58 protein-coding genes and 1 pseudogene (2 of these 59 only partly in view) are annotated in these 55,912 nt (G+C 67.2%); 27 read left to right on the forward strand and 32 right to left on the reverse strand.

The features are described from left to right. On the reverse strand, window positions 1-662 hold the 5' portion of the coding sequence (locus AU197_RS06665) for an LLM class F420-dependent oxidoreductase (protein WP_064401748.1). 268 nt of this gene lie to the left of the window's left edge; 662 of the gene's 930 nt are visible here — the first part of the coding sequence; it begins with the start codon at window positions 660-662; its stop codon lies off the left edge, out of view. A 66-nt stretch (window positions 663-728) separates the two neighbouring features. After that, entirely contained in the window at window positions 729-1,400 is a 672-nt protein-coding gene (locus AU197_RS06670; RefSeq protein WP_064401749.1) for an SDR family oxidoreductase, read from the reverse strand. Between the two features lie 131 nt (window positions 1,401-1,531). Here AU197_RS06670 and AU197_RS06675 point away from each other — a divergent pair, with 131 nt between their 5' ends. The 3 genes from AU197_RS06675 (at window position 1,532) to AU197_RS06685 (ending at window position 4,565) form a co-directional block, all read left to right on the forward strand. Further along, complete coding sequence (locus tag AU197_RS06675) at window positions 1,532-2,335, forward strand: ABC transporter permease (RefSeq protein WP_064401750.1); 804 nt, start codon at window positions 1,532-1,534, stop codon at window positions 2,333-2,335. Beyond that, window positions 2,332-3,384: a sulfate/molybdate ABC transporter ATP-binding protein gene (locus AU197_RS26805; RefSeq protein WP_064401751.1), complete on the forward strand. Its 1,053-nt coding sequence runs from the start codon at window positions 2,332-2,334 to the stop codon at window positions 3,382-3,384. The genes AU197_RS06675 and AU197_RS26805 overlap by 4 nt, the downstream gene beginning before the upstream one ends. A 197-nt stretch (window positions 3,385-3,581) precedes the next feature. Then, window positions 3,582-4,565, forward strand: coding sequence for an APA family fibronectin-binding glycoprotein (locus AU197_RS06685; protein ID WP_064401752.1), 984 nt, complete (start codon window positions 3,582-3,584; stop codon window positions 4,563-4,565). Window positions 4,566-5,063: 498 nt separating this feature from the next. On the opposite strand, the gene AU197_RS26870 is transcribed toward AU197_RS06685, so the two are convergent. Further along, on the reverse strand, window positions 5,064-5,318 hold the full coding sequence (locus AU197_RS26870) for a CDGP domain-containing protein (RefSeq protein WP_082696539.1): 255 nt from the start codon (window positions 5,316-5,318) through the stop codon (window positions 5,064-5,066). A 222-nt stretch (window positions 5,319-5,540) separates the two neighbouring features. Between AU197_RS26870 and AU197_RS06690 the strand changes: the two genes are divergently transcribed. After that, window positions 5,541-6,554, forward strand: coding sequence for a zinc-binding alcohol dehydrogenase family protein (locus AU197_RS06690; protein ID WP_064401803.1), 1,014 nt, complete (start codon window positions 5,541-5,543; stop codon window positions 6,552-6,554). Here AU197_RS06690 and AU197_RS06695 read toward each other — a convergent pair. After that, window positions 6,551-6,940 (reverse strand): hypothetical protein, encoded by a 390-nt coding sequence (locus AU197_RS06695; RefSeq protein ID WP_231744845.1) that lies wholly within the window; start codon window positions 6,938-6,940, stop codon window positions 6,551-6,553. The genes AU197_RS06690 and AU197_RS06695 overlap by 4 nt on opposite strands. A gap of 192 nt (window positions 6,941-7,132) precedes the next feature. Between AU197_RS06695 and AU197_RS06700 the strand changes: the two genes are divergently transcribed. Then, window positions 7,133-7,711 carry a CGNR zinc finger domain-containing protein gene (locus tag AU197_RS06700; RefSeq protein ID WP_064401754.1) on the forward strand — a complete coding sequence of 193 codons (579 nt, stop codon included), beginning with the start codon at window positions 7,133-7,135 and terminating at the stop codon, window positions 7,709-7,711. Between the two features lie 2 nt (window positions 7,712-7,713). Here the strand turns inward: AU197_RS06700 and AU197_RS06705 are convergent, their stop codons facing one another. Together AU197_RS06705 and AU197_RS06710 are read right to left on the reverse strand one after the other, a co-directional pair. Further along, complete coding sequence (locus tag AU197_RS06705; protein WP_064401755.1) at window positions 7,714-8,475, reverse strand: CPBP family intramembrane glutamic endopeptidase; 762 nt, start codon at window positions 8,473-8,475, stop codon at window positions 7,714-7,716. An 11-nt stretch (window positions 8,476-8,486) separates the two neighbouring features. After that, on the reverse strand, window positions 8,487-10,964 hold the full coding sequence (locus tag AU197_RS06710) for a phosphoketolase family protein (RefSeq protein WP_064401804.1): 2,478 nt from the start codon (window positions 10,962-10,964) through the stop codon (window positions 8,487-8,489). A gap of 82 nt (window positions 10,965-11,046) precedes the next feature. Between AU197_RS06710 and AU197_RS06715 the strand changes: the two genes are divergently transcribed. The 3 genes from AU197_RS06715 to AU197_RS06725 are packed head-to-tail and all read left to right on the forward strand — an operon-like array spanning window position 11,047 to window position 15,694. Next, the gene (locus AU197_RS06715) at window positions 11,047-11,922 is read left to right on the forward strand and encodes a TIGR03619 family F420-dependent LLM class oxidoreductase (RefSeq protein ID WP_064401756.1); all 876 of its coding nucleotides are present in this window, start codon (window positions 11,047-11,049) and stop codon (window positions 11,920-11,922) included. Then, on the forward strand, window positions 11,919-14,225 hold the full coding sequence (locus AU197_RS06720) for a CaiB/BaiF CoA-transferase family protein (RefSeq protein ID WP_064401757.1): 2,307 nt from the start codon (window positions 11,919-11,921) through the stop codon (window positions 14,223-14,225). The genes AU197_RS06715 and AU197_RS06720 overlap by 4 nt, the downstream gene beginning before the upstream one ends. Further along, window positions 14,225-15,694 (forward strand): acetyl-CoA acetyltransferase, encoded by a 1,470-nt coding sequence (locus AU197_RS06725; protein ID WP_064401758.1) that lies wholly within the window; start codon window positions 14,225-14,227, stop codon window positions 15,692-15,694. Before AU197_RS06720 ends, AU197_RS06725 begins: the two co-directional genes overlap by 1 nt. A gap of 67 nt (window positions 15,695-15,761) precedes the next feature. Here the strand turns inward: AU197_RS06725 and AU197_RS06730 are convergent, their stop codons facing one another. The 8 genes from AU197_RS06730 to AU197_RS06765 form a co-directional block, all read right to left on the reverse strand. Beyond that, window positions 15,762-16,559 (reverse strand): SDR family NAD(P)-dependent oxidoreductase, encoded by a 798-nt coding sequence (locus AU197_RS06730; RefSeq protein WP_064401759.1) that lies wholly within the window; start codon window positions 16,557-16,559, stop codon window positions 15,762-15,764. Between the two features lie 21 nt (window positions 16,560-16,580). Beyond that, entirely contained in the window at window positions 16,581-17,168 is a 588-nt protein-coding gene (locus AU197_RS06735; RefSeq protein ID WP_064401760.1) for a hypothetical protein, read from the reverse strand. 54 nt (window positions 17,169-17,222) lie between these two features. Further along, a complete protein-coding gene (locus tag AU197_RS06740; protein ID WP_082696541.1) occupies window positions 17,223-17,948 on the reverse strand; it encodes a DUF72 domain-containing protein in 726 nt (241 codons plus the stop codon). A 7-nt stretch (window positions 17,949-17,955) separates the two neighbouring features. Then, entirely contained in the window at window positions 17,956-18,648 is a 693-nt protein-coding gene (locus tag AU197_RS06745) for an HhH-GDP family DNA glycosylase (RefSeq protein ID WP_064401762.1), read from the reverse strand. After that, complete coding sequence (locus AU197_RS06750; RefSeq protein WP_064401763.1) at window positions 18,584-18,955, reverse strand: TfoX/Sxy family protein; 372 nt, start codon at window positions 18,953-18,955, stop codon at window positions 18,584-18,586. The genes AU197_RS06745 and AU197_RS06750 overlap by 65 nt, the downstream gene beginning before the upstream one ends. 20 nt (window positions 18,956-18,975) lie before the next feature. Beyond that, window positions 18,976-21,297, reverse strand: coding sequence for an endopeptidase La (gene lon, locus AU197_RS06755; RefSeq protein WP_064401764.1), 2,322 nt, complete (start codon window positions 21,295-21,297; stop codon window positions 18,976-18,978). A gap of 162 nt (window positions 21,298-21,459) precedes the next feature. Beyond that, window positions 21,460-22,464: an esterase family protein gene (locus AU197_RS06760; RefSeq protein ID WP_064401765.1), complete on the reverse strand. Its 1,005-nt coding sequence runs from the start codon at window positions 22,462-22,464 to the stop codon at window positions 21,460-21,462. A gap of 183 nt (window positions 22,465-22,647) precedes the next feature. Continuing rightward, window positions 22,648-23,910, reverse strand: coding sequence for an alpha-hydroxy acid oxidase (locus tag AU197_RS06765; RefSeq protein WP_064401805.1), 1,263 nt, complete (start codon window positions 23,908-23,910; stop codon window positions 22,648-22,650). A gap of 76 nt (window positions 23,911-23,986) precedes the next feature. On the opposite strand from AU197_RS06765, the gene AU197_RS06770 reads away from it, so the two are divergent. Further along, window positions 23,987-24,448, forward strand: a complete 462-nt coding sequence (locus AU197_RS06770; protein ID WP_064401766.1) for a DUF1810 domain-containing protein — start codon at window positions 23,987-23,989, stop codon at window positions 24,446-24,448. Here AU197_RS06770 and AU197_RS06775 read toward each other — a convergent pair. The 3 genes from AU197_RS06775 to AU197_RS06785 are packed head-to-tail and all read right to left on the reverse strand — an operon-like array spanning window position 24,432 to window position 27,906. After that, a complete protein-coding gene (locus tag AU197_RS06775; protein WP_064401767.1) occupies window positions 24,432-25,730 on the reverse strand; it encodes an alpha-amylase family glycosyl hydrolase in 1,299 nt (432 codons plus the stop codon). The two genes, AU197_RS06770 and AU197_RS06775, sit on opposite strands and share 17 nt — an antisense overlap. Beyond that, a complete protein-coding gene (locus AU197_RS06780; protein WP_064401768.1) occupies window positions 25,727-26,206 on the reverse strand; it encodes a nucleoside deaminase in 480 nt (159 codons plus the stop codon). The genes AU197_RS06775 and AU197_RS06780 overlap by 4 nt, the downstream gene beginning before the upstream one ends. A gap of 17 nt (window positions 26,207-26,223) precedes the next feature. Further along, window positions 26,224-27,906 (reverse strand): tetratricopeptide repeat protein, encoded by a 1,683-nt coding sequence (locus AU197_RS06785; RefSeq protein ID WP_064401769.1) that lies wholly within the window; start codon window positions 27,904-27,906, stop codon window positions 26,224-26,226. 137 nt (window positions 27,907-28,043) lie between these two features. Between AU197_RS06785 and AU197_RS06790 the strand changes: the two genes are divergently transcribed. Then, window positions 28,044-28,670, forward strand: a complete 627-nt coding sequence (locus AU197_RS06790) for a PaaI family thioesterase (RefSeq protein ID WP_064401770.1) — start codon at window positions 28,044-28,046, stop codon at window positions 28,668-28,670. Here AU197_RS06790 and AU197_RS06795 read toward each other — a convergent pair. Beyond that, window positions 28,642-30,588 (reverse strand): FUSC family protein, encoded by a 1,947-nt coding sequence (locus AU197_RS06795; protein ID WP_156434336.1) that lies wholly within the window; start codon window positions 30,586-30,588, stop codon window positions 28,642-28,644. The two genes, AU197_RS06790 and AU197_RS06795, sit on opposite strands and share 29 nt — an antisense overlap. A 423-nt stretch (window positions 30,589-31,011) precedes the next feature. On the opposite strand from AU197_RS06795, the gene AU197_RS06800 reads away from it, so the two are divergent. Genes AU197_RS06800 through AU197_RS06825 form a run of 6 tightly spaced genes read left to right on the forward strand, consistent with a single transcriptional unit; the run spans window position 31,012 to window position 34,905 of the window. Next, window positions 31,012-31,848, forward strand: a complete 837-nt coding sequence (locus AU197_RS06800; RefSeq protein ID WP_064401771.1) for an SH3-like domain-containing protein — start codon at window positions 31,012-31,014, stop codon at window positions 31,846-31,848. Continuing rightward, window positions 31,845-32,564, forward strand: a complete 720-nt coding sequence (gene scnC, locus AU197_RS06805) for a thiocyanate hydrolase subunit gamma (protein ID WP_064401772.1) — start codon at window positions 31,845-31,847, stop codon at window positions 32,562-32,564. The genes AU197_RS06800 and scnC overlap by 4 nt, the downstream gene beginning before the upstream one ends. Then, window positions 32,561-32,929 carry a hypothetical protein gene (locus AU197_RS06810; RefSeq protein WP_064401773.1) on the forward strand — a complete coding sequence of 123 codons (369 nt, stop codon included), beginning with the start codon at window positions 32,561-32,563 and terminating at the stop codon, window positions 32,927-32,929. Before scnC ends, AU197_RS06810 begins: the two co-directional genes overlap by 4 nt. Before the next feature lie 26 nt (window positions 32,930-32,955). Beyond that, on the forward strand, window positions 32,956-33,681 hold the full coding sequence (locus AU197_RS06815) for an EthD domain-containing protein (protein ID WP_064401774.1): 726 nt from the start codon (window positions 32,956-32,958) through the stop codon (window positions 33,679-33,681). Next, window positions 33,678-34,121, forward strand: a complete 444-nt coding sequence (locus AU197_RS06820) for a TIGR03618 family F420-dependent PPOX class oxidoreductase (protein WP_064401775.1) — start codon at window positions 33,678-33,680, stop codon at window positions 34,119-34,121. Before AU197_RS06815 ends, AU197_RS06820 begins: the two co-directional genes overlap by 4 nt. Before the next feature lie 16 nt (window positions 34,122-34,137). After that, complete coding sequence (locus AU197_RS06825; RefSeq protein WP_064401776.1) at window positions 34,138-34,905, forward strand: enoyl-CoA hydratase/isomerase family protein; 768 nt, start codon at window positions 34,138-34,140, stop codon at window positions 34,903-34,905. Window positions 34,906-34,912: 7 nt separating this feature from the next. Here the strand turns inward: AU197_RS06825 and AU197_RS06830 are convergent, their stop codons facing one another. Both AU197_RS06830 and AU197_RS06835 read right to left on the reverse strand, forming a co-directional pair. Then, the gene (locus AU197_RS06830) at window positions 34,913-35,110 is read right to left on the reverse strand and encodes a (2Fe-2S)-binding protein (RefSeq protein WP_064401777.1); all 198 of its coding nucleotides are present in this window, start codon (window positions 35,108-35,110) and stop codon (window positions 34,913-34,915) included. Window positions 35,111-35,120: 10 nt separating this feature from the next. Beyond that, window positions 35,121-35,753 carry a hypothetical protein gene (locus AU197_RS06835; RefSeq protein WP_064401778.1) on the reverse strand — a complete coding sequence of 211 codons (633 nt, stop codon included), beginning with the start codon at window positions 35,751-35,753 and terminating at the stop codon, window positions 35,121-35,123. Window positions 35,754-35,994: 241 nt separating this feature from the next. Between AU197_RS06835 and bfr the strand changes: the two genes are divergently transcribed. From bfr to AU197_RS06855, 4 genes are all read left to right on the forward strand, one after another. Next, window positions 35,995-36,480: a bacterioferritin gene (bfr, locus tag AU197_RS06840; protein WP_064393754.1), complete on the forward strand. Its 486-nt coding sequence runs from the start codon at window positions 35,995-35,997 to the stop codon at window positions 36,478-36,480. 177 nt (window positions 36,481-36,657) lie between these two features. Continuing rightward, entirely contained in the window at window positions 36,658-38,703 is a 2,046-nt protein-coding gene (locus AU197_RS06845; RefSeq protein WP_064401779.1) for an MDR family MFS transporter, read from the forward strand. A gap of 62 nt (window positions 38,704-38,765) precedes the next feature. Further along, on the forward strand, window positions 38,766-39,248 hold the full coding sequence (locus tag AU197_RS06850) for a carboxymuconolactone decarboxylase family protein (protein WP_064401780.1): 483 nt from the start codon (window positions 38,766-38,768) through the stop codon (window positions 39,246-39,248). A 21-nt stretch (window positions 39,249-39,269) separates the two neighbouring features. Next, window positions 39,270-40,640, forward strand: a complete 1,371-nt coding sequence (locus AU197_RS06855) for a type I glutamate--ammonia ligase (protein ID WP_064401781.1) — start codon at window positions 39,270-39,272, stop codon at window positions 40,638-40,640. A 35-nt stretch (window positions 40,641-40,675) separates the two neighbouring features. Here the strand turns inward: AU197_RS06855 and AU197_RS06860 are convergent, their stop codons facing one another. Both AU197_RS06860 and AU197_RS06865 read right to left on the reverse strand, forming a co-directional pair. Then, window positions 40,676-41,119 (reverse strand): nuclear transport factor 2 family protein, encoded by a 444-nt coding sequence (locus AU197_RS06860; protein ID WP_064401782.1) that lies wholly within the window; start codon window positions 41,117-41,119, stop codon window positions 40,676-40,678. Further along, window positions 41,109-42,899 (reverse strand): N-acyl-D-amino-acid deacylase family protein, encoded by a 1,791-nt coding sequence (locus AU197_RS06865; RefSeq protein ID WP_064401807.1) that lies wholly within the window; start codon window positions 42,897-42,899, stop codon window positions 41,109-41,111. The genes AU197_RS06860 and AU197_RS06865 overlap by 11 nt, the downstream gene beginning before the upstream one ends. Window positions 42,900-43,056: 157 nt before the next feature. Here AU197_RS06865 and AU197_RS06870 point away from each other — a divergent pair, with 157 nt between their 5' ends. From AU197_RS06870 to AU197_RS06885, 4 genes are all read left to right on the forward strand, one after another. Beyond that, entirely contained in the window at window positions 43,057-43,968 is a 912-nt protein-coding gene (locus AU197_RS06870) for a dienelactone hydrolase family protein (protein ID WP_064401783.1), read from the forward strand. Window positions 43,969-44,292: 324 nt separating this feature from the next. Continuing rightward, window positions 44,293-44,691, forward strand: coding sequence for a hypothetical protein (locus AU197_RS06875; RefSeq protein ID WP_064401784.1), 399 nt, complete (start codon window positions 44,293-44,295; stop codon window positions 44,689-44,691). A 197-nt stretch (window positions 44,692-44,888) separates the two neighbouring features. Next, on the forward strand, window positions 44,889-45,347 hold the full coding sequence (locus AU197_RS06880; RefSeq protein ID WP_064401785.1) for a hypothetical protein: 459 nt from the start codon (window positions 44,889-44,891) through the stop codon (window positions 45,345-45,347). Continuing rightward, window positions 45,344-46,042 (forward strand): HAD family hydrolase, encoded by a 699-nt coding sequence (locus tag AU197_RS06885; protein WP_064401786.1) that lies wholly within the window; start codon window positions 45,344-45,346, stop codon window positions 46,040-46,042. The genes AU197_RS06880 and AU197_RS06885 overlap by 4 nt, the downstream gene beginning before the upstream one ends. A 13-nt stretch (window positions 46,043-46,055) precedes the next feature. Here the strand turns inward: AU197_RS06885 and AU197_RS06890 are convergent, their stop codons facing one another. The 4 genes from AU197_RS06890 to AU197_RS06905 all read right to left on the reverse strand — a co-directional run bounded on the left by AU197_RS06890 (window position 46,056) and on the right by AU197_RS06905 (window position 49,657). After that, window positions 46,056-47,156: an Rv2629 family ribosome hibernation factor gene (locus AU197_RS06890; protein WP_064401787.1), complete on the reverse strand. Its 1,101-nt coding sequence runs from the start codon at window positions 47,154-47,156 to the stop codon at window positions 46,056-46,058. Window positions 47,157-47,221: 65 nt separating this feature from the next. After that, window positions 47,222-48,532, reverse strand: coding sequence for a cytochrome P450 (locus AU197_RS06895; protein ID WP_286145552.1), 1,311 nt, complete (start codon window positions 48,530-48,532; stop codon window positions 47,222-47,224). A gap of 62 nt (window positions 48,533-48,594) precedes the next feature. Continuing rightward, window positions 48,595-49,098, reverse strand: coding sequence for a nuclear transport factor 2 family protein (locus tag AU197_RS06900; RefSeq protein WP_064401788.1), 504 nt, complete (start codon window positions 49,096-49,098; stop codon window positions 48,595-48,597). 94 nt (window positions 49,099-49,192) lie between these two features. Next, window positions 49,193-49,657 carry an SRPBCC family protein gene (locus AU197_RS06905; protein WP_064401789.1) on the reverse strand — a complete coding sequence of 155 codons (465 nt, stop codon included), beginning with the start codon at window positions 49,655-49,657 and terminating at the stop codon, window positions 49,193-49,195. A gap of 94 nt (window positions 49,658-49,751) precedes the next feature. Here AU197_RS06905 and AU197_RS06910 point away from each other — a divergent pair, with 94 nt between their 5' ends. Then, window positions 49,752-50,633: a TIGR03854 family LLM class F420-dependent oxidoreductase gene (locus tag AU197_RS06910; protein ID WP_064401809.1), complete on the forward strand. Its 882-nt coding sequence runs from the start codon at window positions 49,752-49,754 to the stop codon at window positions 50,631-50,633. 12 nt (window positions 50,634-50,645) lie between these two features. On the opposite strand, the gene AU197_RS06915 is transcribed toward AU197_RS06910, so the two are convergent. Both AU197_RS06915 and AU197_RS06920 read right to left on the reverse strand, forming a co-directional pair. Next, window positions 50,646-50,990 carry a hypothetical protein gene (locus AU197_RS06915; protein WP_064401790.1) on the reverse strand — a complete coding sequence of 115 codons (345 nt, stop codon included), beginning with the start codon at window positions 50,988-50,990 and terminating at the stop codon, window positions 50,646-50,648. Window positions 50,991-51,062: 72 nt separating this feature from the next. Beyond that, entirely contained in the window at window positions 51,063-51,272 is a 210-nt protein-coding gene (locus AU197_RS06920) for an Rv3202a family protein (protein ID WP_064401791.1), read from the reverse strand. Between the two features lie 245 nt (window positions 51,273-51,517). Between AU197_RS06920 and AU197_RS06925 the strand changes: the two genes are divergently transcribed. Next, the gene (locus tag AU197_RS06925; protein WP_064401792.1) at window positions 51,518-52,405 is read left to right on the forward strand and encodes a cyclopropane mycolic acid synthase family methyltransferase; all 888 of its coding nucleotides are present in this window, start codon (window positions 51,518-51,520) and stop codon (window positions 52,403-52,405) included. Here the strand turns inward: AU197_RS06925 and AU197_RS06930 are convergent. Together AU197_RS06930 and AU197_RS06935 are read right to left on the reverse strand one after the other, a co-directional pair. Then, the gene (locus tag AU197_RS06930; RefSeq protein WP_231744846.1) at window positions 52,402-52,581 is read right to left on the reverse strand and encodes a hypothetical protein; all 180 of its coding nucleotides are present in this window, start codon (window positions 52,579-52,581) and stop codon (window positions 52,402-52,404) included. The two genes, AU197_RS06925 and AU197_RS06930, sit on opposite strands and share 4 nt — an antisense overlap. A 56-nt stretch (window positions 52,582-52,637) precedes the next feature. After that, complete coding sequence (locus AU197_RS06935) at window positions 52,638-54,473, reverse strand: MFS transporter (protein WP_064401794.1); 1,836 nt, start codon at window positions 54,471-54,473, stop codon at window positions 52,638-52,640. 146 nt (window positions 54,474-54,619) lie between these two features. On the opposite strand from AU197_RS06935, the pseudogene AU197_RS26875 reads away from it, so the two are divergent. Beyond that, window positions 54,620-54,727, forward strand: a pseudogene (locus tag AU197_RS26875) (hypothetical protein); the annotation flags it as partial. A 538-nt stretch (window positions 54,728-55,265) separates the two neighbouring features. Here the strand turns inward: AU197_RS26875 and AU197_RS06945 are convergent. Both AU197_RS06945 and AU197_RS06950 read right to left on the reverse strand, forming a co-directional pair. Then, window positions 55,266-55,790, reverse strand: coding sequence for a GNAT family N-acetyltransferase (locus AU197_RS06945; RefSeq protein ID WP_064401796.1), 525 nt, complete (start codon window positions 55,788-55,790; stop codon window positions 55,266-55,268). Window positions 55,791-55,794: 4 nt separating this feature from the next. Beyond that, window positions 55,795-55,912 carry the end of a thiol-disulfide oxidoreductase DCC family protein gene (locus AU197_RS06950; RefSeq protein WP_064401810.1) on the reverse strand. Its footprint extends 260 nt past the window's final position, so 118 of the gene's 378 nt are visible here — the last part of the coding sequence; its start codon lies beyond the right edge, outside the window; it ends in the stop codon at window positions 55,795-55,797.

Here is a 55,912-nt window from a genome sequence, read left to right on the forward strand (position 1 = left end):
TCCTCACAGCGCTGCTTGACCACCTGCAGCTTGCGGGGGAGCTCGTCGAAGCCGGCGATGATGTTGAGGTGGTCGAAGTGCCGCGCCGCCAGCGGGATCGTCTTCTTCTCGCCGCTGCCACCGATCATCAGCGGAATATGGTCGCGGAACCGCGGTTCGGCCATCGCCTCTTGGGCGCGGTAGTACTTGCCCTCGACCGTCGGGCGCTCACCGCGCAGCATCGGCAGGATGATCTCCAACGCCTCGCCGAGCTTGTTGAAGCGGTCGGTGAAGGTCCCGAACTCGTATCCGAGGCTGTCGTGTTCGAGCTCGTACCAACCGGTGCCGATGCCGAGGACGGCACGTCCCTGGCTCATCACGTCCAACGTGGTGATCGCCTTGGCCAGCAGCGTCGGGTTGCGGTAGGTGTTGCCGGTCACCAGGGTCCCGAGCTGGACCCGCTCGGTGGCCGTGGCCAGACCGCCCAGCGCGGTGTAGGCCTCGAGCATGGGTTGGTCCGGCGTCCCGAGTCCGGGCAGTTGGTAGAAGTGGTCCATCACGAAAACCGAGTCGAAGCCGGCGGCCTCGGCCTCCTGTGCCTGCGCGATGACAGTGGGGAAGATTTCGCCGACACCCGTGCCGTAGGAGAAGTTGGGGATCTGGAGTCCGAGTCTGATGGTCATGAGAGCACGAAACCACACCTAAGCGGAGCGGTCACCCCGTTTAGCTTCGGGCGAACAGCGGAATAATCAGCCGAAGTTTGCGAGCGCGCCCTTGCTGACGTGCAGAATCTGGCCGGTGATGTGGCGCGCCGGCGGCGTGGTGAGGAACAGGGCCAGCCGCGCGATCTCGTCGGCGACCGGCGGCGGCGTGCGCGACAGTCCTTCGTAACCGGGCTCGGCGCTTCGGCCCGAAGCCACCGCGTTGACGGTGATGCCCCGCGTTCCGAAATACTCGGCCTGACCGGCCGTCCAGTCCGCCAGCGCAGCTTTGATCGCCGCGTCCGCGCTGCCGACCGCCGGATTCTCGGGGACGACATTGACGATCGAACCGCCCGAGCGCAGATGGTCGCCCAGAATCTGCACCGTCAACACGGCGGACACCACGGTCGAGTCGAGCGCCGCACGCCATGCCCTGGCCAGGTCGGACAGCGAGTAGGTACGAGGGTCGCCGCCGTCCCACCCAGGGGCGGGCACGTTGACGATCGTGTCGAGGTGGTGCGGGAACTGCTGTCGCGCCGCTTCCAGGCTGTCTGGATCGGTGTTGTCGAGCACGATCGCGTCGACGTCGAGTTCCTTTGCGGCGACCTCGAGTTCGTCGCGGCGGGCGCCCGCGATCACGACGCGGTGACCGGCGTCGCGGAAGCCTTCGGCGATCGTGCGGCCCAGATCGGTGTCACCTGCGGTGACGAGCACCTCCATCGCGAGGACCTCCCTGTCGTGTTCAACGCTGAACGCAGCGGTCCTCCAAATGTTACTGGACAGTAGCTACTGCACGAAACCGGCGCGCAGGCGCATGTCCCATAGGGTTTGACCTGTGAGGTGGAAGGCCGTTGGGTGAACCGGCTGGTCTGCCGCGCTGGCTGTATCTGCCCGCCGCGGTCGGCGCGCTGTTCGTCGCGGTGCCGCTCGTGGCGATCGCGGCCAGGGTCGACTGGCCGAACATCCTGCAGCTGATCAGCAGCGAGTCCTCGATCAACGCCCTTCTACTAAGCCTGCGCACGGCGACCGCGAGCACGGTGCTCTGCCTGATACTGGGCGTTCCGATGGCGCTGGTGCTCGCGCGCAGCGACAGCCGAGTGGTCCGAGCCGCGCGGCCCCTGATTCTGCTGCCGCTGGTGTTGCCGCCCGTGGTCGGCGGCATCGCGCTGCTCTACGCATTCGGGCGTCTCGGCCTGATCGGACAGTATCTGGAGGCCGCGGGTGTCCAGATCGCGTTCACGACGACGGCGGTCGTGCTCGCGCAGACGTTCGTATCGCTGCCGTTCCTGGTCATCGCGCTCGAAGGCTCCGCGCGTACCGCCGGAACCGGTTACGAGACGGTGGCCGCCACGCTCGGCGCCCGCCCGTCCCGGGTGTGGTGGCGCGTCACGCTCCCGCTGCTGACACCCGGCCTGGTCTCCGGCGCGGTGCTGGCGTTCGCCCGATCGCTCGGCGAGTTCGGGGCGACGCTGACGTTCGCGGGGTCCCGCGAGGGCGTCACCCGCACGCTGCCACTGGAGATCTACCTGCAGCGCGAGAGCGACGCCGACGCCGCGGTGGCGTTGTCACTGCTGCTGGTGGTGGTGGCAGCAGTGGTGGTCCTGGGGCTGGGGAGTCGCCGGTTACGCGGTGACAGTGCCTGGAACGCGGCGTGACCGGCATCAGCCTGCGTGCGGTCGTCGAACAGCGCGACATCGACGTCGCCTTCGACGTCGCCGGCGGTGAGGTCCTTGCCGTTCTCGGCCCCAACGGCGCGGGCAAGTCGACGATCCTGCACGTCATCGCGGGACTGCTCCGGCCCGACGACGGTGTCGTGCGGGTGGGCCGGCGGGTGCTGTCCGACACCGCAGCGCGTGTCCACGTGGCGACCCACGACCGCCGCGTCGGCCTGCTGATGCAGGATGCGCTGCTGTTTCCTCATCTCGATGTCGCGGCCAACGTCGCCTTTCCGCCAGGCAGCAGGCGCCCGGAGCACTGGCTCACCCAGGTCGACGCGGCCGACCTAGCCGCCCGCAGGCCGCGTCAGCTGTCCGGGGGACAGGCGCAACGGGTCGCGCTGGCCCGCGCGCTGGCGGCCGAACCCGACGTACTGCTGCTCGACGAGCCGTTGGCAGGGCTCGACGTCGCGGCCGCCGCCGCGATGCGCAAGGTGCTGCGCAACGTGCTCACACGCGACGGGCGGTCCGCGGTGTTGGTGACCCACGACGTCCTCGACGTGGTCACCCTCGCCGATCGAGTGCTGGTGCTCGAAGCCGGTCGTATCGTCGAAATAGGTTCTGCTGCAACGGTGTTGGCTGCCCCACGGAGTGACTTCGGTGCCCGTCTGGCCGGGATCAACCTGATTCGCGGGATGGCGGACGGCCACGGTGTCCTCACCACCGGGTGGGGCGCGGCCTGGTACGGGAGCCCGGCGTCGGACATCTCGACCGCGGGGCCCGCGGTCGCCCTGTTCCACCCCGCGGCGGTGGCCGTGTACCGCGACCGGCCGCACGGCAGCCCCCGGAACACCGTCGAAGTCACCGTCGCCGAACTCGACGCCCGCGGCTCCGCGATCCGGGTGCGGGCCGAAGCGCAGCCCGATGGCAGCCCGGGACTCGCAGCCGACATCACCGCGGATTCCGCGACCGCGCTGAGGCTGGCCCCCGGAGAACGGGTGTTCTTCGCGGTGAAGGCACAGGAGGTCGCGCTCCATCCGGCCCAGTAACGGTCACCGGAGTCGGAGCGAAAGACAGTCGAGTCACCGGTCGCACCACCGCGCGCCACGCGCGGATGCTGTGCCATGTCAGCAAACTGCTGTATCACAGCTATCAGTACTTACAATCCCCTCAGCTATGTCTTATTTATCCTCATTTTGAGCAATTCACACTTGCGTCACGGCGGTAACACGGTAGTTTCTTTCCCATGGATCAGCCGGACGCGATTTCAGCCCCGCGCAGGGGGCTCTCCAGGACATTGGCGGCCGTGGCGGCGACCGGGGCCACCGCCCTAGCGCTCGCGCTCCCGACGGTGGCCCAGGCGCAGCCCGAGCCGACGCCTCCGCCGCCCCCACCGCCGCCGACGGGGAACACCTTCCTCCAAGGTCCTCCGCCGCCTCCGGCCCCGGGGGCACCCGCGCCGGCACCGGGGGCCCCGGCTCCCGAGCCCGGCGCGCCGCCTCCGGCACCCGGCGCTCCGCCGCCGGCACCAGGGGCACCTGCACCGGCACCGGGCGATCCGAACGCACCCGCGCCCGCGCCAGCCGACCCCGGCCGCGTCGACTCGGCGGCCGGTGGCCTCAGCTACGTCGTGCCCGCGGGATGGAAAGTGGCGGATTCGACGCAGCTTTCCTACGGGCAGGTGTTGCTGACCAAGGACGCCCCCGAAGGCGCCGAGCCACCCAACGACACCAGCATCCTGCTCGGCCGACTCGACCTGAAGCTTTTCGCGGGTGCCGAGACGGACAACACGAAGGCCGCGCAGCGCTTGTCCTCCGACATGGGCGAGTTCTTCATGCCGTTCCCCGGCACCCGGGTCAACCAGGAGACCGTCGAGCTCAATGCCGACGGCATGCCCGGCGTCGCGTCGTACTACGAAGTGAAGTTCACCGACACGAACAAGCCCAACGGCCAGATCTGGGCCGGCGTGGTGGGCAACCCGGTCGAACCCGGTACACCGCGCGGTCAGCGCACACCCGAGCGGTGGTTCGTGGTCTGGCTCGGCACCGCGAACAATCCCGTCCCGAAGGAAGAGGCGGTGACGCTGGCCAACTCGATCCGGCCGTACACGCCGCCCGCAGCGCCTGCGGCACCGCCGGCCGATCCCAACGCGCCTGCGCCGCGGCCCGCGGTCGGCGTACCCGTCCCGGTCGCACCGGAGAACGCGCCCGGAATGGCGCCCCCGGCCTGACCTGACGTAGCGCGGTCGGCATGCAGCGCGTCCGCGCGTGAGGTTCGGCATCAACCCGAATACCGCGCCGGGCGTCTCCGCCCTTGCGCCTGTGCCGCCGTCGCAGTGGTTAGACGCTCGCGCAAACAGACGGCGCGAACGGAACTGGAATTGGCACGCACACCCCAACAGAGAAGTAGGGGGTGACATCCCCGTTCCATGCCGGTGGCGGAGGAGGCGGCGGAGCCGGCGGGGGTGGGGGTAGCGGAGCGACGACACACGTATTCGAAAGCGCGTCGTACACCGTCCCCATTCCACATTCTGCGGCCGATGCGACCGCTGTCGTCGATACCGTCGCTATCGCCAACGGGATGAGCGCGATTGGCACTATGGCTGCCCACCGATGACTGATATGTCGCATCCGGGCTCTCCCCTCGGATCGTTACCCGACCCTTATCCTTGGGAGTCTAGAACCGCCGCATGATCAAAAACAGAGGAAATTGACGCGACGGTCAGCTTTCAGGGGCCCACCCACGGCGCCTGGCCGTTGAGGTTGTTCACGTTCAACGTGAAGCATGGGAGATTACCGCCGAAGCCGAGGACACCCACCGCCTGGCAGCGCTGGAAACTACCGTCCGGAGCAAGCGGGCCGTCACAGATTTGACCGCCGCCCCAGGGCGTCCAAGCCGACTGGCAGCCCGCATGGGCAGGGCCGGCGAGAGCGATACCGCCGGTGAACAAAGCGCCAACCGTCAGTGTGACAAGTGATTTCATTCCTCACCTCTTCGCTTGACAAGGTCGGAGTCTCAGACGACTCTTCGACAACCACTTAGTTGATCTATCGACTCCACGGTATTTTTTTGTTAAGGCAAATTGGTGAGAGCTTCCTCACGCTGTGAGAACACTCCTAGCGCGACGGCAGCCAGCGTCATTTCACCGCAAGCGAAGGGAGCACCCCGGGTGGTGCGGGGGTCAGCGCGGCGCGACCATGTGGTGATGAACTCCACCATGACCGCCTGGCAAGTGCAGCGCCCGGGTCCCATGACCACGCGGCCGTTGGAACGCGTGTGGGTCGAGATTCCGCGCCCGAGAGCCGGCGAGCTTGCGGTGGCGGTGCGGGCATGTGGCGTGTGCCGCACCGATCTTCACGTGGCCGAAGGCGATCTACCCGTGCATCGGCCCGCGGTCGTACCGGGCCACGAGGTGGTGGGCGAGGTCGTCGAGGTGGGGGAGGACGCGGGTACGGAGTTCGGGGTCGGCGACCGCGTCGGCATCGCCTGGCTGCGGCATACGTGTGGGCGCTGCCGGTACTGCGCGAGGGGCGACGAGAACCTGTGCCCGGAATCGCGTTACACGGGTTGGGATGCCGACGGCGGATACGCCGAATTCGCGACGGTCCCAGCGGCATACGCGCATCCGCTGCCCGCGGGCTACTCCGATACCGAGCTGGCGCCGCTGTTGTGCGCCGGAATCATCGGCTATCGCGCGCTGTTGCGAGCCGACCTACCACCGGGCGGCCGCTTGGGCATATACGGTTTCGGCGGCAGCGCGCATCTGACCACCCAAGTGGCCGTCGCGCAGAATGCCGAGGTTCACGTCATGACGCGCGGGCACGCCGCGCGTGAGCTCGCGCTGAGCCTAGGTGCGGCCTCGGCGCAGCGAGCGGATGAACGTCCGCCCGTCGACCTCGATGCCGCGATCCTGTTCGCGCCCGCCGGAGAGCTCGTCCTGCCCGCACTCGAAGCGCTCGATCGCGGTGGCACGCTTGCGATCGCGGGCATCCACCTGTCCGACATCCCGACGCTGAACTATCAGCGTCACCTCTTCCAGGAACGTCAGGTCAGGTCGGTCACCGCCAACACTCGCAACGACGCCCGAGCCTTCCTGGCGTTCGCCGGAGAACACCACCTCGAGGTGACCAGCCCACCGTATCCGCTCGACCGCGCCGACGCCGCGCTGAGCGATCTGGCCTCCGGCCGGGTCTCCGGGGCCGCCGTACTGGTCGTCTAGAGCTCGGCCAGCGCGGCGCGGAGTCGACCCACGAGATCCCCACGGCCATACCGGTAAACGGGTCCGGCGCCGTCCGCCAACAGAATTCGCAGTCGCGCCATGCCTCGCGCCCCGACCATCCGGGGAGAGTGCAGTCGCAATGTGATCTCGCCGATCACATCCTCGGCGGCGGCAATGTTCGGTACGTGCAACGGCACCCGCGAAGACATCAGTGGTCCGTGCCCGCGGGCATCCCGCACGATCTTTCGCAGTGCCCTGGCCACCGATTCGCGCTCGGCGGTCGACATCAGCCGGGCGCAGTGCGCGGCGTACGCACCGCCCTCGGGTGCGACCCCACCGACGGCCGCCACCCGGTCGAACTTGTTCGCCCTCAGCCGCGCCATCATTCGCGCTCGGCGAGACGGGGTTGGGGCCGTGTTTCTTGCCGCCGCGAACGGCGGCAGCAGGGTGGGCGAATCCGGAATGTCCGGCATATCGATCCTCGCTTGCGAACGGCTGCGTGACTATCGATAAATTTATAACGGTCACGCATGACCGGTCAAATTGAAATACCGGTCATCAAAGCCTAGGCTTTCGATATGACTCGAACGCGGTGGCTGGGCGACCAGGAGACCAAACCGGCACCGCCGCGTCTGGCCCTGGTGCAGAGCCTGGTCAACACCGCGGAGCTTCCGTCCGGCCCCGACCGCTTGGCCGATCCGGACGACGCGCAGCCGTGGCTGCAAGACCAGGGGTTGTTGGCTTCGGGCGACAGCGTCGACGAGGCCGATCTCGCGTTGTTGCGTGGTGTTCGCGAGGCCCTGCGCGCGATGCTGATCCACAACGCCGGTGGTCCGCCGCCGACAGCGGCGGCGTTGGCGCCGCTGCGGACCGCGGCCGGTCGCGCCGCACGCGCCGAGGTCGACGACTCCGGACGGATACGCCTGTCGGCGGTGGGCTCCTCACTGCGCGACCGCCTGACCGGCCTGCTACTGGTGATCCACGACGCACAGCGCGACGGCACCTGGTCGCTGTTGAAGGCGTGCGCCAACGAGGAGTGCCTGTGGGCGTTCTACGACCGCTCCCGCAACCACGGCGGCACCTGGTGCAGCATGGCTACCTGCGGTAACAAGCTCAAAAATCGGGAGTTCCGCGCCCGCAAGCGCGCCGCGCACTGACGTCAGCTCAGGTGCCACACCAGCGCGGCCGCCAGGGCGCCGAGCCCGTTCAGCGACCAGTGCAGCGCGATCGGTGCGATCAGGCTGCCGCTGCGGCGCCGCAACCAGGTGAACACGAAGCCCGCGAGGCCGGTGGCGACCACCGCCAACGTCACGCCGGCGACGGTGCCCATCACGCCTCCGCCGAAGATCCGGGTGAATCCGACGTTGCTTGCGGTCAGGCCCAGCGACGTGGCGACGTGCCAGAGTCCGAACAACAACGACCCGGCCGCCGCCACCCCACGCCAGCCCCAGGCGCGGTCGAGCGCACCGTGCAGCACCCCGCGGAATGCCAGTTCTTCGGGTATCACGGTCTGTAAAGGGATGATGACCATCGACGCGATGAGGGCGCCCGAGATCGTGGCGTAGTTGTTGTTCATGAACATCGGCCGCGTCCACGGCAGCAGCGCACCGATGGCGATCACCGACAGCACCAACGCGACCGCGCCCAGCGCGTAACCGGTTCCGGACTTCCAGTGTTCGCGGCTCAGGCCGAGCTCGGCCCATCCGAGGCCGCGGGAGCGGACCAGCGCCACCAGCAGCAGCGCCGCCGCCGGGACCGTCGCCACGCTGGCCCACGGCGTGGTGAAGTGCGCGATCAGGTTCGTCAGCGCCAACACCACCACGACCACCGCGATGTCGACATAGGTGCGGAAGTGGTGCAGCGCGGAGAGCTGTTCGACCACCGGATGCGGGCGCTCCACTAGGGCGGCTTGGTCGGACACGAAAATCCAGTCTAGCGGTCGTGTTCGCTGAGGGTGTCCTGCGACAGCGATGACGCTTGGTAATCGGGGTCCCACGTCCACCCCGAGATCGCCGGATCGTCCTCGCCGTGCTCGCGGGTGTACCGCCGGGCGGCGATTCGGGCGTCAGCCATCTCCTGGCGCAGCCCGGCCACGCTGCTGCCCAGGCCGTCGACTCGGTCGATCACGTCCATGACCAGATGGAAGCGGTCGAGGTCGTTGAGCATCACCATGTCGAAGGGGGTTGTCGTGGTACCGCGTTCCTTGAAGCCGCGCACGTGCAACTGGGCGTGGTTGGCATGCCGGTAGGTCAAGCGGTGAATCAGCCAGGGATAGCCGTGATAGGCGAAGATAATCGGCTTGTCCTTGGTGAAGATCGAGTCGAATTCGCGATCGGAAAGGCCGTGCGGGTGTTCGGACTCCGGTTGCAGCCGCATGATGTCGACGACGTTGACCACCCGCACCTTCAGCTCGGGCAGCCGTCGACGCAGTATGTCGGCGGCCGCGAGCGTTTCCAGGGTCGGGATGTCTCCGGCGCACGCGAGCACCACGTCCGGTTCCGCGGTCGTGGTGCTGGCCCATTCCCAGATCCCCAGACCTCGGGTGCAGTGTGCGATCGCCGACTCCATGTCCAGATAGTTCAGAGCGGGTTGCTTACCGGCGACGATCACGTTGACGTAGTGGCGGCTGCGCAGACAGTGGTCGGCCACCGAGAGCAGAGTGTTGGCGTCGGGCGGCAGGTACACCCGCACGACCTCCGGGCGCTTGTTGGCGACGTGGTCGATGAAACCGGGATCCTGGTGTGATGCGCCGTTGTGGTCCTGTCGCCAGACATGTGATGTCAGAAGGTAATTGAGCGACGCGATGGGTGCCCGCCAAGACAGCTCCCGACTGCTGTTGAGCCACTTGACGTGCTGGTTGAGCATGGAGTCCACGATGTGGATGAACGCCTCATAGCAGTTGAACAACCCGTGTCTGCCCGTCAACAGGTATCCCTCGAGCCAACCCTGGCAGAGGTGTTCGGACAGCACCTCCATCACCCGACCGTCCGGACCGAGGTTCTCGTCGTCGGGGGTGAGCTCGGCGAGCCAGGTCTTGTCCGTCGCCTCGAGGGTCGCCGACAGCCGGTTGGATGCGGTCTCGTCGGGTCCCATCAACCGGAAGCGGTCGGCGTTACGGGTGATGACGTCGCGCAGAAAGGTTCCCAGCACCCGGGTCGCCTCGGTCGATTCGGAGGCGGGCTCGTCGACCGGCACCGCGTAGTCGGTGAACGGCGGCAGGTCCAGGTCCTTGAGCAGCAGTCCGCCGTTGGCATGCGGGTTGGCACTCATCCGCCGCTGCCCGCGCGGGGCGATCGCGCGCAACTCGGGCCGTAGCCGGCCGTCGTCGTCGAACAACTCCTCGGGCCGGTAGCTGCGCAGCCAATCCTCGAGCTGGGCGCGGTGCTCGGGGTTGGTGTGGGTGCCCGACAACGGAACCTGATGGGACCGCCACGTGCCCTCGACCTTCTTGCCGTCCACCTCCCTGGGGCCGGTCCAGCCCTTCGGTGTCCTCAGCACCAGCATCGGCCACACGGGCCGGAAAGTCTCACTCCTCAACGCGGCTCGTTCCTCGCCGCCTGATCGTCCTGCGCCGGGCCTGCCCTGCTCCCCGTCGAGGCGGGCGGCGCGCTGGTTCGCCGCGATCTGGTCGAAGGCCTCGTCGAGCGCCGTCGCCAGCTGCTGGTGCACGTTGGCCGGATCGTCCCCAGCCACCGTGATGGGCCGGTAGCCATAGCCCAGCATCAGCGACTCGAGCTCCTCCTGCGGAATCCGCGCGAGGACCGTCGGGTTGGCGATCTTGTAGCTGTTCAGATGCAGGATGGGCAGCACCGCACCGTCGGTGACCGGGTTGAGGAACTTGTTCGAATGCCAACTCGCCGCCAGCGGGCCGGTCTCGGCCTCGCCGTCGCCGATGACACAGGCGACCACCAGGTCGGGGTTGTCGAACGCCGCGCCGTAGGCGTGCACCAGGGCGTAACCCAACTCGCCGCCCTCGTGGATCGAACCGGGGGTTTCCGCGGCGACGTGGCTGGGGATCCCGCCGGGAAAGGAGAACTGGCGGAACAGTTTTCGCATCCCCTCGGTGTCTTCGGAGATGGCCGAGTACACCTCGCTGTAGGTGCCCTCGAGATAGGCGTTGGCGACCAGGCCGGGGCCGCCGTGCCCCGGTCCGGTGATGTAGATGACGTTGGCGTCGCGGTTGCGGATGACGCGGTTCAGGTGCGCGTAGACGAGGTTGAGCCCCGGTGTCGTGCCCCAGTGGCCGAGCAGTCGGGGCTTGACGTGCTCGGGCGCCAGCGGCTCGCGCAGCAATGGGTTGTCCAGCAGATAGATCTGGCCCACCGACAGGTAGTTGGCGGCGCGCCAGTAGGCATCGAGCAGGTCGAGTTCATCGGTGGACAGCGTGGGGGACAGGGCCTCGGCAGTCATCTGACTCATCATCGTCGAAACGGGTGAACGGGTGCCACTCCTGTACCCGATGCGGGTGAAGCTACCCATTAGCCTGTCTGGCGTGTTGGGATTCGCAGTGCCGCAGTTCGGGCCGTCCGCTCGTGCGGACCTCGCGCGCTATGCCGCCGCCGCCGAGAGCCTCGGCGTGGACAGTCTCTGGGTGGGAGACCGCCTGTTGACGGCGGTGCATCCCAGCGTCGGCTACGCAGGGAAGGACACCATCCCCGAACAGTTCCGCGCAGGCCTGGATCCGTTCATCGCGCTGGCGGTCGTGGCCGCAGCGACGTCGCGCGTCCGGTTGGGCAGCAGCGTCCTCGTCGCACCGTGGTACCCGCCGGTGCAGCTGGGCCGCCAACTGACCGCCATCGACGTCGTCAGCGGGGGCAGGCTCGTCCCGGGTTTCGGGATCGGATGGTCCCCGGAGGAGTTCTCCGCCGCCGGTGCCCCGTTCCGCGCCCGTGGAGCCCAGCTGGACGAGCTGCTCGACGCCCTCGAGCAACTGTGGACGACGAATCCGGTCCAACACGACGGCAAGCGGTGGTCGATCCCGTTGTCGTGGGTGGATCTCAAACCGGTCCAGCAGCCGCGCCCGCCGATCTATCTCGCCGGGTTCACGCCGGCGAGCCTTCGCCGCATCGGGGCGCGCGGCGACGGCTGGCTGCCCGCCGCCTTGGTGCCCGGCGGTGTCATGCCCGAGTGGCTTGCGATGCAGCGCCGAACCATCGACGACGCCGCGCGTGAGGCCGGCCGGGATCCATCGGCCATCCACACCTACGTGCGGATCAACGTCGCCGCGGGCACACCGATCGAGGCGGTCGCCGAGGCGGTGCATACGTTGGCCGAGGCCGGATATCCGGATGTCTTCGTCGACCTGATGTACGTGGCCACCGACACCGACGACCACCTGCGCTGGGTCGAAAGTCTGCTCGCGGCATGAACGAAGCACTGCTGGCCTCTGTGCGGGTGCTCGACCTCGGCGGCGCCGAATCCGATGGAGTGGGCCGGCTGTTCGCCGACCTCGGGGCCGACGTGCTGAAGATCGAGCCGCCCGGTGGGCATCGCGACCGGCAGGCGCTGCCGACCGCTGCCGGAGCGAGTATCCCGTTCCGGTTGAACAACGCGAACAAGCGGTGCGCGGTCCTCGACCCCGCCGGCCCAGAAGGCCGTCGGGCGCTGTTGGACCTGGCGGGCACGGCCGATATCGTCGTCGACGGTGGAAGACCCGGCGGGGCAGGAGAATTCGGAGTCACGTGCGCCGGGCTGGCTCGGCAGTTCAGCCACCTCGTCGTGCTGTCGGTCACGGACTTCGGCACCGACGGCCCGTATGCCTCCTGGCATGCCACCGACCCGGCGTTGTACGCGTTGTCGACGGCGCTGTCACGTACCGGTCCGACCGCAGGCACGCCGGTGCTGCCGCCGACCGGCCTGGCATCTGGAACCGCTGCGGCACAGGCGGCATGGGCGGCGCTGGCCGCCTACTACCGCCGGTTACGCACCGGCGCAGGCGAGTACATCGACTTCTCCCGGTTCGAGGCGGTGCTGCAGTCGCTCGATCCGCCGTTCGGCTCGGAAGGCCAGGCGGCGGTCGGCGTCAAGAAGACCACCGAGATCTGGCGCGGCAGGCCACGGAACCAGAACATCTACCCGATCTTCTCCTGCAAGGACGGGCACGTTCGGATCTGCCTGCTGTCCCCGCGTCAGTGGCGGGCCATGCGCGCCTGGCTCAGTGAACCCGAGCAGTTCGCCGATCCGAAGTTCGACACGATCGCGGCGCGTTTTGCGATGTCCGGCGAACTCAACGCCCTGATCGGCGATCTCGTCGCAGCCCGGACCATGGACGACCTGGTCACCGAGGGACAGGCGCGGGGAGTGCCCATCGCGGCGGTGCTCACCCCCACGGAGACGATGGCCTCCGAACACTTCCGCGGAGTCGGCGCGCTGACCACCGCCGAATTCGCCCCGGGCGCGGACGTCGTCACCCCCGTGGGACCGTTCGTGGTCGACGGGCACCATCGCGGCCTGAGGTGGCTGGCCCACGCATCCGGCGCTGACGACCCTGCCTGGGCCACACCGACATCGACGACATCGTCGCCGGATTCGGTCGCGCTGCAGCGCCCCTTCGACGGGATGCGCATCCTCGACCTCGGCGTCATCGTCGCCGGGGGCGAGCTCGGCAGGTTGTTCGCCGACCTCGGCGCCGAGGTCATCAAGATCGAGAGCGCCGCCTACCCCGACGGGCTGCGCCAGGCGCCGCACGGTCAGGTGATGAGCAGGTCCTGGGCGCTGACCCACCGCAACGAGCAGAGCCTGGGCCTCGACCTGCGGACCCCCGAGGGCGCCGACCTGTTTGCCCGCCTGGTCACCGGCGCCGACGCCGTCTTCGCCAACTTCAAGCCGGGAACGCTTGTATCGCTGGGGTTTTCCTATGACCGTCTGCGGGAACTGAATCCGCGAATCGTGCTCGCGGAGAGCAGCGCCTTCGGCGCGACGGGTCCGTGGAGCTCGCGCATGGGGTACGGGCCGCTCGTGCGCGCTACCACCGGGGTCACCTCGCTGTGGGCGTCTGCTGACGGTGAGTTCTACGATGCGACGACGATATTCCCGGACCACGTGTCGGCGCGACTCACCGCGATCGCCGCACTGGCGGCGCTGATCCGGCGCGACCGAACCGGACAACCCGCACACGTCCACGTCTCGCAGGCCGAGGCCGCGGTCAGCCAACTGGCGACTCGTTATGTCACCGAGTCCGCGCGGGCGGCGGGCCTGCCCGTCGTCGACGACACCGCGGCACACGGCGTGTACCCGTGCACCGGCGACGACGAGTGGTGTGTGATCTCGCTGCGCTCCGAGAACGACCATGCCGCATTGGAATCGGTCACCGGCGGCGTCGACATCGTCGAATGGACCCGCACCCGCGACAAGGCCACGGTGGCACGCACCCTGCAAGACGCGGGAATCGCCGCCGCGCCGATGAATCGTGCCGTCGATGTGCCCGACGACCCGCAGGTGCGTTACCGAAAGCTGTTCTCCGACATGGTACATCCGCTTTTCGATGCGCCCATGCTCACCGAGACTGGGCCGGCGCCGTATACGAGTATTCCGCCCGCCCGGCTGGGCCCTGCGCCGATGCCGGGGGAGCAGACCCGTGAGATCTGCCGGCAGATCCTCGACCTCCCTGCCGAGGAGACCGATCGGCTGATCGCCGACGGCACCCTTTTCGCCTACCGAGAAAGGCCGTGATGGAGCCCAGGACGCCGGTGTTGGTCGGCTATGGACAAGTCAACCAGCGCGACGAGAACCTCGACGTGTCGCCGATCGACCTGATGGTTGCCGCCGCACGCGACGCAGCGGATCCACGGGTCCTGGAGGCCGCCGATTCGGTCCGGGTGGTCAATCTCCTTTCGTGGCGGTATCGCGATCCGGGATTGCTTCTCGCGCAAGGCCTGCACGCCGACAACGCCACGACCCGCTATACCGGGGTCGGCGGTAACACGCCGCAGTCGTTGGTCAACGAGGCGTGCCGAGACATCCAGAACGGTCGGGCCGAGGTGGTCCTGATCGCGGGCGGTGAGACCTGGCGCACTCGGACTCGACTGCGCGCCAAGGGTGTGCGGCCGAACTGGCCGCGCCAGGACGAGTCCGTCCCGATGGCCGAGGGTGCTGACGACGGCGTCCCGATGGCCGGGCCCGCCGAGATCAAGATCAGCCTGGACCGGCCCGCCTACGTCTACCCGATGTTCGAGCAAGCCGTGCGCGTCGCCGCGGGTGAGTCCGACGAGCAGCACCGACGCCGGATCGGTGAACTGTGGGCACAATTCAGCGCGGTCGCCGCGGGCAACCCCCACGCGTGGGTTCGGGACGCGTTGCCCGCCGAGCAGATCTGGCAGCCCGGTCCGAGCAATCGGATGATCAGCTGGCCTTATCCGAAGCTGATGAACTCCAACAACATGGTCGACCAGGCCGCGGTGCTGGTGCTCACCTCGGCGGAGAAGGCCACGCACTTACAGATTCCCAGAGAGCGCTGGGTGTTCCCGTATTCGGGCACCGACTCGCACGACACCTACGCGATCGGCGAGCGGGCGGAGTTCCACACGTCTCCCGCGATCCGGATCGGTGGGCGGCGGTCCCTGGAGTTGGCCGGGGTCGGCATCGACGATGTCGAGCTCATCGACGTCTACTCGTGCTTTCCTTCGGCGGTTCAGGTGGCTGCCAACGAACTTGGCCTCCCGATCGGAGACCCCGCCAGACCGCTGACGGTGACCGGCGGGCTCACCTTCGCGGGCGGGCCGTGGAACAACTACGTGACCCACTCGATCGCGACCATGGCCGAGCGGCTCGTCGCCGCCCCCGGGACGCTCGGGTTGATCACGGCCAACGGCGGTTACCTCACCAAGCACAGCTTCGGCGTGTACGGCACCGAGCCGCCACCACACGAGTTCCGTTGGGAGGACGTGCAATCAGAGGTCGACCGCGAACCGACGCGGGCGGCGCTCGTCGATTGGGCCGGGGTGGGCACCGTGGAGGCGTGGACGACGCCGTTCGACCGTGAGGGCTCTCCTGAAAAGGCGTTCCTCGCGGTCCGCACACCCGACGACTCGCGGGTGCTGGCGGTCATCCCCGATGCAGCCGGCGCGGCGGCGACGGTCGACGAGGACATCGCGGGCGCCAAGGTCCAGGTCAACCCGGCCGGAACGGCCGCATTGCTGTAGCCGGAACGGCCGCATTGCTGTAGCCGGAACGGCCGCATTGCTGTAGACCGAACGGCCATTGCTGTGGTCAGTCGAGGTCTGCCAGCAGCACGTCAACGCGTTGACGGGCCGCATACGCGGCGCCCGGCCCGACGACGGCATGTACCCGCCCCGCCTCCACCGCGGCGATCGCGGCATCGGCGACCACGGCGGGGCTGATCGCACCGCGCATCGCGTCGTCGTCTCGGTCGCTGGGAACGCTGACCGCTCCGGGCGGGGTCAGATTCGCCGAGTTGGGTCCCAGCGGTGTGTCAACCATCCCCGGGCACAGCACCGTCGCACCCATATCCGTTGAGACGGATCGCAGTTCGATGTCGAGCGTCTCTGTCAGGCCGACGACGGCGTGCATGGTCGCGTTGTACGGACCGAGGCGGGGCAGCGGGATGAGCCCGCCCGCGGAGGCGGTGTTGAGGAAGTGTCCAGACCGCTGCGCGATGAACAAGGGAGTGAAGGTCTTGACTCCGTGTACGACACCCATCAGCTTGACGTCGATCAGCCACCGCCATGTCTCGATTCGCTGCTCCCACACCGGCGTCTGTTCACACACCACCCCGGCGTTGTTGCACACCAGATCGACACGGCCGAATCGGTCCAGGGCGTGCGCGGCCAGCGCGTCGACATCGGCCGGCTCAGCGACGTCGACACGCACCCCGGTCACCGTCCCGGGATGGGAGGACAGCGCCTCGACCGCCGCGGGTATCGCGTCCTCGCGGATGTCGGCGATCACCACGTCGACGCCGCGACGCACCAGATGCGCGGCCAGCGCGAAACCGATTCCGCTGGTACCGCCGGTGACGACGGCGACCTTTCCGGTTTCGAACCTCATGCGGGCCTGCCTTTCTCGTCGCTACGGTGCGTGGGCGGGCACCTCGGTGTATCGCGGCGCAAAACCCTCGGGCGCGAAGGTGAATCCATTGCCCGTCGCCTCGCTCATGCACGAGACACCGGCCTCCTGCACATTGCAGCGGAATCCGGCCACAGCCAGAATCCGGTTGAACTCCAGCACCTTCGCATTTTCGAGGACGAACTCCGGCTGCTTCGACGCCACGAAGCGAGGTTCCCCGTCGCGCTCGATCACGATCGCGTTCGGCGCGGTCTGCACACCAGCGCCGTTGTCCACAGTGTCCGGTTCACCGGCGATGTTCATGCTGGACTGCGGGGAGGCGGCCGACTGGCAGCCCGCCTTGTCACGCGGCACGACGGCGCACGCCCAGCGTCCACTGGGAGTGGTGAAGTAGTACACGGCCGACCCGTCCGGATGCGCGACGTAGTCGAAGGCGTCGACCAGGTGCGCGCTGTTCGGTGGCGCAGGAGGCGGTTCGGAGGTCGGGGAGGTCGGCGACGCCACGAACGGTTCGTCGGTGGTGACAATCCGCTCGGCCGAGCAACCCGCGACCAGGATCGCGGCGACCGGCAACAGACATAGGGCACGCATCTCGGCTCCTAGCGTGCCGGAACCGGTTCTCGTCCGCGCAGCGGGGGTGGTGGATCAGCCGGCCAGCATCGCTTTGAGCGTCTGCGCGTTCCACACTGCGTGCCCGCCCAGGTCGTTGTTGAAGTAGACCAGCACGCGCCTGCCTTCGCGGTCCCACGCCAATATTCGGTCGGCCCAGCGCCGCAACTCGTCGTCGGGGTAGGACCCCGCGTACATGGAGTTCTGATCCGGCCCGTGCATCCGGATGTAGACCAGGTCGCTGGTGGCCCGCGGAACACAGCGTAGGTTCGCTCCGCTCATCACCACGTACGCGGCGCCATGGCGCTCGAGCAGGTCATACACGGCGGGGTCGTCCCATGACGCGTGCCGCAACTCCATGGCCACCGGGATCCGGTCCGGCATCAACTCGAGGAAATACTCCAGGCGGGCGTCGTCGCGCTCCAGTTCCGGATGCAACTGCACGAGCAAGGCTTCGCTACGGTCGCCCAACAGATTCCAGCACCGTTCGAAGCGCTCGACCCACGGCTCGGGCTCCCGCAGCCGGCGGTAGTGCGTCAGCCCTCGCTGGGCCTTGACCGACATCGTGAACCCGTCGGGCAGCCGCTGCCGCCAACCGGCGAACGCGCTGTCTTTCGGCCAGCGGTAGAAGCTGGCGTTCAGCTCCACGGTGTCGAACTCCTCGACGTAGCGGGCCAACCGCTTGGCCACCGGGGTCCCGGCGGGGTACAGCACGTCCTTCCAATGGTCGTACGACCACCCGGACGTGCCGATCCGGATCACCACCGCGTCATCCCGCTGCGGACACGCTGTCGCGCAACTCGTCGTCGAGCGACACCTTGACCAACGCGGCGGCCAGATTCGCGCATTTGCCCGGCGCCAGCGCCGCGAGCTCGTCGCTGTCGGTGGGCAGCCCGAGCTCGCGCGCGGCGGTCGTGGCCCGCGAGTCGAGGTAGGGCCGGATCCACGTCCAGGTGTCCTGCACCTCCCGCAGGAAGATGTCGGCACCGGTGTCGCCGATTCCCTTGAATCCCTTGAGCGCACGGGTCAAGGCGGTCACGTCGTGGTCCTGCGTCCCGTCGAGCTTGCGGAGGTCCCCGCCGTACTCGTCGACGACGGACTGCGCGATGTCGGTGAGCCTGGTCGCCCAACTCTCGTCGTACCGCACGTAGTGAGCGCGGCCGAAGGCGCCGATCATGTCCGCGCGATCCGCGTCGAGGACGGCCTTGGGGGTGCGCAGTCCCGCGCGGGACAGCTCCCGCGCGGCTTCGACCGCGATGGAAGCGTCGATCGGCTTGCTTGAGAGCATGCACAGCGTCAACAGCTGGAAGAGCGGCATCGGCTTGTCCGCCAAGCGGATACCGGCGTCTTCGGCATAAGTCGTGCCCGCCCGGTCGAGCAGGCGCTTGACCAGCTTCTTACGTGCTGCGGCGTCCACGTCGGCTGGCGTACCCCCGCTCTTTGGGGGGCAAACTCCTCGCATAGTCGACCGAGCGGGTGACCCACGGTTGCAGTTGCCGCTTGGTGGTGAGCCCGGCGCTGGACACCCGCAGCCACCCCCGCATCTCCCTGCCCGCCATCACCATCGGCGCGACGTGCGCACGCGACAGCAGCTTGGCGGTGTCGTCGCGCGGCACCCGCACCATCAGGCCGCCTTGCCCGCTGGCCGCCACCGCCATGTTGCCGTTGACCAGAAACGCTAACCCGCCGAACATCGGCTTCTCCTCGACTCCGCTTTGCCCGCTGAGCAGTTCGCGGATGCGGTGGGCGAGCTCCTCGTCGTACGCCATGCACTGACGGTAGCGTGCGATCAGGCGGCCGCGCCGGCCACGGCCTCGACGGGTTGCAGCGCCTGCGCGACGATGTCGGCGACGTCGGTCATCGGCTTGACTTCCAGCGCCTCGAGCACGTCGGCCGGGACGTCATCCAGGTCGGCCTCGTTGCGCTGCGGGATGAAAACCGTTGACAGTCCGGCCCGTTGCGCCGCCAGCAGCTTCTGCTTGACGCCGCCGATGGGCAGCACCCGACCGTTCAACGTCACCTCACCGGTCATGCCGACGTCCGCGCGCACCTGGCGGCCGGTGGCCATCGACACCAGCGCGGTCACCATCGTCACGCCCGCCGATGGACCGTCCTTCGGGACGGCGCCCGCAGGCACGTGCACGTGTATCCGGCGGTCCAGCGCCTTGGGGTCGACGCCCAACTGCGCGGCGTGCGAGCGCACGTAGGACAGCGCGATCTGCGCGGACTCCTTCATGACCTCGCCCAGTTGCCCGGTCAGCTGCAGGCTCGGTTCGCCGTCGGTGGCGCCGGCCTCGATGTAGAGCACGTCACCACCCAGGCCGGTCACCGCCAGTCCGGTCGCGACGCCCGGCACCGCCGTGCGTTCGGCCGATTCCGGCAGGAACCGCGGGCGGCCCAGGTACTCAACGAGATCGGGCTCGTCGAGGGTGAGGCTGGTGATGTCGTCGGATGCCAGCTTCGTCGTCACCTTGCGCAGCGCCTTGGCCAGCAGCCGCTCGAACTGACGCACTCCCGGCTCGCGGGTGTAGTCCGCCGCGATCTTGCGCAGCGCCGCCTCGGTCACCGTCACCTCGTCTTCGGTCAGCGCGGCCCGCTCTCGCTGCCGGGGCAGCAGGAAGTCGCGGGCGATGGCGACTTTGTCGTCCTCGGTGTAGCCGTCGATCTGGACCAGTTCCATACGGTCCAGCAGGGCCGACGGGATGTTCTCGATGACGTTGGCCGTCGCGAGGAACACCACGTCCGACAGGTCCAGATCGAGGTCCAGGTAGTGGTCGCGGAACGTGTGGTTCTGCGCGGGGTCCAAGACCTCCAGCAGCGCCGCCGCGGGGTCCCCGCGGAAGTCGGAGCCGACCTTGTCGATCTCGTCGAGCAGTACGACGGGGTTCATCGAACCCGCCTCACCGACGGCACGCACGATGCGTCCGGGCAGCGCCCCGACGTAGGTGCGCCGGTGGCCGCGGATCTCGGCCTCGTCACGCACGCCGCCGAGGGCGACGCGAACGAACTTGCGTCCCAACGCGCGAGCGACACTCTCACCCAGCGAGGTCTTGCCGACCCCGGGCGGACCAGCCAACACCATCACCGCACCCGAACCGCGGCCGCCGACGACCTGCAGCCCGCGCTGGGCGCGGCGCGCCCGCACGGCCAGATATTCGACGATGCGGTCCTTGACGTCCTCGAGACCGTGATGGTCGGCGTCCAGAATCTCCCGCGCCGCCTGCAGATCGGTCGAGTCCTCGGTATGGACGTTCCACGGCAGGTCGAGCACGGTGTCCAACCAGGTGCGGATCCAACCGCTTTCGGGGCTCTGGTCACTCGCGCGCTCGAGCTTGCCGACCTCGCGCAGGGCGGCCTCGCGCACCTTCTGCGGCAGGTCCGCCGCCTCGATGCGGCCGCGATAGTCGTCGGAGCCGTCGGGTTCGTCCTCGCCGAGTTCCTTGCGGATGGCGTTGAGCTGCTGGCGCAGCAGGAACTCCATTTGCGTCTTCTCCATGCCCGCCCGCACATCTTCGGCGATCTTCTCGGTGACCTCGACCTCGGCCAGCTGGGCACCCGTCCACTCGATCAGCGCACGCAACCGCTCGGCCACGTCGGGCGTCTCGAGCAACTGACGCTTTTGGACCTGGGTCAAGTACGACGCATAGCCCGCGGTGTCGGCCAGCGCCGACGGGTCGGAGAGCTGGTTGACGAAATCGATGATCTGCCAGGCCTCGCGCCGCTGCAGCATCGCCAGCAGCAGCTTCTTGTATTCGGCCGCGAGCTGGTATGTCTCCTCGGTGGGCTGGGTCTCCTCGACCTCGGTCACCTCGACCCACAGCGCGGCGCCGGGTCCGGTGGCGCCGGCGCCGATGTGTGCACGGGTCTCGCCCCGCACCACCGCGGCGGGCCCGCCGACCATGCGCCCGATCTGCACGATCGAGGCCAGCACCCCGTGCGACGGGTAGCGATCCTCCAGGCGGGGCGCGATCAGCAGTTCTCCGGACTCGCTCGCGCGCGCGGCGTCGACCGCGGCGCGTGCGGCCTCGTCGAGCTCGATCGGCACGACCATCCCGGGCAGCACGATCGACTCGCTCGAGAACAAGACCGGAACTGTCTTGGCTTCAGCCATCAATCCTCCAAAGTTTGAGTCTGTTGCGCTCAACCTTTAGATGGCCTGATTTGTTCCCTCCCCGCGTCGCGCGCGGCGTTCGTAGCTACCCCGAACGGCAGGAAGCCTGCCGTTCGGGGTAAACGGCAGGCTCCCTGTTGTGGGTGGATCTACGCGGTGCGGTTAGGCACTGGCCTGTGCACCCAGCACCCGCTGGATGTCAGGCTTCATCATCTCCAGCTGCTGACCCCAGTAGCCCCAGCTGTGAGTCCCCTGTGGGGGGAAGTTGAACACGCCGTTGGTGCCACCGGCGGCGACGTAGTTGTCCTTGAAGGTGACGTTGGTCCGCAACGTGAACCCTTCGAGGAACTGGGCCGCCATCAGGTTCTGGCCCGCAGTGCCGCCATCGAGATCCGACGGCGTACCCGTGCCGCAGTAGATCCAGATGCGGGTGTTGTTGGCCACCAGCTGGTTGATGTTGATCATCGGGTCGTTGCGCTTCCACGCCGGATCCGACGATGGACCCCACATGCTCTCGGCGTTGTACCCGCCGGCGTCTTGCATCGCCAGACCGATCAGCATCGGCCACCAGCCCTCGGACGGATTGAGGAAGCCCGACAGCGAGGCGGCGTAGATGAACTTCTGCGGGTGGTAGATCGCGTACGTCAGCGCGGTGCTGCCGGCCATCGAAATACCCACGACCGCATTGCCGTTCTGCGACACGCCCCTGTTGGCTTCCAACCAGGCCGGGAGCTCCTGGGTCAGGAACGTCTCCCACTTGTAGGTGTAGTCCTGGCCGTTACCCCGCGACGGCTGGTACCAGTCGGTGTAGAAGCTGGACTGCCCGCCGACCGGCATGACGACCGAGAGTCCGGACTGGTAGTACCACTCGAAGGCGGGGGTGTTGATGTCCCAGCCGTTGAAATCGTCCTGAGCGCGCAGACCGTCGAGCAGATACACCGCGTGCGGTCCACCGCCTTGGAACTGGACCCGGATGTTGCGGTTCATCGCGGGGGAGAACACGTCGAGATACTCGACAGGCAGCCCGGGCCGCGAGAACGCCCCGGCCGTGGCCGAAACCCCGGCGAAGCCGATCAGTCCGGGCAGCGCCGCCACGGCGAACGCCACCACCGCCATTCGGCGAAACAGCTTTGTACCGGTATTCCGGTACCTCTCCAAAATCTTCATAACGGCAACCAACCCACCTTTCATCGCTTCCACAAGCAATTGCCGTTTGCTGTGCGTGGGTAATGAAACACGTACTCGCACCGGGACTGTCGCCCCGACATGCGGTTGCCACATCGCGGTTGGCTAACGATTGCGACTCAGCGCGGACTCACGAACACCCAAAATCCGCTGTGACCTGTGTGGTCAGAGTGATTCAGGAGAGATGCGCGACTGGCCCGCCATCGGCGGCCGCGGCCGGTGCAGTTGCGTGACGTGCCGCGGGCCGAGCTCACTCAGCGACGTCACCCCCAGTAGCTGCATTGTCCGCTTGACCTGCTGCGAAAGGATCTCAACGGCCCGATCGGCGCCCGCCTCGCCGCCGGCCATGAGCCCGTAGAGGTAGGCGCGACCCACGAGTACGAAGCGCGCGCCAAGCGCGATCGCCGCGACGACGTCGGCGCCGGACATCACCCCGGTGTCCAGCAAAATCTCGGTGGTGCCGCCGAGCTCGGCGGCAACGCTGGGCAGTAGATGGAACGGCACCGGCGCGCGGTCGAGTTGGCGGCCACCGTGATTGGACAACACGATGCCGTCGACCCCGAGTCCGACGACGGCCCTGGCGTCGTCGAGTGTCTGAATTCCCTTGACCACCAACTTGTTCGGCCACTGCTTCTTGATCCACACCAGATCGTCGAAGTCCACGGTGGGGTCGAACATGGTGTCGAGATACTCGGCGACGGTGCCCGGCCATCGGTCCAGCGACGCGAACGACAACGGTTCGGTGGTGAGCAGGTCGAACCACCACCGCGGATGGGGGACGGCGTCGAGCACCGTACGCAACGTCAGCCTCGGCGGGATCGACATGCCGTTGCGGGTATCACGGTGGCGGGCCCCCGCTACCGGCACGTCGACGGTCACGAGCAGCGTGTCGTAGCCGGCGGCGGCGGCCCGTTCGACGAGTGCCATCGACCTGTCCCGGTCTTTCCACATGTACAGCTGAAACCAGTTGCGGCCGTGCGGGTTGGCCTGTTTGACATCTTCGATGGAGGCGGTGCCCAGGGTTGACAGCGCGAACGGGATGTCGGCCCGTGCGGCGACGCGGGCGCCCGCGGTCTCGCCGGCGGTGTGCATCAGTCGGGTGAAGCCGGTGGGTGCGATGCCGAACGGTTGCGCGACATGCCCGCCGAGCACCGTCGCACTGGTGTCGACGCTCGACACGTCGCGCAGGATGGTGGGATGAAATTCGATGTCGCGGAACGCCTGTCGCGCACGCGCCAACGACAGCTCCTCCTCGGCGGCACCGTCGGTGTAATCGAAGGCCGCCTTCGGAGTTCGTCGCTTGGCGATTCGGCGCAGGTCCTCGATCGTCAGCGCCGCCGCCAGCCTGCGCTTCGTCGCGTTCAGCTGTGGCTTCTTGAACTGCAGCAGCGGCGCCAGCTCCCGCGGGCGTGGGATGCGGCGCGTCACGATCGCGCCCCTGTCGGCCTGCCGCTGATAGTCGTCATTGAATCGCACAGGTTAGCTTGTCAGACTGGCCGATGACATGGCTAAAGACAGATCGGCGTCCGGCGACCCCTTCGACCTGCAGCGCTTCCTCGATGCCCAGGAACGCGTGTACGACACGGTGCTCGACGAGCTGCGCGCCGGCCGTAAGCGCAGCCATTGGATTTGGTTCGTCTTCCCGCAGTTGCGCGGGCTCGGCAGGAGTCCTACGGCGCAGCGGTACGGAATCGGTTCCCTTGCCGAAGCCCGCGCGTACCTGGCCCATAACGTGCTGGGAGCGCGCCTGCGGGAATGTGCGGATCTGGTCGCCCGCAGTGAACAACGCTCGGCCGACGAGTTGTTCGGGTGGCCGGACAACCTCAAGGTGCGCTCGTCGGTGACGTTGTTCAGCCGCGCCGCCGACGACTCCGACGACGTGGCGCTCTTCGGTCGCGTACTGACGAAGTACTACGACGGCAAAGCCGACCCGTTGACCGTCGAACTGCTCAGCGCACAGCGATGATCAGCCAGCCGTGGGGCCCGACCCGGTAGGTGGTGATGACCTCCGACGGCGGCGCGCCCGAGCCCGCGAGGACTGCGCCCTGATCAAATCCCAGGTCGGGCAAGGAGATCGGCAGGGGCTCGTCGTCGATGTTGAGCGCGACGATCAGCGCCTCGGACCCGGCGCGGCTCTGGTAGACGTAGTGGCGGTTGGTCAGCAGCAGCGGCGACGTGCGCGCCGTATGCAGCCACGCGTGGCGTCGGCGCAGCCCGATCAAGAACTTGTGCAACCGGAACACGTCGGCGCTGTGTTCGTCGAGGTCGGGCAGGGGAGTCGCGAACGCGGGCCGCACCGCGTCGTCGCCCCCGAAGCGTTCCTCTTTGACGCCCCGGTAGGCGAACTCGTCGCCGGCGTAGACGCTCGGCGTGCCACCAGTCGTCATCTGCAGCACCAGGGCGTGCTCGAGGTGGCGGATGTCGTCGAGTCTGCTGGCGATCCTGGTCACATCGTGGTTACCGATGAAGGTCGTTGGGACGAAGGTGTCCAGAAACTCGTTGTGCCGCACCAGCGCCCAGTCCAGCTCATGGAAGTTGCCGTCGTTGAGTGCGCTCCACGCGGCCTTCCACAGTTCGTACTGGGTCACCGAGTCGAAGCCCGACGAGCGCACTCGTTGCCCGTAGTCACCGTGGATGATCTCGGCAAGGAAGTACACGTCGGGGAACTGCTGGCGAACGCGCGGGAGCACCCGGGCCCAGAACGAGTCGGCGACCGCGTAGGCGGCGTCGAGGCGCCAGCCGTTGGCGCCACGCTGCAGCCAGTGCGTCATCACGTCGACGACGTAGTCGGCCACCGCCGGGTTGTCATGGTCCAGCGCCACGAGGTCGCCGTGTCCTTCGAACACGTCGACGCCGTCGCCCCGAGAACGGAGCCACTCGGTGTGGGCGAAATCGGTTCCGACATGGTTGAAGACGCCGTCGAGCAGGATCCGCAGCCCGCGCCGGCGCGCCTGGTCGACGAGCGTGTCGAAGTCGTCGTCGTCCCCGAGCCGCGGGTCGATGCGCAGATGGTCGGTGGTGTCGTAGCCGTGGGTGCGTGACGCGAAGATCGGCCCCAGTGCCAGTCCCGACGTCCCGAGTTCGATCGCGTGGTCGAGCCAGTCGACGATGCGCAGCAACCGGTGCTCGTCCGGGCCCGGGGGTGGGTCGGCGGGATGCGCACCGACGAAACCGAGCGGGTAGACGTGCCACCAGATGACATGCTCGACCCAGCCCGGTTCGGAGACGGTGCGCGAGGAGTCCGTCATGGCCGGAATTTCGCTTCGTAGAGCGTCTTCATCGCCTCGCTGAACTGCTCGGCGGGCCCGTCCACCTCGACACCCGGCGCAATGGTGGTGATCGGCAGCGACACCACCGGCGGTGGCGGCGCATTCCATTCGGCCAGCCATCGGGTCAACTGTTCTGACGACGCCGCGTACACGATCCGGCCGAGCCCCACCCACGCGTGGGCCGCCGAACACATCGGGCAATGCTCCCCGGAGGTGTACACGGTCGCGGTGACCCGCTCGTCGGGCGTCAGGTTCGCCGCGGCCCAGCGGGCGATCGCGAACTCAGGATGGCGCGTGTGATCCCCATCCTTGACGCGGTTGCGGTCCTCGAACAGCGTGCGGCCGGCTTGGTCGACGAGAAGGGAGCCGAACGGCTCGTCGCCGTCTTCCAGCGCTTCACGCGCCAGTTCTACGCAGCGGCCGAGGCGGGCGAGATCGTCATCGCTGATGGCCACACGTCGGAGTCTACGGATCAGTCGCAGCAGGCCGCGGCGACGTCCAGCCGGCAGGCGCAGGAGGCGCGGACCGGGACGTCGGCGCGCGCCGCTGCGAGGGTGAGCTGTTGACCGATGATCGCCGCCTCGGCCTCGCGGCCCATCCGCTGCAGGCATTCGTGATAGCCGTGCAGGCTCCACACGTTGTTCGGATGCTGGCACGGCCGGGGCAGCGTGGGATCGAGCCCGAGGTCGGCGGCATATACCGCGGCGGCTTCCCCGACGCGCCCCTGTTCGAGCAGGAGGGCGCCGTAGGCGTGACGGGTCGGCTGCATCCAGCCCCAGGGCTCGTCGTAGGGCAGCGCGTCGTCGAGTTCGATCGCCCGCCGCAGATGCGCGAATGCGGTGTCGTAATCCTCTGCGCGGTAGGCAATCTCACCGTCGAGCATCTCGCCGGCGATCGCCAGGATGTCGATGACGGTGTTGTTGAACAGATATCGGCTCTCGGGTATGCGGCCATAGGCTTCTGCGAACGCCTCGCGCTCGGCGCGGGCCTGTTCCAGGTTGCCCGTGGCCGCATGCGCGACGCCGCGCCCGTAGTGGACCGTGGCTACGGTGCTGCAGTACAGCTGCCGGTCATCGGGCAGAGGCTGGGCTATCAGGTCGTGCCAGCGCCCGAACCTCACCATCACGTGGGTGTTAAGCGGCACGAAGGCCTCCAGCCAGTCGGCCATCGGCGGGGACTCGATCGCCAACAGCTCGGGGGTGAGCTGAGTTGCCAGCTCGTCGGCGGCGGCGAACGCCGCACGTGAATTACCCTCGAACATGGCCGAATACACGACGAAATGCAGGTTGTGAGCCCGGTACAGGGAGTAGAAGTTCAACGGCCCCTCGTGCTCGACGAACCGTCGATCCACCTGTATCGCCGCCTGATTGGCCACCACCGAGTCGCGGTAGTTGCCGCACAGCACGTCGATGTGGCTCGGCATGTGCTGCAGATGGCCGGCATCGGGCACCAGGCCACGCAGCAGGTCCGCGGCGGGCAACGCATCCTGCGGCACCGCCGACATCTCCATCGTGTGGATGTAGAGGTGCAGGATGCCGGGGTGGCGGCGGCCCGCCTCGGTGCCCAAAGCGTCGTCGAGGATCCGCTTGGCCGCCACCGCTCGTGAGCCGGGCGCGGGTTCACCGGTTCTGGTGTCCCACAACGCCCATGCCGTCACATTGACCAGTGCGTCGGCGGCAAGGGCCTGTACATCGACGTCGTCGGGATAGGCCTGCGCCAGCGCGGCCATCGTGTCGGCATAGTGCGCACCACCGGCTTCGAGCGCCTCCGAATCGTCCGGATCCTCGGTGGGGAAGCGGGCCTGCAGGGCGGTGATCAGGCCGCGCTCGACCGGTGACGCGCGAAGTTCGGCGGCCAGCCGCAACTCCATTCTGGCGCGTGCCAGCGACGCGGCCGCATCGACGGGATCAAAGGCGTCCCAGCCCTTGTTGTAGTTCGGCCCGATCGCGTACGCGATGCCCCAGCGCGCGATCCCCGACCCCGGGTCCAATTCCAGTGCCCGCTCGAAGCAGCGGATGGCCTCCTCGTGATTGAACGCGTAACACCACACCATCCCGCGGTCGAACCACACCTGCGCCTGCGGCGACGCGGTGTCGATCGGCCGGTGGTACGACCCGAGGTCGTAGTAGGTCTCGTCGCCGAGTGAGGTGCTCATGCACGGCACGATAATTCACCCGCGAAGCGGTCGCGAGGTTAGCGAGCCGTACCAGGATGAGCGCTCGCGCGAAGGCGGCCGCGCGCAGGCAGCGGGGTGATTCGACAACCTGCGCTGGAACGTGTTCTAGTGCTTACGTGGTGGAGTTCACCGACATCGGCGATGTGTCCGCATCGGAGATCGCCCGGCTGCGTGGTGTCTACGGCCCGCTGGCCGAATCGGTCCGGCAGTTGATCGACGCGACAATCCGCACCGAGATGGACGCCGACACCGTCGCGGCGGTCCGCGAGCAGATCGACGGTGCGACAGCGGTTCTTCGGTCACGGCAGATCGACGGATCGTTCGGCGTGCGTTTCACCACCGGAGGCGACCGGCTGCCATGGGGCAACCCGGTGATCGGACTGCGCAACCCGATCGCACCACCGTTGACCATCGAGCACGGTGTCGACGGAAGCGTCTACACCGACTTCGAGCTCGGCGCCGCCTACGAGGGGCCGCCGGGCCATGTACACGGCGGGATCTCGGCGTTGATCCTCGACCACGTCCTCGGGGAGGTCGCCGCCAACTCGATCAATCCCCGGTTCACCGGAACCATCACGCTGCGGTATCTGCGCCCGACACGCCTCGGTCGGTTACACGCCGAGGCGACGACCACGAGGTCCGAAGGCATCAAGTCCTACGCGACGGGCTACCTCGCCGACGACGAGGGCGTGACGGTGGAAGCCGAGGGCGTGTTCATCGAGCCGAGGTGGGCTCGCGAATAGCGGCGATCCCCGACAAGCTGCGCGTGATCGCGCCGATTTCTGCGACCAGTACGCGTGCGGCGCCGTCGTCACCGCTGAGCCCCTCGGCCTTCTCCCGCACCTGCTTGTTGGCAGCGGTCAAGGCTGCGATGTCCACGGTCCACGGTGTGCCCGGGTTCGGCGGCGCCCCTCGCAGCGCATCGACGAAATCGTCGACGGCGGCGACGAACTCGGCAGTCAACGCCGGTGGCGGCCGATTCGGCAAATTGGCCTCCAGCGCGGTACACGAAATGGTGACCGCGTTCAGCGCGGTGCGGTACGACCGCAACCACCGACGCAGCTCGCGTGACTCCATCCGAGTCGCACCCGATGCGGCTTCGAATCCGGCGCGGGCACGGTACGCGTGTTGCCACGCCGAGGACACGGCGTCGGCCGGATGGTCGAGGGGGTGCACGTAAGCCCTGACCACCGTTGCGGCGTAATCGATCTCGGTTTTGAGCAGTTCACCGGCGCGGTGATGCAGCCGGGTCAGCGCGTGGTCGGGCAACCCGACATGCGCCACGACCGCGAGCCCACCGCCGACGACGATCGAGAACAACCGGTCCTCGAGCGTCGCGCCGGAGGTGACGGCGTCGATTTCGAGAAGGAACACAACCGACGCCGCCAACGCCGCGCTGGTGGCGATGTAGCCCGTCCTGGTCGCGGCATACGTCGCGGCAAGGCCCAGCGTCGCGAGTGCGGCGGCGAGCAGACCCGTGGGATGAGCCAACATCACGATCACCGATGCGACGACGACCCCCACGCCGATTCCCGCGAGCCGACCGACGCAGCGCGTATAGGTGTGAGCGGTCTCCGGACGCAACACCATGAGCACGGTCAGCGCGATCCAGTAGCCGTGCGCGACGGGAGCGAGCCGGTCAGCGCACGCGGCCACCGCCACCGCCGCAGACAGCCGGACGGCGTGCCGGAAAAGCGGCGACGTCAACGTCATGTGGGACCGGACCGAGGTCAGCGCCCAACGCGCGGGGCTGATCAGGTCGGGGCGATACAGATCGGGGAAGCGTAACTCCGCGGCTTCGTGCAGTTGCTGGGAAAGCCGTTTGACCTCAGGGCTTTCCGGTTCGTCCAACGCGTCCGCCCCGGCATCCAACCGGACCAGACCGTGCTCGGCGTTGCGCCGCGCGACATGGGTGTGGTCGGCGATCGCGTCGAGCACTTCGGCCGCGGCAGCCAACACCCGCGAGACGTCGTCGCGGTCGCCGATCGGGGTATTACGCAGCGTCCGCAGAGTCGCCATGATCCGTTCGGGCAACCGGTGCCCGCCGCGGTACGCCTCGGGCCGGCGGCCCGCCTGGGTGTCGATGAACGCATCCCGCAGCGACGGCTTCAGCGTCGCCCCGGCGGGCGTCTCCGCATCGTGGGCGAGTTGACGCGCGTCGGCGGCCAGCGCCCCATATGCATCGGCGAGCGCCTCGCGCTGCGTACGCCACCGCTGCGGCGGCCAGACCGCGATCAACCCCGCCTGCAGCGCACCGGCGACGACCGTCAGGGCTGTCGGGACGAGCACCGAGGACACCGACGGAGAAAGCGGCGGCGCGACCGCGAACAGGGCTCCTCCCGCGGCGGCCACCAGACCCGCATTGTTCCCCACGGCCCACTGCAGACCGGCCCCGAAGCACCACAGCGCCAGCGCCACGATGAACACTGCGTCGAACGAGGAGAGCAGGGACCCGAGTAAAACGGCCACCCCCATCTGCACAGCGACAACGAGCACACGTGCGATCCGCCCGCCCGGACTGTCCTGCAGCGCGACTGCGCCGGCGACCGCCCCGGCGCCCGCGACCCAGACAGCGGCGGCCCCGGAGTCCCACAGCAGCGCGATCGAGGCCATCGCCAACACCCCGAGCAGGCTTCTGACCACCGCCCATGGTTCTGGCATGGCCGGCCGGAGGGCATCGATGACCCTGCTGCGGGTGCTCACGTACTCATTCTGACGCCTGTGCACAGCACCGCCGGCCCATCACACGCGTCAATTACCCGATGTTGCGGGGATGTGACCGGCCACTGTTGGGCAGCCACGCACCGCGGTCTCAAAGCTCATGTGCCACAGCGCAAGCCCGCCCACCCGGTGAGCCGATCGGGAGCCTCACCCGATTCGCCTGCACTGACTCGGGTCCGGCGTTAGAGTCAGCCGACGGGGTCGGCGGGCGACAACATCGGAGGTGCCGGTGGCGGATATCGCCGTCGCACGCGAATCGACAGCCGATGCTGACCCGCTGTTCGGCATCACGAGCGCCCCGTCTCAGGAGAACCACCGAGCTGAACCGCGCCCGTCGACGCCGGGCCGACGAAGGGAATCGCCATGAGCACGGCGGCCGAGCGAGCAGCACAACTCGAACTGGTGGCCCGGTTGAAGTCGGCCTATCCCGAACTGCCGGACGCGCCGACACCGGATCTGCTCGATCACAACCGGATCACCGCATATCTCAAACCCGTCCACGACGTCGGCGGGGAACCGGATGCGCCGATCAAGTACGAGAACAAGCAGTACGAGCTGTGGGAGCACATGACGTATGTCATCTGCGAAGTACTGGCCTGGCGCGGCATCTGGCTCTCCGAAGAGCGCCGCCGCATCGGCAACGTCGACGTGGGCAGGGCCGAGTATCTGGGGCTGCCGTACTACGGCCGTTGGCTGTTGGCCGTCGCGCGCGTGCTGGTCGAGAAGCACCACATCGGCCTGACCGAGTTGAGTGAGCGCATGGCAGAGGTCAAGGCACGCTACGACGGTGGGCTGGCCGGCAAGAAACTCGAAGCCAAACCGAGGTTCGAAGGCGATGGAGCAGACGTCAAGCGCAACGCCCACCACAAGCACGCGGTGGGTAAAGGGGACCCGCAGGTCTATGCCGGGCAGGCCGGCCAACCCAGGTTCAAAGTCGGCGACGCGGTGCTCGTGCGTGAACTCCCGGTGATCTTCTACACCCGCACACCCGAATACGTGCGCGGCGCACGCGGCGAGATCGCGACCGTCGCCTACGAAAGCCCGGCCGCCGAGGACGAGACCTGGGACCGCCCGGCCAAACCGGAATGGTTCTACGTCGTGCGGTTCAAGATGTCGGAGTTGTGGCACGGCTACACCGGCACCGGCAACGACGTCATACAGACCGAGATTCCCGAGCACTGGCTGGAGGCCGCCTCATGACAGACCACGACCACGATCACGATCACGACCACGACCGCACGGTGGCACCGATGGTCGACGAGATCACCGACTTCGAAGTCCTCGAGATCGCGTTGCGCGAACTGTGCATCGAGAAGGGCATCTTCACCGCCGAGGAGCATCGCCGCTTCACCGAGTTCGCCGAACAGATCGGGCCGACGCCCGCAGCCACGCTGGTCGCCAGGGCGTGGCTGGATCCCGAATTCAAGAAGCTCGCGCTGGCCGAACCCATGACCGCCAGCAAGGAGGTCGGCGTCGACTGGATGGAGCCGACCGGGTTCGGAACACCCAGCGACTTCACAGCTTTCGAGATCCTCGCCGACACGCCCGACCTGCACAACGTGATCGTGTGCGCGCTGTGCTCCTGCTATCCGCGGCCGATCCTGGGCAATTCACCGGAGTGGTACCGCACGCCCAACTACCGCAGGCGAATGGTGCGCTGGCCGCGTCAGGTGCTGGCGGAGTTCGGTCTGTACCTGCCTGACGAGGTGACCGTCCGCGTGCAGGATTCCAACCAGAAGCACCGCTTCATGGTGATGCCGATGCGTCCCGCGGGCACCGAGGATTGGACCCAGGAGCAACTCGCCGAAATCGTCACTCGTGATTGTCTGATCGGCGTCGCCCTGCCCAAACCGGGCGTCACCACCAACGTCATCACCGACACCCGTCCGGCCGTTCACCCCGCCTCAGAAGCATGAGTGCCACACCGGACCCCGGTATCGAACAGACCACCGTCGCCCCGCTCGAGGAGATCGTCGAGCGCAATCAGGTCTGGCCGAGAATGGCCGCGAAATACGGGGTGGAAAACCCTGTCCCGCCGTGGAAGACGAGCCTGGACGGCTTGTGCGACGCGCTCGACCGGGCGGCGTGCGATGCCGACATCCCGGACTTCAAGGCGCGCCGCGACGAAGAGGATGCCCTGACGGCGACGCGATATGCCCAGTTGCCCTATCCCGAGAGCCAACTGGTGGCGCTGGCGCACTCGCTGGTGGCCCGCGGGGTGATCGACGAGAACGAGCTGAGGCAGCGACTGGCCAGCATCCGCGCGCGGTTGGAAGCCTGACCGGCGCGACACGTTAAGTTCGCCTCGTGGAGAAGGTCATCGTCACGCTGCGCGCGGCCGACACCGACGACGCGTGGTGTTCGCGGGTGCGCGAACAGGTGGTCCCCGATCTGCTGAACCTCGGTGTCCCGGGATTGACGGTCAACGTGCGTGACGGCGTGGTCCGCGACTCCCTGATGACATTGACGACGCTGGACCCGCCGGTGGTCGGCTTCGTCAGCCTGTGGACCCAGCAGTCCTACGGCGATCAGGTCACCGCCGCCCTGGCACGACTCCGCCCAGAGGCCGACGACGTGTCGGCCTACCTGGTCACCGAATCGGTCCCGATGGCTCCGCCGACCACCGCGCCGGGGGAGCGGACCGAGGGCTTCGCCAACGTCGCGCTGCTGCGCAGACCCGCCGACCTGGACGAGGCGACGTGGTTGCGCCGCTGGCACATCGACCACACACCGGTGGCCATCGAGACCCAGTCGACCTTCGGCTACACGCAGAACGCCGTCGTGCGCGCTCTCACCCCGGACGCGCCGCCGGTCTCGGCGATCGTCGAGGAGTTGTTCCCGTCGGCCGCGCTGACCGACCTGCATGCGTTCTTCGGAGCCGCCGACGACGACGAGTTACGCAGCCGGATGGAACGCATGGTGGCCAGCACGTCCGCATTCGGCGCGAATCGCGATGTCGACACGGTTCCGACCAGCCGCTACATGTACCGGACGCCGTTCACCAATACCCCTGCGGCACAGGGGAAGCCATGACCACCCTTGACGAGGCCGTCTCGTTGGCCGCCGCCGACAACGGCCTGGCCGTCGTGTCGACTTTGCGCGCCGACGGCACCATTCAGGCATCACTGGTCAACGTCGGCAGGCTGGCGCATCCGGAGACCGGCGCACCGGTACTGGGCTTCGTCACCTATGGCAAGGTCAAGCTCACCAACCTCCGCGTCCGCCCGCAGCTGGCGGTGACCTTTCGCCGTGGCTGGCAGTGGGCCACCGTCGAGGGCAACGCCGAGCTCGCCGGGCCCGACGATCCCCAACCGTGGCTCGCCGGCCCCGACGGGTTGCGGTTGCTGCTGCGCGAGGTGTTCCAAGCCGCGGGCGGAACCCACGACGACTGGACGGAATATGACCGCGTGATGGCCGAGCAGCGACGCACGGTGGTGCTCGTCGCACCCACCCGGGTCTACAGCAACGGCTAACGCTTAATCTGCTGCGGTGGCTGAAACGACCCTGCGGATCGCCGACGACAACCGGATCCGCACACTTACCCTGAACCGGCCCGACGTGCTCAACGCGTTCAACGAGGAGTTGTACCTCGCGACCGCGACCGCGCTCAAGGATGCGGCCGCCGACGACGAGGTGGCGGTCGTGCTACTGACCGGGGAGGGCCGGGCGTTCAGCGCCGGTAACGATCTGAACGAGATGCACAGGCGCATCACCGATCCCGCGTTCAACGAGCAGGGCAGCCACTTCACCACGATGATCGATGCGCTCGCCGACTTCCCCAAACCTTTGATCTGTGCCGTCAACGGCCTCGGCGTCGGGATCGGAGCCACGATCCTCGGCTACGCGGACTTGGTCTTCATGTCGACCGACGCGCGGCTCAAGACCCCGTTCACGAGCCTCGGCGTGGCACCCGAGGCGGCGTCGTCGTATCTGTTGCCACGGCTGATCGGTCGGCAGAACGCCGCTTGGCTGCTGATGTCATCGGAATGGGTGGACGCGGCCGAGGCGCATCGGATGGGCCTGGCCTGGAAAGTGTGTGCACCCGAGGCGTTGTTGGCCGAGGCGCGCCTGCACGCCGAAGTCCTGGCTTCGCGGCCCATCGCGAGCCTCATCGCGGTCAAGCAGACGATGACGGCGCCGACCCGCGAGGGGATCAACGCCGCCACAGCAAGGGAGAACGAGCAATTCGCGGTGCTGATGGGCGCAGCGGCGAACGCGAGTGCGCTGGCCGACTTCACCGGCAAGCGCGACCAGTGACGCGGCCCTAGCGACTCACCGCTCTGGGCGTCGCGTCGCCGGCTTCGCAGTGCGCCGCGATGATCGCCCGCAGGGTGCGCCGGCACCGCCCGCAGTCACCACCGGCGCCGCAGGCCTCGGCGATCTGCTTCGACGTGCGCGCCCCGTTCGCCACGCATTCGGTCACATCGTGGCTGGTGATTCCCATACACAGGCAGACAAACATGGCGCCCCCGTCACCCGTGCCCGTCGATGCTCATCAAATGGGCGAACCGGCCGATGAAGTGGCTCGGATAGGCGCCCAGGCCCACGTTGGACATCCACTCCGCGGCCGCGTCCGGATGATCGATCCACTGCCGGGCGGCGGTTTCGTCCTCGATCTCTTGCAGGATCATGACTTCCTGCCCGTCGTCGAGCGCGCGGTACACCCAGATTTTGCGCACCCCGCCCTGCTTGAAGCGTTCGATACCGTCGTGGACCTTCACCATCAGGGCCGACACGTCCTCCACCGACGACATGACGCCCACGACCACCCGGCCGACGTGATCGGCGGGCGTCGGGGGATAGAGGTCGATCTTCTCGACGACTTCGCCACCGAAGATCGGCGGGATGTCGTCGACCCCCGCGATGTCGAACCACTCGAAAACCGCCGATGACCGAAGGACGTCACGAATTGACCGCGCGTTGCGAATTCCGATTGTCACGAGTACGCGGTTCGGCTCCCAGATCGACTCGTACACGACCACATGATGGGCGCCAATTGATTGCAAATTATCGCGACGCTTTTTCAGCCATTTCCACATTCGCTCGACGTCGGCGACGCGAAAGTCGCATGCCAAAATCAATGAGTGCAGATCGTACTCACTCATCGATTTCTTCCCGTCTCGCTCGTGCCGTCCCAATGGTTAGCGCAGTCTAACCTTACTTAGCCTAGGCAGTCCAGACTGGGGCTCTAATCTGCGCCTCGAGTCGCCGGAGCGGTTGAGAATCCACGTAAAACCCCGCCTCGCCCAGCTTTTAAAGCGGGCTTGCACGGCGTAACTGCACTAGCGTGGAACGTGCACGACCGACAGCGAATCTTGACCAGCCCTCAAGTGCCTAGGAGCGATCATGCAAGGTGATCCGGACGTCCTCAAACTGCTCAACGAGCAATTGACGAGCGAATTGACGGCCATTAATCAGTACTTCCTCCATTCGAAAATGCAGGCGAATTGGGGCTTCACCGAGCTCGCGGAATACACGCGCAAAGAGTCGTTCGAAGAAATGAATCACGCGGAGGACATCACCAATCGAATTCTCCTCCTCGACGGGCTGCCGAACTATCAGCGACTCTTCTCGCTGCGGATCGGCCAGACCCTGCGTGAGCAGTTCGAGGCCGACCTCGCGATCGAGTACGAGGTGCTCGAACGCCTCCGTCCGGGCATCATCATGTGCCGCGAGAAGGGCGACGCAACCTCGGCCACGCTGCTCGAGAAGATCCTCTACAACGAGGAGGAGCACATCGACTACCTCGAGACTCAGCTGCAACTGATGGACAAGCTGGGCGAGGAGCTCTACGCGGCCCAGTGCGTGTCGCGCCCGCCGACCTCGTTGTAGCCCCTCCCTCATTCCGCGAACGTGCGTGTTTGCGCATGACACGCCGCACTTTTACCGCGTCTCGCGCACGTTCGTACGGCGTTTTGTGCACGCTCGCGGGGGCAACCCTGTCCCGGTGCGTAACTTTCATAGCCTTACTAACGATATGGCGGAAAGGTTCGCATCGGAAGGGAAGCAGTGACGAGTCAGGCCCCGACATCGGCCGATCCCGCCGCCGGCGGCACGCAGATCGGCCCGCGGCGCCGCAACGCCGTTTTCGTTGCGGTGCTGCTCGGGATGCTGCTCGCCGCGCTGGATCAGACGATCGTGGCGACCGCGCTGCCGACCGTGGTCGCCGACCTCGGCGGTGCAGGCCACCAGTCGTGGGTGGTGACGAGCTACCTGCTGGCGTCCACCATCGTCACGGCCGTCGTCGGCAAGCTGGGTGACCTGTTCGGTCGCAAGACGGTGTTCGGCGCCGCCGTGCTGTTCTTCCTGGCCGGTTCGGTGCTGTGCGGTATGGCCGGTTCGATGACCATGCTCGTCGCCTCCCGGACGCTGCAGGGCATCGGCGGCGGCGCCATCATGGTCACCGCGATGGCGTTGATCGGTGAGGTCATCCCGCTGCGCGACCGCGGCCGTTACCAGGGCGCCCTTGGTGCGGTGTTCGGTGTCACCACCGTCGTCGGGCCGCTGCTCGGCGGGTTCTTCACCGATCACCTCACCTGGCGTTGGGCGTTCTGGATCAACGTGCCGGTCGCGCTGGTGGTGCTGGCTGTCGCGGCGGCGGCAATCCCGCCGCTGGCGAAATCCGGCAAGGCCGTCATCGACTATGCGGGAATCGTGTTCGTCGGACTCGGCGCCTCCGGGCTGACGTTGGCCACGAGTTGGGGTGGCAGCACGTATCCGTGGTCGTCGGCGCCCATCATTGCGTTGTTCGTGGGATCCTTCGCGGCGCTGGCCGTGTTCGTGTGGGTGGAACTCCACACCGCCGAACCGATCCTGCCGATCCGGTTGTTCGCGAGCCCGGTGTTCACGGTGTGTTGCATCCTCGGATTCATCGTGGGCTTCGCCATGCTGGGCGCCTTGACGTTCCTGCCGACCTTCATGCAGTTCGTCAACGGTGTCTCGGCGACGACGTCGGGTCTGCGCACGCTGCCGATGGTCGCGGGCATGCTCATCACCTCGATCGGTAGCGGCCAGATCGTCGGCCGCACAGGCAGATACCGGATCTTCCCGATCGCGGGCACCGCGACCATGGCGGTGGCGTTCCTGTTGCTCTCCGCGATGGATGCCGCGACGCCGACCTGGCAACAGTCGCTGTATCTGTTCATCCTCGGCACGGGGATCGGCCTGTGTATGCAGGTGCTTGTGCTCGTCGTGCAGAACACCTCGAGCTTCAGCGACCTCGGGGTGGCCACCTCGGGAGTCACCTTCTTCCGCACCATCGGAAGCTCTTTCGGCGCAGCGATTTTTGGAAGCCTGTTCGCCAACTTCCTCGCGAGCCGAATCGGGCCCGCGCTGGCCGCCAGCGGTGCGCCGCCGCGCGCAGCGGAGTCGCCGCAGGCGCTTCACATGCTGAGCCCGCAGATGGCGGCGCCGATCGTCGACGCCTACGCAGACTCACTGGGCCGCGTGTTCTTGTGCGCGGTGCCCGTTGCGGTGGTCGGCTTCGTCGTCTCGCTGTTCCTCAAAGAGGTGCAGTTGCGCGAGGTGGAGACGGTGTCGGCCTCGGACCTGGGTGAGGGCTTCGGCATGCCGAGCACCGAATCGCCCGAGAAGATTCTCGAAGTGGCCGTCGGCCGACTGTTCCGCGACTCGCCGGAGATCCGACTGCGCAGCCTGGCCCGCGAACCCGGATGCGACCTCGACGTCAGCCAGATGTGGGCGCTGCTTCAGATCTACCGGCAGAACCAGGTATTCGGCTCGGCGACGCTGACCGACATCGCCGAACGGCTCCGCGTGCCGTACGAGATCATCGAGCCCACGTTCGACGATCTGGTGCGGCGCGGTCTGGCGCTTCGCACCGGCGAACGGCTCTGGCTGACCCAGAACGGAATCCGCCAGGTCGACGCGATCTCGGCGGCGATCGTGGGCCGCATCGTCGAGAGGTTGGCCACCTCGCCGTCCTTCGATGGGCGCCCGGACCGGTTCCAGGTCGAGGCCGCGCTGGAACGCATCGCGCACCGAATGCTCCTGCAGCGCGACTGGACCGACGAACGCAACCTGGTCACCGCCGGCTGACCGCGGAGGTCGACAAACTAGAACGCGTTCCAATTCCGCTCCGGCGGGCGTACGATGCCGCCATGAGCCGAATCGGGGATTTCGCCGACGATGACGCTGCCGCCTGGGTGACGATGTCGCCGGATATCGGCATCGCGATGGCCGGCTTCACCAACGCGGTCTACACCAAGAACCGGCTGCCGATGCGGGTCCGCGAGCTGGCGCGGATGGTCATCGCTCTGAACAACGAATGCGTGGTGTGCCAGAACACTCGCGACTCCGAGGGTCTGGCGGCCGGCGTCGACGAGGACCTCTACGACCACGCCGCCGAATGGCGAACGTGGCCAGGCTACAGCGCGCAGGAACGGATCGCCGCCGAGTTCGCCGAACGTTTCGCCGTCGCCCACACCGGGCTGCGTGAGGACGAGGACTTCTGGCGGCGCTGCCGGGAGCACTTCTCCGACGAACTGCTCACCGATCTGGCGCTCTCGTGCGCGATGTGGCTCGGCATGGGCCGCATGCTGCGCACGCTCGACATCGGTCAGAGCTGCAAGATCACGCTGTAGGGCCGCAGCAAGGCGCGCACAATGGCTGTCGTGAACTCAGGGACAGCCAAACCACTCGCGGCGGCGGCGATCGCCCAGCTCGAGTCCGACGGGGTTGCCACCCTCATCGGCACGGTTGTCAATCCCGCCGGCCTCACCCTCGCCAAGACCGTCCCGCTGCGCCGAATGGGGACGTTCGCCGACCCCGGTCTGGGGGCCAGTCCCGTGTGGCATGTCTTCGCCATCGACCAGAGCGGAGTCGTCGTGGGCGGCGACATCGGGGTGGTGGGGGATCAGCGGGTCCGCATCGACCTCGCCGCACTACGGATTCTCGGTGACGGATTGGCCTGGGCGCCAGGTAATTTCTTCAACCAAGACGGAACCCCGGACGCGTATTGCAGCCGCGGCGCGCTCGGGCGGGTAGCGGACCGGCTCTCGGGTGCGGGAATCAGCGCGGTCGTAGGCCATGAGATGGAGTTCGTGCTCGTCGGGCCCGACGGCAGCCGGTTGCCGTCGCACCTGTGGGCCCAATACGGCCTGGCCGGGGTCTTGGAGTTCGAGGGGTTCATCCGCGACGTCACCAACGCCGCCACCGCATCGGGTGTCGCGATCGAACAGTTCCACCCCGAGTACGGCCTCAACCAATTCGAGATCTCGCTGGCACCACTGCCGCCGGTTGCAGCCGCCGATGCGCTCGTGCTGATGCGGATCATCATCGGCCGGGTTGCGCGGCGGTACGGGATTCGGGTGAGCCTGTCACCGGTCCCGTTTGCCGGAGAGGTCGGATCGGGTTCGCATCAACACTTCTCGATGAGGCGCGACGATGTCCCGCTGTTCTCCGACGGTGACGGTGTCAACGGCTTGACACACGAGGGGGAGTCGGCGGTCGCGGGTCTGCTCGCCGGCCTTCCCGAGGCTCAGGGCGTGCTCGCCGGTTCCCTGTTGTCCGGCCAGCGCATGCAACCCGGCCACTGGTCGGGAGCTTCGGTCTGTTGGGGCACCGAGAACCGCGAGGCGGCCGTGCGTTTCCTGATCGGCGGCGTCAGCAACCCGTCGGGGGCCAACGTCGAGGTCAAGGTCATCGATCCGTCGGCCAATCCGTATCTGGCGACGGCAGCGATCCTTGGACTGGCCCTCGACGGGATCGAGCGCAAGCTGACGCTACCGCCGGAGACGACGGTCGATCCCGCCCTGCTCACCGATGACCAACGACAGCGAGCCGGGATCGTGATGATGGCCCAGAACCAGGCCGAGGCGATCGAGGCACTCGAACGGTCCTCGCTGATGCGGGCCGTACTCGGCGACGCGGTCGTCGACGCCGTGGTCGCGGTGCGTCGCTACGAGCAGGACAACTTCGGCGACCTCAGCGCCGAGCAGGCCGCCGACAAGTTCCGATTGGCCTGGAGCGTCTAGGTTTACGCGCATCGTCGTGCGCGCCGCAGCTTGGGTCAGACCAGCCCGGTCGCGTCGAACACCCAGCTCATGTCGGCGTTGGCGAAGTCCTCCATCCAGGTGGGCGGGGCGTTGTTGGCCAGTGCCCCCATGTCCCAGTAGTCCTTCCACAGCGTGATCTTGCCGTTCTCGACGCGATGCACGCTGACGAACTGCAACACGGCGGATTCACCGGTGGCCCAATGCCATTCCTCGGAATGCTCGTACATCACGTCGGCACCGTTGTCGACGAGCAGCCCGGTGAAGTTCTCGTAGGAGGCCAACGGCTCCAAGCCGATCTTGAGCCGCTTGACGATGTCCTCCGGCCCGCGCGCAGCGGCCGTCGGACCTACCGGCATGTCGAGGTAGATGCAGTCGTCGGACAGAAACGTCTTGACCGCCTCCCAGTCACGCGCGGACAGCGCTTTCCACATGCCCAGAACCGTATCCTCAACCGACACTGGCCAACTCACCTTCCTGCTCGACGAGCGCGGGCGCTTTGTGCGCGGCGCGAAGGAATCGTCCGGTTCGCCGTCTGCCGACGAGATCCGTCGGCTTGCCGTCGAGGAAGACCGCGCGGCCGCCGACGAAGACACCCGAAACCGTCTCGTCGTTGCGGTTGACCATTCGCGACAGCCCGCCGTAGTGGTCGACACGCTCTTCTGCGTAACGGTCCAGAGAGTCGTCGAGGTGTGCGGGGTCGACGATCACGACGTCGGCCCGGTCGCCGATACGCAGGTGGCCGGCGTCCAGGCGATACCAGTCGGCCAGCTCACCGGTGAGCCGGTGCACGGCGTGTTCGATTGTCATGAATGGCTTTCCGGCGCGTTCGGCGCTGTGCACGTGGCGCAGCAGCCGCAGACCCATGTTGTAGAACGCCATATTGCGCAGGTGCGCACCGGCGTCCGAGAAACCCATCTGGATGCCGGAGTCCGCGGCGAGCTTCTTGAGCACCTCGGGTCGATGGTTGGAGATCGTGGTGCGCCAGCGCAGCGCCGTTCCGTGTTCGAGCACCAGGTCCAGGAAGGCGTCGACAGGGTGCACGCCGCCGCGGTCCTGACCGACCTGCCCGAACGACTTGCCCACGATCGACGTATCCGGGCAAGCGACGATCTCGGCGTCGAAGAAGTCTCGCTGCCACACCCGGATACCGAGCTTGCTCTCGTACTCCTTGCGGAACCGGCGCCGGTAGGCCGCGTCGCGCATGAGCTCGTTGCGCTCGACCTCATCCTGCAGGTGCAGCGCCGCCGCACCCGCGCCGAACTCCTCGAAGACCACCAGATCGATTCCGTCGGCGTAGACCTCGAACGGGACCGGCAGGTGCTGCCAACGGAAGTTCCCGCCGAGCTTGTTGACCAGCCGGGCGGCCGGGCCCAGCCCGTGAATGCTGTACGGGTTCGACTTCACATCCGCGGCCGACAACAGGCTGGTCTTGAGCGGGTTACGGATGATGCCCAGCGACTGCGCCAGCTGCGAGCCGAGGTTGAGCGGGTTCTCGATGTCAGGTCCAGACTGCAGAACCCGACCGGCGCGGCGGAGCAACGCCTTCAGCCGACGCAACTCGCGCGGCTTGGCGTAGGTCGACGGAAGAGTTCTCGACCGGCACACGTCACCGTCGAGCTTGTCGAAAAGCAGCTGCTGCGAAGACATTCCGACGAATCCGGCATCGAGAGCCTCCGACAGCCAACGCTCCATCTGAGCTTGCTCGGCATTGGTCGGCCGCTGGTCTTTGCGCGTGGCGCGATCGAGTCCCATGGCCGCGGCGCGCATGTCGGAGTGTCCGATGAACGCTGCGATGTTGGGACCCAGCGGCCGGGACTCCAGCGCCTGGATGTACTCCTCGCCGTTCGACCAGGTCTTGTGCGCTTCGACCGCGGCGATCACGTGGTCGCGGGGGATCGCCTCGACCCGGCCGAAGATGTCACCGGCGTCGCCGGCGTCGACGTGCACCGTCGACAGCGAGCAGGACCCGAGCATCACCGTGGTCACACCGTGACGCAGCGACTCCGCGAGGGCCGGACCGTTGAGCACCTCCACGTCGTAGTGAGTGTGGATGTCGAGCATGCCGGGCAGGACCCACTTGCCCGTCGCGTCGATGATTTGCGGGCAACCGGTCGCGTCGAGCTCGTTGCGGCTGATCGCCACGATGCGGCCGTCGCGGATGCCCAGGTTGCGGACCGCCGACGGGGCACCGGTGCCGTCGAACCAGCGGCCGTTGCGGATGATCGTGTCGTAGGTCACCCCGTCATAGAACAGTCCCGGCAATTAGCCTGTCAATCGAATCCGTGAACAGATTCGCAAATTTGTCTACTTGCGCTGCTGACATGCACTTACTCGAGCAGCCACATGTCCGCTGAGTGGGTTCCGGTGGCGTCGGCGTCGGTGCATACTCGCGGAGGTGACCCCTTTGCAGCGGTACATCGCCGAAGAAATCGCCACCGATCACGTCGATGGGCTGCTGTCCCGGCGCGAAGCGCTGCGCCGGCTGGCGCTGCTCGGGGTCGGCACCGCGGGCGCCACGGCGTTGTTCGCGGCGTGCGGTCAGAACCGGGAGCCGACGACCGATGCCCCCGCCACGTCGAGCGGGGCCGCCACGGCCAGTGCCCCGCCGCCCGGCAGCCAGACGGCACTGCCCACCAGTCCGGTCACCTGGGCCGGGCCTCGCGGTGAACTGCAGGCCGCCTGGGCCGGGGCGCCGAACGTCCGCGGTGGCGTTCTCGTCATCCACGAGAACAAGGGGCTCAACGACTACATACGTTCGGTGGCTGGTCGCTTCGCCGGAATCGGCTACTCCGCGTTGGCGATCGACCTGCTCTCGGGGCAGGGCGGGACATCGACGTTCGCCGATCCCGCGGAGGCCACCGCGGCGCTGGGCAAGATCCCGCCGGAGGATGCGGTCGCGGATCTGAAATCGGGCGTCGACGAACTGCAGCGCCGAGTGCCCGGCAAGAGAATTGCGGCAGTCGGGTTCTGCATGGGCGGCGGTTATGTGTGGCGGCTGCTGGCCTCCGGCGAGCCCAGACTGTCGGCAGCAGTTCCGTTCTACGGGCCCACACCCGACGACCCCGATTTCTCCGGATCGAAAGATGTTGCGGTGCTTGGGATCTACGCGGCTCAGGATCAGCGGGTGAACGCCACCGAGCCCGTCGCGAGGGCGGCGCTGGAAAGGGCCGGTCTGGTGTTCGAGCTGGTCACCGAGCCCAATGCCAACCACGCGTTCTTCAACGACACCGGTGAGCGCTACAACGCGACCGCGGCGGCCGATGCGTGGCGCCGTGTGCAGGACTGGTTCACCCGCTACGTCGCCTGAGCCCCGCGCCCATCCGCCATTCCCGCGACCGTGCGCGTCGGCACACGACACACCGCCGAAAATCGGCCATTCTCGCGCCCTCATCGGCCAGCGATTGTGCGCAAACTCCGCAATAGTCGGCAGGCGGCGTGCGTGGCGCGCTGAGAGCTAACCGATTGATACAAACTCGCACACCCATTGATCGCCGACGGTGCGCAAAGCGCGCCCAGATCGCGGCGCGTCGTGTGCAGACTCGCACGCTCGCGGACAAAGGGGGGTGCGCACAGGAGGCGGGTGCTGCGAGAAGGGCCGCGCGAACGTGCGGCCTTGGCCTACGATTCGGGAATGATCAGGTCGCTGATGGTCGCGGGCTTCGCGGTCGCCGTGGGCTGTGGATCAGTCACCGCGACAGCTAGCGCCGACCCGGGCGATCCGCCCTGCTCCTTCACCCTCTCCGCCCCGCACGTCGTCCAGGTGTCGGGAACAGACATGGTGGCGGTGACGATGTCGCCGTCCGGCTGTGACGGCGGAACCCCGTATCAGTCGATCGCCTGTGTCGAGCTCCAGGGCAACGCGGGACCGGAGAACTGCGTGCAGAACAACGGTTTGTTGACGGCGCGGGCGTACTACTCGCCGTATCAACCGGGCGCGACGTATGTGGCGATGGGCCGGGGCTGCTCGACGTCGGGCAATCCACCGGAGCCGGTCTGCGAGTCTTCGGGACCGCTCACCGCCACGCTCTAGCGTCACGCCGCGGCGGGGCGATCGCTCGACGTCAGTTGCGCTCGACCGAAATGCGTTTCGTGTTCACCCAAAGACCATCTGGTCAGTCCGCCCACGGCTCCTTCTGGGCGCGCGCCGTTTAACCGGACCACCGCCCGGGCACACGCAGAATTAGCGGGTTCGTCAACGAGCCGGCTCGACAAACCAAAGGAGCCGACATGGATAACAACGCCATCGTGTGGATCATTGTCGCCATCGCGCTGATCGCCGCGATCGTGCTGGTGGCGGTCCTGGCGCGCAACGCACGCAACAAGCGTCGCCGTATGGAGGCCGAGCGGATCCGCACAGAGGTCGACGAGAAGTCGCAGCATCTCCAGAAGCGCGAGACCGTCGCGCAGGAAACCGAGGCACGCGCCCGCGCCGCCCAGGCCGAGGCGGAGGCGAAGGCCGCCGAGGCGGCCCGCCTGCAGGATGCTGCCCGCACGCACCGCAACGCGGTCGACACCAAGCGCGACGAACTCGACGAACAACGCGCCCGCGCCGATGCCCTGGACCCGAAGACCCGCGCGACCGATTCAGTCGCCGACCCGTCATCGACCAAGACCGACGGGGTGCGAGACGATCTCACCACGCGTCCCGACCCGAACCGGGCACCCGAGCAGCACCACCGGTCGTGACCGGCGAAGTTAAGGCCACATCGGCCGTCCTGTTCGACATCGACGGCACCCTGATCGACTCGAACTACCTGCACGTGCATGCCTGGTATCGGGCGTTCGAGGAAGCCGGCCATCCCGTCGAGGCCTGGCGCATTCACCGCTCGATCGGGATGGACGGCACGACTTTGGTCGACACGCTCGCCTCGGACGCCGACACGGAGGTCCGCAGCCAGGCCACGGATCTGCACTCGCGGTACTACAAGGAGCTGGCGCCGCACCTCAGACGGTTGCCGGGTGCGCGGGAACTCCTCGAGGCGGTGCACAAACTGGACATCCGGGTCGTGCTGGCAACGTCGGCGCCGGAGGACGAGCTGTCATTGCTGCGTGAGGTGCTCGACAGCGATCACCTCGTCTACGCGGTGACCTCGTCGGAGGATGTGGACACCGCCAAACCCGAACCCGACATCGTCGAGATCGCCCTCGAGCGCGCCGGGGTCAGTGCCTCGCACGCCGTCTTCGTCGGCGACACCGTTTGGGACGTGGAAGCCTGTAAGCGCGCCGGTGTGGACAGCATCGGTGTGCTCAGCGGGGGAGTATCCCGCGGAGAGCTCGAAAACGCCGGAGCTCAACGGGTTTTCGAACATCCACTGGAGTTGTGCCAGCACCTCGACGACACACCGATCGCCGCGTTGGCCAACATTGTCGGGGCCCGCTGAGCCTCGCTCGGAGTCAGCGGGGCAACGCGTACCGCAGGATCGCGGCGACCCCGTCGGCCGGATCGATGCGTTCGTCGGTGCGAATCAACGCGGCGCCGGTATTGATCGCAGCCATCGGCAGCGCCTCGTCGGCCCGCAGGGTCTGGCTGGGAGCCGTACCGAGTTCGGATAGGACGTTGGGGTTCGGCGCGATAGTGCTCAGGTCATCACCGGCGACGACGGTCGCGTCGCCGACGTCGCCGATGATCAGGGTGTCGACCGCGCCCGCCCGCAGTGCCGCGGTCACGCCGTCCAGCCCCTCGGTCGCCATGCCCTCGCCGCGACCGAGTTCGGCGGACAGGCGTTGCGCGGCGTCGTCGATCTCGGCCAAGCGCCGCCGCTGAAACTCCTGGTCGATCGCGTGCCGCAGGTCCGCGTCGTCGAACCCGCTGTGCCGGGCCCCGACGTTCACATCCACCACCAGCGAGGCGACCCGCTCGGGTAGCTGCGCGGCGAGGTCGGTGCGCGATTCCACCTCGCCGACGACGAACACGACCGCGGGTTTGGCATCGTCGACCAGCGTGGTCAGCTGGCCGGCGACGGCGCGGATGTTCTGTTGGCGCGCCCCCTCACTGGCTCGCTGCGGATCGCCGTAGCCAGGGGTTTCCGCACCCGACGCCTTGTGCACGGGGTAGGCGTCACCGTCGACGGTGTCCGACACCACGGTGCCCTCGCGGTACAACGTGATGTCGCCGCCCGCGTGGTCGACGATCACCACGGCGTACGTCGGCCGGTCGAGGCCGTGCTCGACAACCGGGACGATGTAGGGCAGCGCCGAAACCCGGACGACGGGTTCGATGGGCCGGATGAGATGTTCGTTGACGAGGACGCCGTCGGCGCTGGCCACGACCGCGCGCCCGCTGGGCCCGACCGGAGGCGTCGCGTCGGTGATGGCCTGCTCGATGCTGTCTGTCACCGCCGGATCGGCGCCCTGCTGCTCGAGTTGCTCACGCAGCGCGCGCCACTTCAGGTCCATCTGAGCCGCCGCGTCGGCGGTGTTGTGGGAGTCATCGAAGTACACCGAGGCGTAGGGGCCGTTCGAGGTCAGCAGAGTACGAAAGTGATCGGGATGCATGGCCGTTGGTTACCCAACGAGCGCCCGACGACACAGGATTGCGGCCGAGCACTGCTGTCACGAGCTCATCGCGGAGGCGTCCAGGACACCGGCAAGCGCTTGATCCCGTGGATGAACGGCGACAGTAACCGCGCCGGTTCCTCGGTGGCGGCGACGTCGGGTATCTGCCGGTGCAGTTCCTCGAAGACGACGCTGATCTCACGCCGAGCGAGGTTGGCGCCCAGGCAGAAATGCGCTCCACCTCCGCCGAATCCGGCATGCGGATTGGGGTTGCGCGTCACGTCGAACGTCCACGGGTCGGCGAACTTGTCCTCGTCGCGGTTCGCCGAGCCGTACCACAACGTGGCTTTGTCGCCGGCCGACATCGTGACGCCGCTGAGTTCGCAGTCCTCGGTCAGGGTGCGGCGCATGTAGTTCACCGGGAACGCCCACCGGACGATCTCCTCGACCGCGGTGGGGGCGACGGCCTCGTAGTCTGCCCACCACCGTTCGCGTTCACGCGGATAGCGGGTGAGCGCGAGCACGCCGTGGCTGATGGCGTTGCGGGTGGTCTCGTTGCCCGCCACCACCAACAGAATGAAGAACGATGCGATTTCGGCCGATGTCAGGCGTGAACCGTCGACCTCCGCCTCCACGAGTGCGGTCGTCAGGTCCTCCTGTGGGTGGGCACGACGATTCTCGGCGTGCGCGGTCGCGTAGGCGCCGATGTCCATCGCGACCTTGACGAACTCCTCGTAGTCCTGCGCGATGTCTTTGTCCCCGAAACCGAGGATCACGTTGGTCCAGTGGAAGATCTGCTGGTGGTCGTCCTCGGGGATGCCCATCATGTCGCAGATCACCTGCAGCGGGAGAGGCCCGGCCAAATCCGCGACGACTTCGCCGTGGCCGTCGGGATGTTCGGCGATCATCGTCTCGACCAGTCGTCGGGCACGGTCGCGCACCGACGCCTCGGCGCGCGCGACGACCCTCGGCGTGAAGGCCCGGCTGACGATGTTGCGCAGACGCAGATGGCGCGGATCGTCGGTCACGATCATCGAGCCGAAGTACTCACTGAGCTCCGGATTCGCGTCGTTGATCGTGATGCTCGGGCTCGAGCTGAAGATGTGCGGATGTCTACTGGCGTAATAGACGTCCTCGAATTTGGTGATCGCCCAGTGACCGGGACCTTCCTGCACACCAGGAGTCTCCAGCGGCGGGTGAAACGAGACGGGTGCCTCTCGACGCAATGTGGCAAAGGCGCCGTCGCGGAAGTCGTCGGGTTTGACCCAGAAGGACCAGGAGCCCAGGTCGACCTCGGACAGCGGCACCTCAGGTGGAGGGGCGCCGTTGGCCCGGATTAGGTGAGCGCCGAAGGCGGGCGGTGTCGCGGTGTCCACCTGTCCGAGAGTAGGCCGATATCGGTCCCGAAAAGCCGAATCCGCCCCCGTGGCCAAATTGATTACGACAACTGCCAGTTCATGTTTTTGGCGAACACGCGAGCGTCGTCGGAAATGGTGCCGAGCTCATGGCAGCGCTCGATGTACCCCTGCACCATCACCAGGAAGTTCATCGGGTTGTAAGCGTCCTCCTCGTAACTCCACTTCCCGTCACCGGCATACCGGAGCACCGTGATGACCGGGGTGCCGTGCACGCTGCCGTCGCCCGGATCCTTCATCGTGTTGACGTTGCGGTTGATCACCCAGCCCTTGTCGACATCGATCGAATACCACTCGACCGGATAGAGAGGCATCTCGCTGCCGGGGAACGTGTTCATCGTCGTGACGATCCAGTCACGGATGGCCTCGCGCCCGGACATGTTGCCCAGAGCATGCTCGACGTAGGTCGCGTCCTCGGTGAAGTGATCGGCATAGCTCGACCAGTTCCACGTCTTGCCGATATCGACGACCGCGGCCTGATAGGCGTGAAACGCCTCGTCTATTTCCTCACGTGACCACTGACCCATCGCAGGCTCCTCGGCTCGCGGCGCAACTGGCACCGTTCTACCAAAGGTGGTGGACCCGCCGGGGCGGATTCACGATCGTTGAGGGACAAGGCTTTCAGCCGCCCTCGGGCGCCTCGACCACAGCCTTGATGCGCTCGAGAGTCTTGCGCATGTCGCGGATGTTGCGCCGGCGGCGAAGCTGCCCTCCCAGCACCGAGAACAATTTCATCAGCGGCGAATCGTTGAGCCGGAACGACTCGGTGACCTCGGTACCGCCGTCGACGGGGGTGAGCCGGTAATGCCAGTTGTTCACCGGCTTGTCTCCGATGAGGACCGCGAAACCGAATTCCCGGTTGGGTTCGCATGCGGTCACCTCACACGTCGTCCAGTACACGGGCCCGATCTCGTTGCGCTTGACGTGGCCGCGGAACCGTGCGCCCAGCGCGGGCCCGCTGGCACCGCCGAGCCACTCGGCCTCCATGACTTCGGGGGAGAACTTGCCGGTGTTGCGCACATCGGCGATCAAGTCCCAGATCCGCTCCGCGGGCGCCGCCATCGACACCGTCACCGCTCCGTCCACCGTTCCCTCGCTCTCTCGCAAGCGTTTTCGAGAACCCTAGCGCTCCGTCGTCCGGATGCACCCCGAACCCACTGGTAAGTACGATGGCGGCGACGTGAAGATTCGATTCGGGATCGGCCTCGCCGCCGACATCGGGCCAGAACAGCTACCGGACATCGTCGACCATCTGGAGACCGCCGGCGTCGACTCGCTGTGGTTTTCCGAACTCGTGTACTCCGAGGCCGTCGATCCGTTCGTCGGGATGGCTTTCGCTGTAGCGCGTACCCGCAGCTTGAAAGTCGGTACATCGGTCGCGGTGCTACCGGGGCGCCACCCGGTGCTGGTGGCCAAACAGCTGGCCTCACTGGCGGCGTTGGCCCCCAAACGGGTGCTTCCCGTGTTCGGGCTGCGGTCGGCCGTCGCCGCCGAGCGCGAGATCTTCGTGGTGCCCGACGGTGCGCGCGCCGCGGTGTTCGACGAGGCGCTGCGGCTGCTTCGTACGGTGCTCGAACACGACGACGTCTCGTTCGACGGCGACTACTTCAGGGTGCGCTCGGCGACCGTGGCGCCCCGGCCCGTCAAGCCGCTGGACATCTGGCTGGGTGGATCGGCACCCGCCGCCTTCCGCCGCATCGGCCGCTTCGGCGACGGGTGGCTCGGCAGCTTCGTCACCCCCGCCGAGGCAGGTCGAGCGCGGCAGGCGATCCAGCGTGCGGCCCAGGACGCCGGGCGAGAGGTCGAGCCGGACCATTTCGGCATCAACTTGGCAGTCGCCGACGGCGGACCGTCGCCGCAGATGCTGGCGGCGATCAGTCAGCGCCGCCCCGACGTCGACCCCAACGAGCTGATCGCCGCCGACTGGCCGCAGCTGCACCGGCAACTGGACGCCTACATGGAGGCCGGCCTCACGAAATTCGTCATTCGGCCCGCGGGTCGCTTCGTGATGACCGAGTTCATCGACCGGTTCGTGGCCGAACTGCTTCCGCGGCAGAACTGACTGTCGCCTACCTCAACGCGACGACACGTCGCCGTACAGGTCAGGCCAGGGCGGACGTCGTACCATCGCCACTCCGGCAAGGGTCGCCGACACCAGCCCGACGAGGATTCCGGCCAGAGTGATGCGGGTGGCGTCGACCGCGGGTCGCCATACGGCGGCGCCGTCCTTGATGACGAACACGCCCGCCGCCCTGGTGATCACCTTGACGTTCGGCTCCGCGCCACGCCGCGCCCGGCCCCGAACCTCCGCGACGGGGATGACCGTGGTGCCGTCGGCCGTCTCGTAGGGCTGGCCGAACACGCGCGAGGCGTTGGTGTCGAAGTCGAGACTGTCGAGCAGTTCCGCGCGTAGATCCATGGCGTCATGCTTACTACCCGTGGGCGGGCGTGACAGCGGATCCTCTGGACCAGCGGCGCGCAAAGTGCGGGGCTATTCCGCCGGGAGGTCGTCCTCGGGCATCGGCACCTCGATCGCCTGATCGACCAGATCCGCCTCGTTGGCGTCCCACGTGCGTTCGGGGGTGATCGCCGACGCGTCCTGCCAGGTGTCCTCGTCGTCGGGGTACACCGGGGTGCGCTGGTCCGCCACGTCGGCTTCGGGAATCGCATCGCCGAACGCGAGGCCGTCAGGTGTGCTCATGATCGGTCTCCGTTCTCGTTGGGGTTACCCGTCTGAAGTCCAACGATAGTGCGGTCACGACGTCGCGCCACCCGGTGCCGCGGTGATCTCAGACGCACACCCGAAGCGGCTTCCTCTCGCGCTTTCATCGCTGACCAGGGCAATGACGGCCGTACCGGCTGCTGTGCGTAAACTGCCTGCGACGGGGGAGGCTCCCTAACCGTGTGGAGCTTCGACCTGACCCAATTCGACGCCAGGGGCTCACCGTGCCAGAAAAAACCACCGACACCGGCCAGGACCTCACGCCGCATTTCGAGGATGTGCAGTCGCATTACGACTTGTCCGACGACTTCTACCGGCTGTTCCTGGACCCGACCCAGACCTACAGCTGCGCATTCTTCGAGCGCGATGACATGACGCTCGAGGAAGCCCAGCGCGCCAAGATCGACCTTTCGCTGGGCAAACTCGGCCTGCAACCGGGGATGACGCTGCTCGACATCGGATGCGGCTGGGGTGGGACGATCAAACGGGCGCTGGAACGCTACGACGTCAACGTGGTGGGTCTGACGCTGAGCAAGAATCAGCAGGCCCATGTACAGAAGCTGCTCGACGGTATCGACAGCCCCCGCAGCAAGCGAGTCCTGCTCCAGGGATGGGAGCAGTTCCACGAACCGGTCGATCGCATCGTGTCGATCGGGGCATTCGAGCACTTCGGCCGCGACCGCTACACCGAATTCTTCAAGATGGCATACGACGCGCTGCCGGCCGACGGCGTGATGATGCTGCACACCATCGTCAAGCCCGACGATGAGGAGTTCGCGGAGCGCGGCCTTCCGCTGACCATGACGAAACTCCGCTTCTTCAAATTCATCATGGACGAGATCTTCCCCGGCGGGGATCTGCCCCAGCCGGTCGCGGTGAAGAGGCACGCGACCGAAGCGGGCTTCAAGGTGGGCCTGGTCCAGCCGTTGCGGTTGCACTACGCCCGCACCCTGGACCACTGGAGCGCCGCGCTCGAGGCTCACAAGGACGAGGCGATCGCGATCCAGTCCGAAGAGGTCTACGACCGGTACATGAGGTACCTGACCGGCTGCGCGGACCTGTTCCGCGAGGGCTACACCGACGTCTGCCAGTTCACGCTGACCAAGAGCTAACGCCGCCGCAGGGCCCGCCACAGCCGCAACGGCAGCAGGCCGAGTAGCGGCGCGCGCTTCCCGAGGTCGTCGGTGTCGCGCTTGTTGAACGCCTTGGCGTATCTGCGCGCGTCCTCGGCTGTGGCGTATTCCTTGGCGCCCTGCGCCTCGCCGCAACGCTCGCACTTCCACCGCATGACGCGGCCGTCAGCCCGAAACGTCGGGTTGTGCCCGAATATGCTGCAGCTCAACGTCATTGCTGCGACATCCCGGGCGGCATGCCGAACTTGTTTCGACCGTGCCGGGCGATCCGGTTCTCCGCCAACGCGACCCGCAACGCCTTGCGGAACTCACCCGGACCCCAGTACCGCGCGCCGACTGCCCTGTACAGTTCGCGCGCCGACATCGGTTCGTGCTCGCTCACCGCGCGCGCAATCGTTTCGATCTCGTGGTCGAGCGCCGACTCGGGCGCACCGGGCATCGGTGGCTCGCGCCATGCCCCGTACCAGCCCGCCGCCGGGCCGGGCCGGTAGCGCCGCGCCTGGCTCGCCACCCGCTCCCGTTCTGTGCGCTCGGCGATGCGCGCCTGGCGGGCCGCGCGTTCGTTGTCACGTTCCGAAGACGCCTCCGTCTCCTCGTCGCCTTCGTCCGCGGTCGTCAGCGGCATGGCCAGGTCCTCGAGTTTCTCGCCCTCGGCCTTCACCCCGAAGAGCAGTTCGACGACGCCGCCGACGGCCATCACCGCCGCGCCGATCAGGAACGAGATCGCGACCAGTCCGCGGTCGCCGGATTCGATGAGTTGGCCGAACAGCAGGGGTCCGGTGATGCCACCGACGGCGGTGCCGACCGCATAGAAGAACGCGATCGCCAAAGCGCGTGTCTCCATGGGGAATATCTCACTGACGGTCAGATAGGCGGCGCTGGCTCCCGATGACGCGAGGAAGAAGCACACACCCAGCACCGTCATGAAGACCCACACGCCGCCCGTCTGGGAGACGAACAGCACGGTCAGCGCGACGGCCACGCACGCCGAACCCAGATACGCGAAGGAGATCATCGGTTTTCGGCCGACCGTGTCGAAGAACCGGCCGAGAAGGATCGGGCCGGCGAAGTTGCTCAGGGCCCATATCGCATAGAACATCGGCACGATGCCGGAGGAAACGTCGTAGAAGCCGCTCAGCAGGGTCCCGAGGTTGAACGTGAATGCGTTGTAGAGGAACGCCTGCCCGATGAACAGCGCCAGACCGAGGACGGCCCGGCGGGGATACTTCGTGAACGCCACGTGGGCGATCTCCCGGAACGAGATGGTCTTGCGTTGACGTACGGTCAGAGATCCCTCGGGCTCCTCGAGGGTTTGCCCGGTCTCGCGTTCCACCGCGCGCTCGATCTCGCCGACGATGCGCTCGGCTTCGTCCTCACGTCCGTGGATGAACAACCACCGCGGACTTTCCGGGACGTTTCGCCGCACCACGAGCACCACGAGACCGAAGATGGCGCCGATGCCGAACGCGATGCGCCAGCCGATGTCCGCCGGAAAGATCGCGGTGTTCAACAGCACCAGGGCGCCGGCGGCACCCCCGGCAGCGCCGAGCCAGTAAGAACCGTTGATGATCAGGTCGACGCGGCCACGGACGCGGGCGGGGATCAACTCGTCGATCGCGGAGTTGATCGCTGCGTATTCACCGCCGATACCCGCGCCGGTGAAGAACCGTGCGATGTAGAAGTACCACGGCGCGAACGCGAAAGCCGTTGCCACCGTGGCCGCAAGGTATACCGCGAGGGTGAGCAGGAACAGCTTCTTGCGGCCGAACCTGTCGGTGAGCTGACCGAAGAACAAGGCACCCAGACACGCGCCGGTGATGTAAATGGCAGCGGCGATGCCGATTTCGCCGGCGGTCAACTCGATCCCGCTGCCGCTCTCGGTCAGCCGGGACGCGACGTTGCCCACCATGGTGACCTCGAGGCCGTCGAGGATCCACACCCCTCCGAGCCCGAGTACAACGCGCCAATGAAATCGCGACCACGGCAACCGATCGAGCCGACTCGGAACCTGCGTGGTGATCGTGCCGGTTTGCACCCCAGAACTCATCGGCAGCCTCCTCGACCGTGGCCCAATCGGCTAGGGAGTACCCAACTTGGGAAAAAACATCCAGGCGGGTGCGCTTCGCAACCGAGACAATGAGCGGGTGACGTCTGCGCCGGCCAAAGACCGGGGCCCGCGACGTGGCAGGACGTTCGGTGCTGCCCGAGTCCTCCGAGTACTCGCTGGCTGGTATCGAGGCCGAAGCCCAGAGAATGGGTTCATTGGTGGCCGATCTGCTGCTGTTGGCGCGACTCGACGATCGGGCGAGACCCCCTCTGCGCACAGATCGCTCAACACGCGACATCGACATAGACCGTGTCCGAGATGATCAAAGGCTTGTGTCGTCGCCCCGAACGTCAGTCGTCTGGTGGGTGGCCCCGGAACGGGCCGCGGCGACTGTGCAGTCGGACAGTGGTGCGGCCCCGGTCCTGTCGACGATCACCGTGTAACCGCCGGCCTCGAGCGCCCGCACGGTCTGGTCGACTTCGGACGGACCCCTCTCGGGGCGGCTGCGGCCGCGCCGACCATCCCGAGCGTGGCAAGCGCTGATGCACAGACAGCAATCCCGGTGACGGCAACGTGATTCATAACTATATCCTCCGAAGTTGTTGTCCTGCTTCTCTTTTCAACGTAGGTGCGGAACGTGCTGCGGCAGGATGCTCATAGGGAACACAAACATATGAAACTCATGTGAAGGGGAGTGACCGCAACAGAAATCGTAGGAAAACTGCGGCGAGATCGCTGAGGCGTTGGCCGCCGAGGGCTCCGAGTCCGTCACCGACGGCGAGCCATTCGGGGTCACGTTGACGTGTGCCGCACCAGGCTTCGCTGGAGTAGCAGCGTGTCAAGCCAACGGCCGTGCTTGAATCCGACCGCAGTCAGTCGGCCGGCATCGACGAACCCGTGGCCGCGGTGCAGCGCAGCAGAAGCCGCCGCGTCGGTGTCGACGATCACGGCGATCACCTCCCGTATCCCGGCCCTCGCGCAACTGGTGAGCAACGCATCGAGCAGCATGCCGCCCACCCCGCGACCGACCGCGTCCGGCGCGACGTAGACCGAGTCCTCCACCGTGTGCAAGTAGGCGGGGCGAGTCTTCCACGGAGCGCAGTACGCGTAGCCGACGATCTCACCGTCCAGAACCGCCGAAAGGAACGGCAACCCGGCTTCGACGACGGCGCCGTACCGGCGGTTCCACTCCTCACGGCCGGGGCGCTCCACTTCGAAAGTCGCCACACTGTGGTCGACGTAGTGCGCGTAGATGTCACCGATCCTGCTCAGATCACCGCGGTGCGCCGCCCGCACGGCGATGTCGGACGTGCCCATCGGTTCAGCAGCCGACGGGATGCGACTCGCAGTATGGCGTCGTACCCGGGAAGCGGTACCGATGACTGGCGACATACCGGTACACGGCGTTCTGCAACGCACGAATCCCAGGGGTCCGGTAC

The sequence above is a fragment of the Mycobacterium sp. IS-1590 genome, assembly GCF_001500025.1.
Lineage (GTDB): Bacteria > Actinomycetota > Actinomycetes > Mycobacteriales > Mycobacteriaceae > Mycobacterium.

What these genes read in the sequence shown, in the direction of transcription:
- AU197_RS06915 (WP_064401790.1), bottom strand. Translation starts at nt 50,990, where the DNA reads ATGGATCTACGCGCGGAACTGCTCGACAGTCTCGACTTCGACACCAAC.
- AU197_RS06820 (WP_064401775.1), top strand. Translation starts at nt 33,678, where the DNA reads ATGACCACCCTTGACGAGGCCGTCTCGTTGGCCGCCGCCGACAACGGC.
- AU197_RS06880 (WP_064401785.1), top strand. Translation starts at nt 44,889, where the DNA reads ATGGATAACAACGCCATCGTGTGGATCATTGTCGCCATCGCGCTGATC.
- bfr (WP_064393754.1), top strand. Translation starts at nt 35,995, where the DNA reads ATGCAAGGTGATCCGGACGTCCTCAAACTGCTCAACGAGCAATTGACG.
- AU197_RS06875 (WP_064401784.1), top strand. Translation starts at nt 44,293, where the DNA reads ATGATCAGGTCGCTGATGGTCGCGGGCTTCGCGGTCGCCGTGGGCTGT.
- AU197_RS06835 (WP_064401778.1), bottom strand. Translation starts at nt 35,753, where the DNA reads ATGAGTGAGTACGATCTGCACTCATTGATTTTGGCATGCGACTTTCGC.
- AU197_RS06725 (WP_064401758.1), top strand. Translation starts at nt 14,225, where the DNA reads ATGGAGCCCAGGACGCCGGTGTTGGTCGGCTATGGACAAGTCAACCAG.
- AU197_RS06890 (WP_064401787.1), bottom strand. Translation starts at nt 47,156, where the DNA reads ATGCATCCCGATCACTTTCGTACTCTGCTGACCTCGAACGGCCCCTAC.
- AU197_RS06930 (WP_231744846.1), bottom strand. Translation starts at nt 52,581, where the DNA reads ATGCGGTGGAAGTGCGAGCGTTGCGGCGAGGCGCAGGGCGCCAAGGAA.
- AU197_RS06810 (WP_064401773.1), top strand. Translation starts at nt 32,561, where the DNA reads ATGAGTGCCACACCGGACCCCGGTATCGAACAGACCACCGTCGCCCCG.
- AU197_RS06730 (WP_064401759.1), bottom strand. Translation starts at nt 16,559, where the DNA reads ATGAGGTTCGAAACCGGAAAGGTCGCCGTCGTCACCGGCGGTACCAGC.
- AU197_RS06710 (WP_064401804.1), bottom strand. Translation starts at nt 10,964, where the DNA reads ATGACTGCCGAGGCCCTGTCCCCCACGCTGTCCACCGATGAACTCGAC.
- AU197_RS06720 (WP_064401757.1), top strand. Translation starts at nt 11,919, where the DNA reads ATGAACGAAGCACTGCTGGCCTCTGTGCGGGTGCTCGACCTCGGCGGC.
- AU197_RS06770 (WP_064401766.1), top strand. Translation starts at nt 23,987, where the DNA reads ATGGCTAAAGACAGATCGGCGTCCGGCGACCCCTTCGACCTGCAGCGC.
- AU197_RS06775 (WP_064401767.1), bottom strand. Translation starts at nt 25,730, where the DNA reads ATGACGGACTCCTCGCGCACCGTCTCCGAACCGGGCTGGGTCGAGCAT.
- AU197_RS06700 (WP_064401754.1), top strand. Translation starts at nt 7,133, where the DNA reads ATGACTCGAACGCGGTGGCTGGGCGACCAGGAGACCAAACCGGCACCG.
- AU197_RS06690 (WP_064401803.1), top strand. Translation starts at nt 5,541, where the DNA reads ATGAACTCCACCATGACCGCCTGGCAAGTGCAGCGCCCGGGTCCCATG.
- AU197_RS06735 (WP_064401760.1), bottom strand. Translation starts at nt 17,168, where the DNA reads ATGCGTGCCCTATGTCTGTTGCCGGTCGCCGCGATCCTGGTCGCGGGT.
- AU197_RS06750 (WP_064401763.1), bottom strand. Translation starts at nt 18,955, where the DNA reads ATGGCGTACGACGAGGAGCTCGCCCACCGCATCCGCGAACTGCTCAGC.
- AU197_RS06685 (WP_064401752.1), top strand. Translation starts at nt 3,582, where the DNA reads ATGGATCAGCCGGACGCGATTTCAGCCCCGCGCAGGGGGCTCTCCAGG.
- AU197_RS06830 (WP_064401777.1), bottom strand. Translation starts at nt 35,110, where the DNA reads ATGTTTGTCTGCCTGTGTATGGGAATCACCAGCCACGATGTGACCGAA.
- scnC (WP_064401772.1), top strand. Translation starts at nt 31,845, where the DNA reads ATGACAGACCACGACCACGATCACGATCACGACCACGACCGCACGGTG.
- lon (WP_064401764.1), bottom strand. Translation starts at nt 21,297, where the DNA reads ATGGCTGAAGCCAAGACAGTTCCGGTCTTGTTCTCGAGCGAGTCGATC.
- AU197_RS06900 (WP_064401788.1), bottom strand. Translation starts at nt 49,098, where the DNA reads ATGGGTCAGTGGTCACGTGAGGAAATAGACGAGGCGTTTCACGCCTAT.
- AU197_RS06795 (WP_156434336.1), bottom strand. Translation starts at nt 30,588, where the DNA reads ATGCCAGAACCATGGGCGGTGGTCAGAAGCCTGCTCGGGGTGTTGGCG.
- AU197_RS06745 (WP_064401762.1), bottom strand. Translation starts at nt 18,648, where the DNA reads ATGCGAGGAGTTTGCCCCCCAAAGAGCGGGGGTACGCCAGCCGACGTG.
- AU197_RS06670 (WP_064401749.1), bottom strand. Translation starts at nt 1,400, where the DNA reads ATGGAGGTGCTCGTCACCGCAGGTGACACCGATCTGGGCCGCACGATC.
- AU197_RS06920 (WP_064401791.1), bottom strand. Translation starts at nt 51,272, where the DNA reads ATGAGCACACCTGACGGCCTCGCGTTCGGCGATGCGATTCCCGAAGCC.
- AU197_RS06850 (WP_064401780.1), top strand. Translation starts at nt 38,766, where the DNA reads ATGAGCCGAATCGGGGATTTCGCCGACGATGACGCTGCCGCCTGGGTG.
- AU197_RS06855 (WP_064401781.1), top strand. Translation starts at nt 39,270, where the DNA reads ATGGCTGTCGTGAACTCAGGGACAGCCAAACCACTCGCGGCGGCGGCG.
- AU197_RS06695 (WP_231744845.1), bottom strand. Translation starts at nt 6,940, where the DNA reads ATGATGGCGCGGCTGAGGGCGAACAAGTTCGACCGGGTGGCGGCCGTC.
- AU197_RS06760 (WP_064401765.1), bottom strand. Translation starts at nt 22,464, where the DNA reads ATGAAGATTTTGGAGAGGTACCGGAATACCGGTACAAAGCTGTTTCGC.
- AU197_RS06935 (WP_064401794.1), bottom strand. Translation starts at nt 54,473, where the DNA reads ATGAGTTCTGGGGTGCAAACCGGCACGATCACCACGCAGGTTCCGAGT.
- AU197_RS06800 (WP_064401771.1), top strand. Translation starts at nt 31,012, where the DNA reads ATGAGCACGGCGGCCGAGCGAGCAGCACAACTCGAACTGGTGGCCCGG.
- AU197_RS06785 (WP_064401769.1), bottom strand. Translation starts at nt 27,906, where the DNA reads ATGAGCACCTCACTCGGCGACGAGACCTACTACGACCTCGGGTCGTAC.
- AU197_RS26870 (WP_082696539.1), bottom strand. Translation starts at nt 5,318, where the DNA reads ATGAAATCACTTGTCACACTGACGGTTGGCGCTTTGTTCACCGGCGGT.
- AU197_RS06945 (WP_064401796.1), bottom strand. Translation starts at nt 55,790, where the DNA reads ATGGGCACGTCCGACATCGCCGTGCGGGCGGCGCACCGCGGTGATCTG.